The 57,671-nt window shown below is 66.8% G+C and carries 53 protein-coding genes (1 of these 53 running past the window's edge); 26 read left to right on the forward strand and 27 right to left on the reverse strand.

Features of this window, described 5'->3' with window-relative positions; genetic code table 11:
• The 3 genes from AAGA11_09735 to AAGA11_09745 form a co-directional block, all read left to right on the forward strand.
• Window positions 1-187 (forward strand): SDR family oxidoreductase (locus tag AAGA11_09735; GenBank protein ID MEM9603132.1); only part of this gene is annotated, 187 nt, incomplete at its 5' end.
• Window positions 188-287: 100 nt separating this feature from the next.
• Window positions 288-1,178 (forward strand): DMT family transporter, encoded by an 891-nt coding sequence (locus AAGA11_09740; protein ID MEM9603133.1) that lies wholly within the window; start codon window positions 288-290, stop codon window positions 1,176-1,178.
• Between the two features lie 85 nt (window positions 1,179-1,263).
• Entirely contained in the window at window positions 1,264-2,673 is a 1,410-nt protein-coding gene (locus AAGA11_09745) for an MATE family efflux transporter (GenBank protein MEM9603134.1), read from the forward strand.
• Between the two features lie 29 nt (window positions 2,674-2,702).
• On the opposite strand, the gene AAGA11_09750 is transcribed toward AAGA11_09745, so the two are convergent.
• On the reverse strand, window positions 2,703-4,367 hold the full coding sequence (locus AAGA11_09750) for an FAD-binding dehydrogenase (protein ID MEM9603135.1): 1,665 nt from the start codon (window positions 4,365-4,367) through the stop codon (window positions 2,703-2,705).
• Entirely contained in the window at window positions 4,364-5,221 is an 858-nt protein-coding gene (locus AAGA11_09755; GenBank protein ID MEM9603136.1) for a bile acid:sodium symporter family protein, read from the reverse strand. The genes AAGA11_09750 and AAGA11_09755 overlap by 4 nt, the downstream gene beginning before the upstream one ends.
• 124 nt (window positions 5,222-5,345) lie before the next feature.
• Between AAGA11_09755 and AAGA11_09760 the strand changes: the two genes are divergently transcribed.
• Window positions 5,346-5,774, forward strand: a complete 429-nt coding sequence (locus AAGA11_09760) for a GFA family protein (GenBank protein MEM9603137.1) — start codon at window positions 5,346-5,348, stop codon at window positions 5,772-5,774.
• Window positions 5,775-5,778: 4 nt separating this feature from the next.
• Here AAGA11_09760 and AAGA11_09765 read toward each other — a convergent pair whose 3' ends face one another.
• Window positions 5,779-6,552, reverse strand: a complete 774-nt coding sequence (locus AAGA11_09765) for a VCBS repeat-containing protein (GenBank protein ID MEM9603138.1) — start codon at window positions 6,550-6,552, stop codon at window positions 5,779-5,781.
• 576 nt (window positions 6,553-7,128) lie between these two features.
• Here AAGA11_09765 and AAGA11_09770 point away from each other — a divergent pair.
• The 3 genes from AAGA11_09770 to AAGA11_09780 are packed head-to-tail and all read left to right on the forward strand — an operon-like array spanning window position 7,129 to window position 10,042.
• Window positions 7,129-7,671 carry a GbsR/MarR family transcriptional regulator gene (locus AAGA11_09770; GenBank protein MEM9603139.1) on the forward strand — a complete coding sequence of 181 codons (543 nt, stop codon included), beginning with the start codon at window positions 7,129-7,131 and terminating at the stop codon, window positions 7,669-7,671.
• A 20-nt stretch (window positions 7,672-7,691) separates the two neighbouring features.
• Window positions 7,692-9,053, forward strand: a complete 1,362-nt coding sequence (locus tag AAGA11_09775; GenBank protein ID MEM9603140.1) for a cytochrome ubiquinol oxidase subunit I — start codon at window positions 7,692-7,694, stop codon at window positions 9,051-9,053.
• On the forward strand, window positions 9,050-10,042 hold the full coding sequence (locus AAGA11_09780; GenBank protein MEM9603141.1) for a cytochrome d ubiquinol oxidase subunit II: 993 nt from the start codon (window positions 9,050-9,052) through the stop codon (window positions 10,040-10,042). The genes AAGA11_09775 and AAGA11_09780 overlap by 4 nt, the downstream gene beginning before the upstream one ends.
• 107 nt (window positions 10,043-10,149) lie before the next feature.
• Here the strand turns inward: AAGA11_09780 and AAGA11_09785 are convergent, their stop codons facing one another.
• The 8 genes from AAGA11_09785 to aspS form a co-directional block, all read right to left on the reverse strand.
• Complete coding sequence (locus tag AAGA11_09785) at window positions 10,150-11,550, reverse strand: deoxyribodipyrimidine photo-lyase (protein ID MEM9603142.1); 1,401 nt, start codon at window positions 11,548-11,550, stop codon at window positions 10,150-10,152.
• Window positions 11,550-12,605 (reverse strand): MBL fold metallo-hydrolase, encoded by a 1,056-nt coding sequence (locus tag AAGA11_09790; protein MEM9603143.1) that lies wholly within the window; start codon window positions 12,603-12,605, stop codon window positions 11,550-11,552. The genes AAGA11_09785 and AAGA11_09790 overlap by 1 nt, the downstream gene beginning before the upstream one ends.
• Window positions 12,606-12,667: 62 nt before the next feature.
• Window positions 12,668-13,327: a tRNA (adenine(22)-N(1))-methyltransferase TrmK gene (locus tag AAGA11_09795; GenBank protein MEM9603144.1), complete on the reverse strand. Its 660-nt coding sequence runs from the start codon at window positions 13,325-13,327 to the stop codon at window positions 12,668-12,670.
• Window positions 13,328-13,331: 4 nt separating this feature from the next.
• The gene (ruvA, locus tag AAGA11_09800) at window positions 13,332-13,919 is read right to left on the reverse strand and encodes a Holliday junction branch migration protein RuvA (protein ID MEM9603145.1); all 588 of its coding nucleotides are present in this window, start codon (window positions 13,917-13,919) and stop codon (window positions 13,332-13,334) included.
• Window positions 13,916-14,428: a crossover junction endodeoxyribonuclease RuvC gene (ruvC, locus tag AAGA11_09805; GenBank protein ID MEM9603146.1), complete on the reverse strand. Its 513-nt coding sequence runs from the start codon at window positions 14,426-14,428 to the stop codon at window positions 13,916-13,918. The genes ruvA and ruvC overlap by 4 nt, the downstream gene beginning before the upstream one ends.
• Complete coding sequence (locus AAGA11_09810) at window positions 14,425-15,165, reverse strand: YebC/PmpR family DNA-binding transcriptional regulator (GenBank protein ID MEM9603147.1); 741 nt, start codon at window positions 15,163-15,165, stop codon at window positions 14,425-14,427. The genes ruvC and AAGA11_09810 overlap by 4 nt, the downstream gene beginning before the upstream one ends.
• Before the next feature lie 17 nt (window positions 15,166-15,182).
• Window positions 15,183-15,638, reverse strand: coding sequence for a dihydroneopterin triphosphate diphosphatase (gene nudB / locus AAGA11_09815; GenBank protein ID MEM9603148.1), 456 nt, complete (start codon window positions 15,636-15,638; stop codon window positions 15,183-15,185).
• On the reverse strand, window positions 15,639-17,414 hold the full coding sequence (gene aspS / locus AAGA11_09820) for an aspartate--tRNA ligase (GenBank protein ID MEM9603149.1): 1,776 nt from the start codon (window positions 17,412-17,414) through the stop codon (window positions 15,639-15,641). It lies immediately after the preceding gene.
• 503 nt (window positions 17,415-17,917) lie between these two features.
• Here aspS and AAGA11_09825 point away from each other — a divergent pair.
• The 4 genes from AAGA11_09825 (at window position 17,918) to AAGA11_09840 (ending at window position 25,276) form a co-directional block, all read left to right on the forward strand.
• The gene (locus AAGA11_09825; protein MEM9603150.1) at window positions 17,918-18,910 is read left to right on the forward strand and encodes an adenosine kinase; all 993 of its coding nucleotides are present in this window, start codon (window positions 17,918-17,920) and stop codon (window positions 18,908-18,910) included.
• Between the two features lie 257 nt (window positions 18,911-19,167).
• Window positions 19,168-24,030 (forward strand): NAD-glutamate dehydrogenase, encoded by a 4,863-nt coding sequence (locus AAGA11_09830; GenBank protein ID MEM9603151.1) that lies wholly within the window; start codon window positions 19,168-19,170, stop codon window positions 24,028-24,030.
• A gap of 137 nt (window positions 24,031-24,167) precedes the next feature.
• The gene (locus tag AAGA11_09835; GenBank protein ID MEM9603152.1) at window positions 24,168-24,773 is read left to right on the forward strand and encodes a YigZ family protein; all 606 of its coding nucleotides are present in this window, start codon (window positions 24,168-24,170) and stop codon (window positions 24,771-24,773) included.
• Complete coding sequence (locus tag AAGA11_09840) at window positions 24,770-25,276, forward strand: TIGR02281 family clan AA aspartic protease (protein ID MEM9603153.1); 507 nt, start codon at window positions 24,770-24,772, stop codon at window positions 25,274-25,276. Before AAGA11_09835 ends, AAGA11_09840 begins: the two co-directional genes overlap by 4 nt.
• Before the next feature lie 27 nt (window positions 25,277-25,303).
• On the opposite strand, the gene AAGA11_09845 is transcribed toward AAGA11_09840, so the two are convergent.
• The 5 genes from AAGA11_09845 to AAGA11_09865 form a co-directional block, all read right to left on the reverse strand.
• A complete protein-coding gene (locus AAGA11_09845) occupies window positions 25,304-26,191 on the reverse strand; it encodes a polysaccharide deacetylase (GenBank protein ID MEM9603154.1) in 888 nt (295 codons plus the stop codon).
• 25 nt (window positions 26,192-26,216) lie between these two features.
• On the reverse strand, window positions 26,217-27,296 hold the full coding sequence (locus AAGA11_09850; protein MEM9603155.1) for an ABC transporter ATP-binding protein: 1,080 nt from the start codon (window positions 27,294-27,296) through the stop codon (window positions 26,217-26,219).
• Window positions 27,289-28,086, reverse strand: coding sequence for an ABC transporter permease (locus AAGA11_09855; GenBank protein MEM9603156.1), 798 nt, complete (start codon window positions 28,084-28,086; stop codon window positions 27,289-27,291). Before AAGA11_09855 ends, AAGA11_09850 begins: the two co-directional genes overlap by 8 nt.
• Window positions 28,083-28,931: an ABC transporter permease gene (locus AAGA11_09860; protein ID MEM9603157.1), complete on the reverse strand. Its 849-nt coding sequence runs from the start codon at window positions 28,929-28,931 to the stop codon at window positions 28,083-28,085. Before AAGA11_09860 ends, AAGA11_09855 begins: the two co-directional genes overlap by 4 nt.
• A 183-nt stretch (window positions 28,932-29,114) precedes the next feature.
• Window positions 29,115-30,245 carry a spermidine/putrescine ABC transporter substrate-binding protein gene (locus AAGA11_09865; protein MEM9603158.1) on the reverse strand — a complete coding sequence of 377 codons (1,131 nt, stop codon included), beginning with the start codon at window positions 30,243-30,245 and terminating at the stop codon, window positions 29,115-29,117.
• A 245-nt stretch (window positions 30,246-30,490) separates the two neighbouring features.
• Here AAGA11_09865 and AAGA11_09870 point away from each other — a divergent pair, with 245 nt between their 5' ends.
• Both AAGA11_09870 and AAGA11_09875 read left to right on the forward strand, forming a co-directional pair.
• Window positions 30,491-31,240 carry an adenine phosphoribosyltransferase gene (locus AAGA11_09870; GenBank protein MEM9603159.1) on the forward strand — a complete coding sequence of 250 codons (750 nt, stop codon included), beginning with the start codon at window positions 30,491-30,493 and terminating at the stop codon, window positions 31,238-31,240.
• Window positions 31,233-31,865, forward strand: coding sequence for a phosphoribosyltransferase family protein (locus AAGA11_09875; GenBank protein MEM9603160.1), 633 nt, complete (start codon window positions 31,233-31,235; stop codon window positions 31,863-31,865). The genes AAGA11_09870 and AAGA11_09875 overlap by 8 nt, the downstream gene beginning before the upstream one ends.
• Before the next feature lie 15 nt (window positions 31,866-31,880).
• Here the strand turns inward: AAGA11_09875 and nth are convergent, their stop codons facing one another.
• The 4 genes from nth to AAGA11_09895 form a co-directional block, all read right to left on the reverse strand.
• Entirely contained in the window at window positions 31,881-32,534 is a 654-nt protein-coding gene (gene nth / locus AAGA11_09880; protein ID MEM9603161.1) for an endonuclease III, read from the reverse strand.
• Window positions 32,534-34,705 (reverse strand): bifunctional (p)ppGpp synthetase/guanosine-3',5'-bis(diphosphate) 3'-pyrophosphohydrolase, encoded by a 2,172-nt coding sequence (locus AAGA11_09885; protein ID MEM9603162.1) that lies wholly within the window; start codon window positions 34,703-34,705, stop codon window positions 32,534-32,536. The genes nth and AAGA11_09885 overlap by 1 nt, the downstream gene beginning before the upstream one ends.
• 86 nt (window positions 34,706-34,791) lie before the next feature.
• Entirely contained in the window at window positions 34,792-37,269 is a 2,478-nt protein-coding gene (locus AAGA11_09890; GenBank protein ID MEM9603163.1) for an FtsX-like permease family protein, read from the reverse strand.
• 4 nt (window positions 37,270-37,273) lie between these two features.
• Window positions 37,274-37,960, reverse strand: a complete 687-nt coding sequence (locus AAGA11_09895) for an ABC transporter ATP-binding protein (protein MEM9603164.1) — start codon at window positions 37,958-37,960, stop codon at window positions 37,274-37,276.
• 25 nt (window positions 37,961-37,985) lie between these two features.
• Between AAGA11_09895 and AAGA11_09900 the strand changes: the two genes are divergently transcribed.
• Together AAGA11_09900 and AAGA11_09905 are read left to right on the forward strand one after the other, a co-directional pair.
• Complete coding sequence (locus tag AAGA11_09900; GenBank protein MEM9603165.1) at window positions 37,986-38,594, forward strand: arylesterase; 609 nt, start codon at window positions 37,986-37,988, stop codon at window positions 38,592-38,594.
• Window position 38,595: 1 nt separating this feature from the next.
• The gene (locus tag AAGA11_09905) at window positions 38,596-39,360 is read left to right on the forward strand and encodes an alpha/beta hydrolase (GenBank protein ID MEM9603166.1); all 765 of its coding nucleotides are present in this window, start codon (window positions 38,596-38,598) and stop codon (window positions 39,358-39,360) included.
• Window positions 39,361-39,362: 2 nt separating this feature from the next.
• Here the strand turns inward: AAGA11_09905 and AAGA11_09910 are convergent, their stop codons facing one another.
• Window positions 39,363-39,977 (reverse strand): glutathione S-transferase family protein, encoded by a 615-nt coding sequence (locus AAGA11_09910; protein MEM9603167.1) that lies wholly within the window; start codon window positions 39,975-39,977, stop codon window positions 39,363-39,365.
• Window positions 39,978-40,056: 79 nt separating this feature from the next.
• Between AAGA11_09910 and AAGA11_09915 the strand changes: the two genes are divergently transcribed.
• Window positions 40,057-40,584 carry a hypothetical protein gene (locus AAGA11_09915; GenBank protein ID MEM9603168.1) on the forward strand — a complete coding sequence of 176 codons (528 nt, stop codon included), beginning with the start codon at window positions 40,057-40,059 and terminating at the stop codon, window positions 40,582-40,584.
• 43 nt (window positions 40,585-40,627) lie between these two features.
• Here AAGA11_09915 and AAGA11_09920 read toward each other — a convergent pair whose 3' ends face one another.
• Window positions 40,628-41,038, reverse strand: a complete 411-nt coding sequence (locus AAGA11_09920) for a secondary thiamine-phosphate synthase enzyme YjbQ (GenBank protein ID MEM9603169.1) — start codon at window positions 41,036-41,038, stop codon at window positions 40,628-40,630.
• Window positions 41,039-41,102: 64 nt separating this feature from the next.
• On the opposite strand from AAGA11_09920, the gene AAGA11_09925 reads away from it, so the two are divergent.
• The 3 genes from AAGA11_09925 (at window position 41,103) to AAGA11_09935 (ending at window position 43,538) form a co-directional block, all read left to right on the forward strand.
• A complete protein-coding gene (locus AAGA11_09925) occupies window positions 41,103-41,984 on the forward strand; it encodes an alpha/beta fold hydrolase (GenBank protein ID MEM9603170.1) in 882 nt (293 codons plus the stop codon).
• Window positions 41,985-42,090: 106 nt separating this feature from the next.
• On the forward strand, window positions 42,091-43,071 hold the full coding sequence (locus AAGA11_09930) for an SPFH domain-containing protein (GenBank protein MEM9603171.1): 981 nt from the start codon (window positions 42,091-42,093) through the stop codon (window positions 43,069-43,071).
• 2 nt (window positions 43,072-43,073) lie between these two features.
• Entirely contained in the window at window positions 43,074-43,538 is a 465-nt protein-coding gene (locus AAGA11_09935) for an NfeD family protein (GenBank protein MEM9603172.1), read from the forward strand.
• A gap of 3 nt (window positions 43,539-43,541) precedes the next feature.
• Here AAGA11_09935 and AAGA11_09940 read toward each other — a convergent pair whose 3' ends face one another.
• Together AAGA11_09940 and tadA are read right to left on the reverse strand one after the other, a co-directional pair.
• Window positions 43,542-44,192: a hypothetical protein gene (locus AAGA11_09940; GenBank protein ID MEM9603173.1), complete on the reverse strand. Its 651-nt coding sequence runs from the start codon at window positions 44,190-44,192 to the stop codon at window positions 43,542-43,544.
• Window positions 44,193-44,288: 96 nt separating this feature from the next.
• Window positions 44,289-44,759, reverse strand: coding sequence for a tRNA adenosine(34) deaminase TadA (gene tadA / locus AAGA11_09945; protein MEM9603174.1), 471 nt, complete (start codon window positions 44,757-44,759; stop codon window positions 44,289-44,291).
• A 109-nt stretch (window positions 44,760-44,868) separates the two neighbouring features.
• Between tadA and AAGA11_09950 the strand changes: the two genes are divergently transcribed.
• Window positions 44,869-45,285 (forward strand): rhodanese-like domain-containing protein, encoded by a 417-nt coding sequence (locus AAGA11_09950; protein MEM9603175.1) that lies wholly within the window; start codon window positions 44,869-44,871, stop codon window positions 45,283-45,285.
• A 3-nt stretch (window positions 45,286-45,288) separates the two neighbouring features.
• Here AAGA11_09950 and AAGA11_09955 read toward each other — a convergent pair whose 3' ends face one another.
• A complete protein-coding gene (locus tag AAGA11_09955) occupies window positions 45,289-46,197 on the reverse strand; it encodes a DMT family transporter (GenBank protein ID MEM9603176.1) in 909 nt (302 codons plus the stop codon).
• A gap of 215 nt (window positions 46,198-46,412) precedes the next feature.
• Here AAGA11_09955 and AAGA11_09960 point away from each other — a divergent pair, with 215 nt between their 5' ends.
• From AAGA11_09960 to AAGA11_09980, 5 genes are all read left to right on the forward strand, one after another.
• On the forward strand, window positions 46,413-46,685 hold the full coding sequence (locus AAGA11_09960; GenBank protein ID MEM9603177.1) for a hypothetical protein: 273 nt from the start codon (window positions 46,413-46,415) through the stop codon (window positions 46,683-46,685).
• Window positions 46,686-46,779: 94 nt separating this feature from the next.
• Window positions 46,780-49,002 carry a mechanosensitive ion channel family protein gene (locus tag AAGA11_09965; protein MEM9603178.1) on the forward strand — a complete coding sequence of 741 codons (2,223 nt, stop codon included), beginning with the start codon at window positions 46,780-46,782 and terminating at the stop codon, window positions 49,000-49,002.
• Window positions 48,999-51,311, forward strand: a complete 2,313-nt coding sequence (locus tag AAGA11_09970) for a mechanosensitive ion channel family protein (GenBank protein MEM9603179.1) — start codon at window positions 48,999-49,001, stop codon at window positions 51,309-51,311. Before AAGA11_09965 ends, AAGA11_09970 begins: the two co-directional genes overlap by 4 nt.
• Window positions 51,308-53,122: a sulfate permease gene (gene sulP / locus AAGA11_09975; GenBank protein MEM9603180.1), complete on the forward strand. Its 1,815-nt coding sequence runs from the start codon at window positions 51,308-51,310 to the stop codon at window positions 53,120-53,122. Before AAGA11_09970 ends, sulP begins: the two co-directional genes overlap by 4 nt.
• 15 nt (window positions 53,123-53,137) lie before the next feature.
• Window positions 53,138-54,619: a carboxypeptidase M32 gene (locus AAGA11_09980; GenBank protein ID MEM9603181.1), complete on the forward strand. Its 1,482-nt coding sequence runs from the start codon at window positions 53,138-53,140 to the stop codon at window positions 54,617-54,619.
• A gap of 31 nt (window positions 54,620-54,650) precedes the next feature.
• Here the strand turns inward: AAGA11_09980 and AAGA11_09985 are convergent, their stop codons facing one another.
• Window positions 54,651-55,361, reverse strand: a complete 711-nt coding sequence (locus tag AAGA11_09985) for a glutathione S-transferase N-terminal domain-containing protein (protein ID MEM9603182.1) — start codon at window positions 55,359-55,361, stop codon at window positions 54,651-54,653.
• On the reverse strand, window positions 55,358-56,554 hold the full coding sequence (locus AAGA11_09990) for a CoA transferase (protein MEM9603183.1): 1,197 nt from the start codon (window positions 56,552-56,554) through the stop codon (window positions 55,358-55,360). The genes AAGA11_09985 and AAGA11_09990 overlap by 4 nt, the downstream gene beginning before the upstream one ends.
• Before the next feature lie 144 nt (window positions 56,555-56,698).
• Here AAGA11_09990 and AAGA11_09995 point away from each other — a divergent pair, with 144 nt between their 5' ends.
• A protein-coding gene (locus AAGA11_09995) for an FAD-binding oxidoreductase (GenBank protein MEM9603184.1) crosses the window boundary here: on the forward strand, window positions 56,699-57,671 show its 5' portion. 101 nt of this gene lie beyond the right edge of the window; the window shows 973 of its 1,074 coding nt (coding positions 1-973); it begins with the start codon at window positions 56,699-56,701; its stop codon lies beyond the right edge, outside the window.

Here is a 57,671-nt window from a genome sequence, read left to right on the forward strand (position 1 = left end):
CGCCGATGCCCAGGGGATCACACCCGAGGAGGCCAAGCGCAACCGCGAGGCGACCATTCCAGCCGCGCGCTACGGCACGGCCGCCGAGTTTGGTGCGACTTGCGCGTTTCTCTGTTCGCAACACGCCGGTTTCATTGTCGGCCAGAACGTGTTGCTCGACGGCGGCGCGATCAACACCACGCTGTGACCCTCGGCGGGCCGCCTCGGGGCATCCCGCTCACCCTTCACGGTCGCCGGCCCGCTGCGCGCGGACCGGTTGACCGGCCCCGACCCGACAAGGCGCCCCCATGCTGACGCGCAACGATGTCAGTGCGATGTTGCTGATGGCCGGCGGCATCGCCACCCTGGTTTCGATGGACGCGGTGGTCAAGGAGCTGGTGACCGCCGGCGTCCACGCTGTGCAACTGCTCGCGCTGCGCAGTGTGCTGATCACGGCGGCGTTGCTGTTGATCTTCCACGCGCGCGGCGAAACCCGCCAACTCAAACCCACCCGCTGGCGGTGGCAACTCGTGCGGGCCACGGTCGGGTTCCTCGCGCCCTGCGCGTTTTTCATGTCCCTCCTGTTCCTGCCGCAGGCGGACGCGACCGTGATGTTCTTCTCCGCCCCCCTGGTGGTGACGGTGTGTTCGGTGCTCTTTCTCGGCGAGCGCTTCGGCATCCACCGCTGGATCGCAATTCTGGTCGGCTTTGTCGGCGTGGTCATCGCGCTCGACCCCGAGGGTGGTGCCGACTGGCGCGGCTACAGCCTGGCGCTGGTGGGCAGCCTCGCGTACGCCGCGTTGTTCCTCGTTGGCAAGTACCTCTCACGCACCGAAACGACCGCCTCGCTGGTGATGGCCTACAACGTCGGCGTGGGTGTGGTGGGACTCTGCCTGTTGCCGTGGTTCTGGGTGCCGATGACCAATCTGCAGTGGCTGCAACTGGCCTTGCTGGCCACCCTCGCCGTGACCGGCCATTTCATGGTGACAGCCGCCTTCGCGCGGGCCGAAGCCTCGCTGCTCTCGCCGATCGAGTACACCTCGCTGTTCTGGGCGATCGCCTTCGACTGGCTGCTCTGGCAACACGCACCGAACGGCCAGACGTTGCTCGGCGGTACGGTCGTCATTCTCGCCGGCCTGTATTTCATCCACCGCGAACGCCTGAGCAGCCGGCAGGACGAGACTCGCGCCACGGTGTGACACCCGTCACACTCTGGCCGTTTGCAACGGGTCCGAATCCGCATCGGCCACCTATACTTGCTGTTTCGCCTGTGCCCCGGACCCCATGCACGACGACGCCAATCGAGACCGGTTGCTTAACGCGCCGCTCGTGCGACTTTTCCCGAAGCTGGCGCTGCCCATCGCCCTCGGGCTGTTGGTGCACGGGCTCTACAGTTTCGTCGACGCGATCTTCGTCGCGCGTTTCATCGGTACAGACGCGTTCGGCGGTGTCTCCGCCGCCTTCCCTCTCTATATGGTGGTCATCGCCCTGAACGCGGCGATCGGCAGCGGCATGGCGTCGTTGATCGCCCGGCAGCTCGGTGCCGCCAACCGCACCGCCGCGCACCGCACGTTGAACACCACACTGGTTTTTGCCGTGGCCTTCGGTGCGTCGCTGAGCGTGCTTCTCACGGTATTGCAAGCGCAGCTCTTCGAGCTGATGGCCCTGCCGATCAACCTGCGGGCACCGGCGTCGGAGTACATCACGCCGATCATCGCCTTTGCCACGATCAGCTTTCTCAGCGGCGTGCTCAGCGACGCGTTGCGCGCCATGGGCGAGATGCGGCGCGTGATGGGCCTGATGCTGTTTTCCGCGGTGCTCAACATCGTGCTCGACGCGCTGTTCATCATCGTCTTCGACCTCGGGGTCCCGGGTGTCGCCTGGGCCACCGTGGTGACCATCCTCGTCACCGGCGTCTATGCGGGCTGGTTATTCTGGGGGGGCAGCTACCCGGCCTACCCCGAGCGCGCCGCGATGCGCTGGCACTGGCCGAGCCTCCGAGCGGTGTTGTTGCTGGGCGCACCCGTGGTCATGAGCCACACGGGCTACGCCGTCGGCATCGCCGCCATCAATTTCGCCACTGCGCACGCGGCCGGCCCGGAAGCAGCCGATCTCTGGGTCAGCGCCAACGGCGTGATCCAACGCGTGTTCATGCTGCTCTTCCTGCCGGTGATGGGCATGATGATCGCGTTGCAGACGGTGGCGGGGTACAACCACGGCGCCGGCCAGGCTGCGCGCGTCCGCGAGGCGACCCGCGTGGCGCTCGGCTACAGCCTGCTGTACACCGTACCGGTCGCCGGCCTGATGGTGTTTTCGCCGCACAGCGTATTCTGGATCTTCAGCGACGACCCGGCGCTCATGGTGACCAGCGAGATCATCGCCGAAGTGGTCTACCTGAGCTTCCCGTTGATCGGCGCGCTGCTGATGCTGCCCGCGTTGATGCAGGCAACCGGGCGACCGCTGGTCGCCGTCGCGCTCTACACCGCACACACCTGGTTGATCCTGATGCCGACACTGGCCATTGGCACCGTGGGCTTCGCCCTGCCCGGTGTGCGCTGGGCCCTGCCGATCACCGATGCCATCAGCGCGGTGGTGATGGCGACCACCGTCTGGTGGGTGTTGCGCCAACCCCGCGCAGCGCCAGCCGCATACCCCACCCGCGTCGCGCGCGCGCGCGGCAGCGCCGGGCGCTGAGCGCGCAACGACGCCCAACACGGTCCCGTTCAAGCGATCCGGTCGCTGCGTCCCGCGTTTCGCCCGGAGTAGATGCACCCGCCGAGGAACGTGCCCTCGAGCGCGTTGTAACCGTGGTACCCGCCGCCGCCGAAACCTGCGACTTCACCGGCCGCAAACAACCCCGGCACCGCCTCGCCCGCCGCGTCGACCAGCTGGCTGTCGAGGTTGGTCTGCAAGCCGCCGAGCGTCTTGCGCGTGAGCACGTGCAGCCGCACGGCGATCAGCGGCCCGTTTGCCGGGTCGAGCAATTTGTGCGGCTTGGCGGTGCGGATCAGCCGGTCGCCACGGTACTTGCGTGCCGCGTGCACCGCCATGAGTTGCAGGTCCTTGCTGAAAGGGTTGTCGATCTGCGCGTCGCGCGCCTCGACCTGCGCGCGCAAGCGCGTTTCGTCGAGCAGGTCCTCGCCGGTCAGCGCGTTCATCTCGCGCACCAGCGTGCCGAAGTCGTCAGCGACAATGAAGTCAACGCCGTGCTGTTTGAAGGCCTCGACCGGTTCGGTTGCACGCGCACCCGAGAGCACGCGCTGTTGCAACACCGCCTTCCAACTGCCGGAGGTGAAATCCGGGTTCTGCTCGGAGCCCGACAGCGCGAACTCCTTCTTGATGATTTTCTGCGTGAGGATGAACCAGCTGTAGTCGTGGCCGGTGTCCAGGATGGCCTTGAGCGTGCCCATGCTGTCGAAGCCCGGCATCGCCGGTGGGGCAAAGCGGTTGCCGCGCGCGTCGAACCACATCGACGACGGCCCGGGCAGAATGCGGATGCCGTGGTGCGGCCAGATCGGGTCCCAGTTCTGAACGCCCTCGGTGTAGTGCCACATGCGATCCCCGTTGATCACGTGCCCACCGGCGGCCTCGGTAATGGCGATCATCCGCCCGTCGACGTGCGCCGGCACCCCCGCGACCATCATCGCCGGCGGCGGTCCGAGCCGATCGACCGGCCAGTTGCGGCGCACCAATTCGAAGTTGCCGCCAATGCCGCCCGAGCACACGAGCACGGACGGCGCGGTCAGCGCGAAGTCGCCAGCCGCCTCGCGTGACGTCGACGCCCCTTGCGGTGCGTCATCGGGCGCGAGCACGGTGCCACTGACGCCGGCGACGCGGCCATTGACGAGGTCGATTCGGTCGACCTGGTGCCGGTAGCGGTAGCGCAAACGACCCGCGGCCTCGTGCTCCCGACAGCGCGCGATGAACGGCGCCAGCACGCCCGGCCCGGTGCCCCAGGTGATGTGAAAACGCGGCACCGAGTTGCCGTGGCCGTTGGCGAAACCGCCGCCGCGCTCAGCCCAACCGACCACCGGAAACCAGCGCATGCCCATGGCGTGCAACCACGGTCGCATCTCGCCGGTGGCGAAGTCGAGGTAGGCGTCGGCCCAGGCGCGCGGCAAAGCGTCCTCGGGCCGGTCGAACTGGGCCGAACCCCACCAGTCGGCGTGGGCCAGCGCGTGGCTGTCGCGGACCCCCATGCGCCGTTGCTCGGGCGTGTCCACCATGAACAAGCCGCCGAGCGACCAGAAGGCCTGTCCGCCGAGGTTCTGAGGCCCCTCCTGATCGAGCACGACGACCTGCTTGCCGCGGTCGCACAGCTCGGCGGCGGCCACGAGGCCTGCAAGCCCGGCCCCGACCACCAGCACGTCTGCGACGTCGGCTCTCACTTACTGCGCATCCAGAGCACAAAGGGCAAGGCCACCGCGTACATCGTGACGCCGTAGACCGCGGCCGGCAGGCCCATGGCCGGAATCTCCGTGACCACACCCGTGATCAGCGGGGCGAGTGTGATCGCGACCGTGCTGTTCTGCACACCGGTTTCAACCGAGATGGTCTTCCGCTCCTGCCAGGGCCGCTTCGCGACACCCGCGATGTTCAGGCCCAACAGCATGAGTGCGGCGTTCAGCACGATCAGCGCCGGTCCGAGGGACGCGAGGTTGACGACGAAGAGATCCCAGTTGGCGGCAATCGCCGCGACCACGATGATCACGAAAAGCGCGCTCGACAACACCATGGCCCGTGGCTCGATGCGGTTGGCCGTGGCGGGCGAGACATGGCGGATCAGGACGCCGACGCCGACCGGCAAGGTGGTGATCAGGAACATGGCAATCGAAAGCGTCGTGACCGAAATACGCGGCGCCTCGCTGCCCATGAAAAACACCACGGCCCAGGCCACCAAGAGCGGCACGGTGGCGATCGACACCAACGAGACAACGGCGGTCAGGGACACCGACAGGGCGACGTCCCCCTTGGCCAGTTTGGAGATCAGGTTCGAGGTGACGCCACCCGGACAGAAGCTCAACAGCATCACCCCGACGGCGATCTCGCCTTGCAAATCGAAGGCGAGCACCACCGCGAAGGCCACCAGCGGCACCAGCAGCATCTGGCAACCCAAGCCGATCACGAAGGCCCAGCCGTGGGACACCACGCGGCGGAAGTCCGCCAACGTGAGCCCAATGCCCAGGCTGAACATGATGAACGCGAGGCCAAGCGGCAGCACGACGGAAACGAGAATGTCCAAAGTTGACCTCCAGGGGGTACGCAGCTGGGGTGACCACAGCGCCCACTCGGGAACCGACCCGACGGTCACGGCTCGTGGGCGATACACACAGGGTAGACTGGCGCAAACCGGTCGGGGGGCATTAATGGGTCAAGAAACGCTGTGTGGCGGCTGCCAGTGCGGGACGGTGCGTTTCGCCATCTCGGGCGACGTGGTCTGGAGCGGTCACTGCCATTGCGCGAGCTGCCGCCGCTTCACCGGCGGTGCCATGACCACCTGGCTCGGCATCGCTGATAGCGCATTCGATCTTGAGCAAGGCGAGATCCGCTACCACCGCACTTCGGACGGGGTGGCGCGCGGTTTTTGTGCGGGCTGTGGCGCGTCGCTCACCTACAGCAGCACACGCTTCGCGAACTACCTGCAAATCCATGCGGGCGGCCTGGATGCGCCGGAGCGGCTGGTGCCACAAGCGCACGTGCACGTCGGTGAGCAGTTGCCGTGGCTGCAGATCGACGACGGCTTGCCGCGCTTCGTGGCCTCGGCCACAGACACGGATTGGCGGTCGTCGAGCTGAGGGCTCAGTCCGCGTCGACGCAGGCCATCGCCGCGGCAATGGCGGCGGCGCTGTAGGGTCCGAGCACCCGCGGTGTGAGCGTGCCGTCGTGGCGCACGGCGACGACGTGACGCCAGTTCCCGCTTGCGACCACCATCTCGATGCCATCACCACAATCGCGCAGTCCGCCCTCGATGTAATCCCAACCGATCCGGTGGTTGCTGAACCCGGTGGCATTCGCTTCCTCGGTCAGGCGGTCGCCATCGAGCTGCCAAACCCGCAGGGTCTTGGCGAGGTGCGGCCGGTCGATGTAGGCAAATTCGACTGCACCGTCACCGTCGAGGTCGGCTGCACCGATCGGCGCGAGCCAGCGGTTGGCCGTGCCAATGAACGGCGTCGCGGCAAGCAGACCGTCGGCCGTGTAGAGCGCCAGGCGCGCCCCGTCAGTGCGATCGCTCTCGACCACCAGCGCCGCCCGGTCGCCCGCGGCGTTCACGGTCACGACCCGCGGCGCCAGGTCTTCAAACACCCGCCGCTGGGGCAGCTGAATCACCACGTCCTCCGAGGTTGGCTCCGCGCAGCCGCTGCACGCACGCACCGTGAGGTGCAGGCTGCCCCACTCGACCGCGTCGCCGAGCACGCCGTGTGCGTAGCGGGTGGTCGGGTCGGCGTAGGTCGCGGCAACGACGTCGCCATCGGCCGCGTACCCGAACGGTGCAGCCCCGGCCAACATCAACGAGACAGCACAAAGACAGGCCGCTTGACGGGTTGCTGTGTTGCTGCTGATGTCTGCTGCCACGGGCGTTCTGCTCCAGCTGTTGAGCTCACTCGGACGGAGCATACACCGAGCCGGTGTCTCGCCATCGGTTCGGTTGGGGATCGTCCATGCGCCGGGGCCGCTCGCGGCCCGGACGCCAAACCCGGTTGCCAGCGCGAAACAGGCTACGAACACCCTGGCGCCCGCCGAGGGCATCCAGAACCCGAAAAGCACACCCAGCAGTCGCGCCCGCACGCTCGGGCTGCCCGGGCTCAACCGGCTCGTCGAGCGCAGCAGCGCCCAGACCCCGCCGCCGTACAGCGGCTTGCCAACGTAGGCGATGGGAGACCAATCGCACTCACCCACGCGCTGACGGCGAGCAGCCCGGTCACGGACAGTGCGCTGTCAGCCGACAGCGCAACCAACCCGAGCGGCAACAGCCATACCGGCAACACAGCCAGCGGAGCCAGCGCCGCACCGCACCGCACCAGAAGCACCTGTCATCCACGTCGCGTCGCGCCGGCGCCCGACGCACCCTGCCTCTTACCGCTCAAGCGACTTGACATTGGGCCGTTAAGCCTACAGTATTTTCAGTAATTTCTGAAATTTAAAAAAATCATGGAAAAGCTTGACCCTGACACCCGCACGTTTGTCCTGCATTTCGGCGAAATGGGCAGCCACTGGGGCATCAACCGCACCGTCGGCCAGGTCTACGCGTTGTTGTACCTGGCCGAATCACCACTCTGCGCCGACGACATCGTGCAGGCGCTCGGCGTGTCGCGTTCGAACGTGAGCATGAGCCTCAAGGAGCTCCAGGCCTGGCGGCTGGTCAAGCTCCAGCACATCGGCGGCGACCGCCGCGACTTCTTCTCGACACCCGACGACGTGTGGGAGATCGCGCGCACCCTGATCGAGGAACGGCGCAGACGTGAGCTCGACCCCACCCTGAGTGTCCTGCGCGACCTGATGCTCAATGCCGAAGACCGGGAGGAAACGCACGGCCAGAGACGCATCCGCGAGATGCACGACCTGCTGGAGCAATCGGTGCGGTGGTCCGACGATCTCCTGCGTCTCAACCCCAGCACCCTGAAACAGGTCATTCGCCTCGGCGATGGCGTGCGCAAACTCGTCGATTTCGGCGCCCGCCGCGACGGCACCTGATCACAGGCCCGGAGAGCCCGATGGACGCCTTGCTGCTTGCGCGCATCCAGTTTGCTGCCAACATCAGTTTTCACATCCTGTTTCCGACCATCACGATCGCCCTTGGCTGGGTGCTGCTGTGGTTCAAATGGCAGCAGCACCGCAGCATCGCGCGCGGGCGTGATGCTGTCGTCTGGCGCGACCTGCACCTCTTCTGGACCAAGGTCTTCGCGCTCTGCTTTGCGCTGGGTGTGGTCAGCGGCATCACCATGTCGTTCCAGTTCGGCACCAACTGGCCGGGGTTCATGGAAGCCGTCGGCGCCGTCGCCGGGCCACTCCTGGCCTACGAGGTGCTGACCGCGTTCTTCCTCGAGGCCACCTTCCTCGGCATCATGTTGTTCGGCCAACGGCGCGTGCCCAACTGGCTGCACACGCTCGCCACCGCCCTGGTCGCAATTGGCACGTCCCTGTCGGCGTTCTGGATCCTGGTGTTGAATTCCTGGATGCACACCCCTGCCGGCGTGCGCAGCGAGGACGGCGTGGTAGTGGTCGAGAGCTGGACGGCGGTGATCTTCAATCCGTCGATGCCGTACCGGCTGAGCCACATGCTGGTGGCCAGCGTCTTGACCGTGGCGTTTCTGATCATCGGTCTGTCCGCGTACCGCGTGCTCAAAGGCGATCGCGGTGACACCGCACGCACCGGCCTGCGCACCGGGGCGTGGCTCGCAGCCCTCGCCATTCCCGTGCAGATCGTGATCGGCGACCTGCACGGCCTCAACACGCTCGAGCACCAACCGGCCAAGATTGCGGCGATGGAGGGCGTCTGGGACACCCAGCGTGGTGCTCCGCTGCTGCTGTTCGCGGTGCCGGACGAGGCCGCGCGCACCAACCACGCCGCGATTGGCATTCCGAAGGGTGCCGCGTTCATCCTCACGCACGACTGGAACGGCGAGCTGACCGGGCTCAACGACTTTGACGACCACCCGCCCGTCGCGCCGCTGTTCTACGGTTTTCGCCTGATGGTCGGCGTGGGCACGCTGATGCTGGTCACCAGTTGGTGGTTTGTCTGGCAACTGCGCCGCCGCGGCGACTTGTCCCGCCCGGCGTTGTTCGCCGCGGTCAGCATGACCTTCTCCGGCTGGGTTGCCACCCTTGCCGGCTGGTACGTGACGGAAATAGGCCGCCAGCCCTGGCTGGTCGAGGGCCTGCTGCGCACCAGCGAGGCCGCAGGGCCGGCGACCGGCACCGAAATCGGCCTGTCGCTGGGACTGTATCTGACGCTCTACGCGGGCTTGCTCAGTGCCTTCATCTGGACCTTGTTCTACCTTGCCCGCAAGGCCGCGGGGCTGGTCGACGACGCCGAACCGGCCTACGTTCGCCGCACCGTGGAGGTGACACCGTGACCCCCGACGTCTGGTTGCCGCTCGCCTTCTTCGCGCTGATGGGGCTTGCGATGCTGATCTACGCCGTGCTCGACGGCTACGACCTCGGCGTCGGCATGCTGCTGCTCCGCACCGACTCGGACGCCGAGCGCGACACCATGATTGCCAGCATCGGCCCCTTCTGGGACGCCAACGAAACCTGGCTGGTGCTCGGCGTCGGCCTGATGCTGGTGGCCTTCCCCGAAGCCCACGGCGTCGTGCTCGGCGCGCTCTACCTGCCCGTCGCGCTGATGCTGGCCGGCCTGATCCTGCGCGGTGTGGCCTTTGACTTTCGCGCCAAGGCCGGGCTCTGGCAAAAGGGCTGGTGGGACACGGCATTTTTCGCCGGCTCGTGGATCACGAGCCTGTCTCAGGGCTACATGCTCGGTCGCTACGTGACCGGGTTCGACAGCGGCGCGGCCGCGCAGGCCTTCGCGTTGCTCAGCGCCGTGTGTGTCTCGGCGTCCTACTGCCTGATCGGGTCCGCCTGGCTGATCGCCAAAACCGACACCGGCCTGCGGGCGCGCGCCTGGCGCTGGGGTCGCACCGCGCTGTGGCTGTCGATCGGCGGTCTGGCACTGGTGTCGGTGGTCAACCCGCTGGTTTCGCCGCGCATCGCGGAGCGCTGGTTCAACTGGCCAGACACGTTGTGGCTTGCCCCCATACCCTTGCTCACGGCGGGCCTGCTGATTCGCCTCCGGGCCGTGTTCCAACGGGCCGACAACACCCGGCCCTACACCCCCTTGCTGCTCACCGCGCCGGTGTTCGTGCTCGCTTTCGCGGGCCTCGCCTACAGCTTCTTTCCGGAGATCGTGCCGGGGCAGCTGACGGTCTGGGAAGCAGCGAGCAGCACAGCGACGCTGCAGATCATCTTCTACGGCGCGCTCGCCGTGCTGCCATTCATCGGTGGTTACACCGTGCTCTCGTACTGGATCTTCCGCGGCAAGGCGACACACCTGCGGTATGACTGAACACCGCATCGCGGGTTCGTGCTGCGCAAGGAACCCGCTCCCACAGACTCGCTGATGACACTCTGTGGGCGTGGCGGCGCCGCGAAGCGGATCGCCGCGATTGAACGCTACGCCTTGGTGTTTGCCAACGCGTCGAGCGCGGCTTTGCGCGACGCGGCAAGGTCGACGATGGGATGCGGGTAGCTTACCCCGAGCGTCACACCGGCGTCGGCCAGCACCGTGTGCGGCGCGAGCCAGGGGGCGAAAAGGTGTTTGTTCGGCAGACGGGCCAGCTCCGGCACCCACCGGCGCGTGTACTCCCCCTCGGCGTCGAACTTCTCGCCCTGCGTGACAGGGTTGAAGATCCGGAAGAACGGCGCCGCATCGGCGCCACTGCCCGCGACCCATTGCCAGCTCGCGCTGTTGTTGGCGAGGCTCGCGTCCACCAACGTGTCGTGGAACCACGCCGCGCCGTGGCGCCAGTGCTGCAACAGGTTCTTCACCAGAAACGACCCGACCACCATACGCACCCGGTTGTGCATGTAGCCCGTCGCCCAGAGTTCGCGCATGCCGGCGTCGACAATCGGAATCCCGGTCCGGCCGCGCTCCCACGCGCGCCTCATCGCCGGCTCGTCACGCCAGGGCATGGCGTTGAATTTGGGCTGCCAGTTTTCAGACGGCAGCGACGGCCAGTGGAACAGCAGGTGGTGGGAAAACTCCCGCCACCCGAGCTCGGTGCAGAAGCGGTCCACGTCGTCGGAGTCCGGCAGCGCGCGTGCCATGGCCCAGGCCTGGTTGGGCGAGAGCTCGCCGAACTGCAAGTGTGGTGACAGCCGCGTGACGGTTTCGGCCGCCGGTCGATCCCGGCCGCTTGCGTAGTGCGCGAGCCCGCGCGTGCGCACGGCGTCGAGCCGCGCGTGGGCACCCGCCTCACCGGGTTGCCCGACGGCGTCGAAGCCACTGGCCCACGGGACCGCGGGCAACAGGCCGAGCGCATCGATGTCACTGCCGGTGTCGGATAGCACCGTACGGAGCACGGGCGCGGCGAGCGGCGCGCGCGGCGCCCCAGCCGAGAGACAGCCTTTGCGGTAGAAGGGTGTGAAGACCTTGTAGGGCGTTTTGTCGGCTTTGGTGACCGACCAGGGTTCCCACAACAATGAACCGTTGTGGCTTGAGACATCGACACCGCGCTCGCTCAGGGCGCGCTTGATCTCCGCGTCCCGCCGTATGCGCCAGGGCTCGTAGCAGCGGTTCCAGTGCACCGCGTCGATCGCGTGTGCCTCGACCAGCGTCGGCAGGAGCTCACGCGGGTCGCCCTCGCACACCACAAGCCGCCCGTCGAGGGCACGGTCGAGCGCCTGCAGGCTGTGGTGCAACCACCAGCGCGAGGCACCGCCAAGCGCCCAGCCACCGGCGTTCCGTTCGTCGAGAACATAGACACACAGCACCTCGTCAGCGGCCGCGGCCGCGGTCAGCGCGGGGTTGTCCTGCAGGCGGAGGTCCTGTCGGAACCAGTGCAGTGATCGCATCAGCGCCCACCCGCGAGCGGCAGCGTCTCGCCGTGTTGCAGCACGAGAAAGGCGTCTGGGTCCACGCCGGCCTCACGCAACGCGAGCGCGAGCTGGCGCGGCGGGTCCTCGACCGGCTCGTCGGTCAGGACAAAGGTGCCCCAGTGCATCGCCACCGAGCGTGCAGCGCGCAGGTCGCGGTGCACCTTGACGGCTTCTTCCGGATTCATGTGCGCCGCCTGCATGAACCACCTCGGCAGGTAGGCGCCGATCGGCACGGCCGCCAGGTCGAAGGGCCCGAGCCGGTCGCCGATCGCCTTGAAATCCGCCGAGTAGCCGCTGTCGCCGATGTGCGCAAAGGAAAAACCGTCCGTCTGGAGTGCCCACCCGGCCCACAGCACCGTGTTCCGGTCGAAAGGCGTGCGGCTGGTCCAGTGTTTGACCGGGACCGCCGTGACCGTCCAGTCGCCCACGTCGGCAGCCTGCCACCAGTCGAGCTCGACAACGTCGGGCACGCCGAGCGACTCGAACCACGCTTTCTGCTTCAGCGGCACGAACCAGGTTGGCGGGTTGGCGGCCTGCTTGCGGGTCAGCGCCTTGACCGTGTAGCGATCGAGGTGGTCGTAGTGGTTGTGCGAGATCACGACGATATCGATGTCCGGCAGGGCGTCCAGGTCCACGCCCGGCGGCACCAGGCGTTTGGGCCCGGCGAAGCGCACGGGCGAGGCGCGTTGGCCGAAATGGGGATCGGTCAGAATATTCACGCCGTTGTGTTGCAACAGAAACGTGCTGTGGCCGATCCAGGTCAGCGTGCTGTCGGTGCGGTTGGCCCGGAGGTAGGCCGGGTCGTTTTCCGCCAACGGCAGGCTGACGCGCTTGACGTCGGGCGCCTCGCGCTGCCACTTCAGCAGGGCCGAGAGGGGCTTGTCGATCGCCTCGCCGTCGGTGTTGACGAACCGTCCGTCGCTGCGGTGGTGGGCGGGTTTTCCGGGCACGGCTGTGCTCTCCTCTCGTGTCATGAACCCCGCGCAGGCAGCGATGGTCAGGAGCCCGATTGCAATGACCAGGGTGCGCATGTCAACCAGCCTCGTTGCCGTGGTTCGTGTCGATGTACCCGCGCCAGGGTCCGGTGTGCCGCTCAGTGTAGGCGACCCGGCGTGGCGTTCGCGTGCAGCGCCGACTCGACGCCCAACAGGGACCGGTAGTCGGCGGCCTCGTCCGGCCGGAACCGGCTCGCGTGCACCCGTTCGCGCAGGTAGCGCTCACGCAACGCGCTTCGGGGCCAGCGACTCTGACCCATCGGCCAGGGCCGTTGTTCCGCGCTGGGCGACGGGTCCTGTCTCAACCAGACGGTCTCGTAGCAACGGCCACGTTCGCGGACCAGACCCTCTGCTTTCAAGGCCAAGGGCAACTGGCCGAGTTGCCGACGCAGCTCAAGGCACTGGCGCACCGGGCACAGCACGAAATGCAGGTGGTGATGCGGGTGGCGCGCGACCAGGTCGGTGACCCACCCCGCGACGGTGTCGCCCCCGAGGCCAGCGATCACAACGGTGGCCTCGCGGTCTGCTGTGGGGACCGTGATCGCCGTCGCCGTGTCACAAACAACCCGCAACGACGGGTGCCGCCGCGCAATTCGCGCACAAATCGACGGCACGCGGTCCACCGCCGTCACCGACCTTGCAGGTTGCCGCTGTTTGATGAACGCCGCGAGGTCCGCGTGGTCGGCACCGAGGTCCCAGAGCCCGCCCGGAGATGCGAGCGCGAACGCAGCCAGCGCACCGAGCCGGTCACCGAGCACCGGCTCAGCGCCGCACACTGTTCTGCAAGGCCTGGCGGATGATCTCCTCGACACTGCCGGCACCCTGCACCGATTTCGCCATACGCAGCGCGTCGCTCGCCTTGTACCCGAGCGCTTCGAGTGCCGCGCAGGCGTCGCCGATGAGGTCGCCCCCGTCCGGTGCCGCGGCGTTGCCCACCGTACCCGGGCTTGCGTCAAGCTTGTCTTTCAACTCGACAATCAGGCGCTCGGCGGTTTTCTTGCCGATACCGGGCAAGCGCGAGAGTGCCGCCGCGTCCCCGCCCTGCACCGCCTGTGCGAGCGCTTCGGCACTCATGCCGGACAACACGCCGAGCGCGACCTTGGGGCCGACGCCGCTGATCTTGATCAGAGTCTGAAACAGCGAGCGCTCGGATTCGGTGACAAAGCCGAACAGCAACTGCGCGTCCTCGCGCACCACCATGTGGGTGTGCAGCATGACCCGCTCACCGAGCGCGGGCAGCTGGAAGACGCTCGACATTGGCGCGCTGACGAGATAGCCGACGCCGTTGACGTCGAGCACCAGCTCGGGCGGCGATTTCTGCACCAGGGTGCCGGTCAGGCGCGCGATCACGACGACGCCTCCGATTGCAGTTCGGCCGTCAGCGCCCGGTGCACACGCAGGTGGCCGTGGCAGAGCGCTACGCCCAGCGCATCGGCCGCGTCGGCCTGCAGGCTTTGGCCTTGCAAATTGAGCAACACACCGACCATGTGCTGAACCTGAATCTTGTCCGCACTGCCCTTGCCCACCACCGACTGCTTGACCAGCCGCGCGGCGTATTCGGCCACCGGCAAACCGGCGATCGACAACGCACACACCGCCGCCCCACGGGCCTGACCGAGCTTGAGCGCGGAGTTCGCGTTCTTTGACATGAACACCTCCTCCACCGCAGCCTCGTCGGGCGCGTACTCGCGGGCAATCGCCTCGACCTGGCTGTAGATGCAGGCCAGCTTGTCGGCCAGGCAGTCTCCCTCGACACGGATGTGGCCGTGGGCCACATGGCGGTTGCGTTGCCCATCCGACTCGATCACGCCCCACCCGGTGACGCGCGAGCCCGGGTCGATGCCGAGGATGCGCGTCACGCGTCGTAGGCTTCGGGTGGGATGTCGGCGTTGCTGTACACGTTCTGGACGTCGTCAAGGTCCTCGAGCATGTCGAGCAGCTTGAGCACTGTCTGGCCCTGGTCGACGTCGAGCGCGATGTCGTTGGCCGGGCGCATGGTCACTTCGCTGTGTTCGGGCTCGAAACCGGCGGCCACCATCGCCTCCTTGACGTCGACGAAACTCGCCTCGTCGGTCAGCACCTCGACCGAGCCGTCGTCGTGGCCGAGCACGTCTTCGGCACCCGCCTCAAGCGCCGCCTCCATGATCGCGTCCTCGTCCACGCCCGCACCGTAGGCGAGCACACCGAGTTTGCTGAACAGGTAGGACACCGAGCCGTCGGTGCCCATGTTGCCACCCATCTTGTTGAAGGCGTGGCGCACCTCGGCCACGGTGCGGTTGCGGTTGTCGGTCATCGCATCGACCATGATGGCAACCCCACCCACGCCGTAGCCCTCGTAGCGCACATCCTCGTAGGCAACGTCCTCGAGCTCGCCGGCGCCGCGCTTTATTGCCCGCTCGACGGTGTCCTTCGGCATGTTGTTGGTCAGCGCCTTGTCGACCGCGAGGCGGAGCCGTGGGTTGCTGCTGAGGTCCGACCCCCCCATTTTGGCGGCGACGGTGATCTCGCGGATGAATTTGGTGAACAGCTTGCCGCGCTTGGCATCCTGGCCTTTCTTGCGGTGCTGGATGTTGGCCCATTTGCTGTGACCGGCCATGTTGCGTCCTCGTATCGCTAGTCGGTTGCCGGGGGTGCCGACGTGCCCGCGCCTGCCGCGCAGGTCTGCCGAATGCCGTCCCGGTTGGTCTCGGACCAGACGCGCGCCAGTGCGGCGTCAACCGAGACCCATTCATACGCAGTGTGCTCGTCGGACAACGTGATGTCGACGGGCGTGGGTAAAACGCACTCGAACAGATGCTCGTCGTTGTACACCGTGCCGGGCGGGTAGCGGTGCAAGGCCGACGCCCGGATGGCAAAGCGCGCCATCAGGTGGCAGTCGTGCACCGGCGCCTCGAGTCCGGTTTCTTCGCGCAACTCGCGCGCGGCACAGGCCGCGGTCTCCTCACCGGCTTCCAGGCTGCCCGTGACCGATTGCCAGAAGCCGTCTGCGCCGGCGCGCCGCAGCAGCAACACCTGATCGGTTGCGCTGCGGACCACGATCAACACCGACTCGGGGCGTTTGTAGGCCACTCAGTTCTCGGTGGCAGGCAACCGGCGACGCAGGGACAACTCGCGCAGCTGCCGCTCGTCGACGTCGCCCGGGGCATCGGTCAGCAGGCAGCTTGCATTCTGCGTCTTCGGAAACGCCATCACGTCGCGGATGCTCTCGGCACCGGCCATCATCATGACCATGCGGTCCAGGCCGAAGGCGATGCCCCCGTGCGGCGGCGCCCCGTAGCGCAGCGCGCGCAGCAGAAACCCGAACTTGGCCTCGGCTTCCTCGGCGTCGATGCCGAGCAGGTCGAGCACGGACGCCTGCATCTCCGGGCTGTGAATCCGGATCGAGCCGCCGCCGATCTCGATGCCGTTGAGCACCATGTCGTAGGCGCGCGAGAGCGCGTTGCCGGGATCCGCCCGCAACGCTTCGGCATCCACCGAGGGCGCGGTGAACGGGTGGTGCATCGCGCTCCAGCGCTTGTCCCGCTCGTCGTACTCGAACATCGGAAAGTCCACGACCCAGACCGGGCACCAGCCGTCGGTGGCGAGCTTCATGTCGTGCCCGACCCGCACGCGCAGCGCGCCGAGGGCGTCGTTGACCGTGCTGGCGGCGTCGGCGCCAAAGAAGATCAGGTCGCCGTTCTCGGCACCGGTGCGCTCGAGCACACCGCGAAGGGCGGCTTCCGAGAAGAACTTGACGATCGGCGATTGCAGGCCCTCGACCCCGGCTGCGATGTCGTTGCACTTGATGTACGCGAGGCCCTTCGCGCCGTAGCGGCCGACAAACCCGGTGTAGCCGTCGATCTCCTTGCGGGTGAGCGCGTTGCCACCCGGCACGCGCAGGGCTGCCACCCGGCCTTTCGGGTCGTTGGCCGGCCCGGCAAAGACCTTGAAGTCGATGTCGGCAACGAGGTCAGAGACGGTCACGAGTTCGAGCGGCACGCGGAGGTCGGGGCGGTCGACCCCGAAGCGCTCCATCGATTCGGCGTAGGTCATGCGCGGAAAGGGGTCGGCGAGGTCGACACCGAGTTGCGTCTTGAACACCTGACGCACCATGCGCTCCATCAGCCCCATGACGTCCTCTTCCTCGACAAAGGACATCTCGACGTCGAGCTGGGTGAACTCCGGCTGCCGGTCGGCGCGCAGGTCCTCGTCGCGGAAGCAGCGTGCGATCTGGTAGTAGCGGTCCATGCCGCCCATCATCAGCAGCTGCTTGTACAGCTGCGGCGACTGCGGCAGCGCGTAGAACTGCCCGGGGTGAACCCGGCTCGGCACCAGGTAGTCCCGCGCCCCTTCGGGCGTGGCGCGCGTCAGCATCGGCGTCTCGACTTCGATGAAGCCGTTGTCGTCGAGCACGCGCCGCATCTCGGCGATGGTGCGATGACGCAGCTTGAGCCGCTCGACGGCAGCAGGTCGGCGCAAGTCGATGTAACGGTAGCGCAGGCGGTGCTCTTCACCGACCTCGGTGTCATCGAGCTGGAACGGCGGGGTCTCGCTGCGGTTGAGGATCTGGAGGTCGAGGCCGAGCACTTCGACCTCGCCGGAGCTCAGCTCCGGGTTCACCGTGCCATCGGGCCGCGGCCGCACGCGCCCGGACATGCGAATCACGAACTCGTTGCGCAGCTGCTCGGCGAGCGCAAACACCGCCGGCGTGTCGGGGTCGAACACCACCTGCACCAGACCGTCGCGGTCGCGCAGGTCGACGAAGATCACGCCGCCGTGGTCGCGTCGCTTGTTGACCCAACCGCAGAGTTGGACAGTGTCTCCGACGTGGGTGGCGTTTACCTGGCCACAGGTTTGGCTGCGCATGGGTGCTAGTGCTCCATCCATTTGTAAACTGCGAGTTCAGTTAGCGTGTCAGCGTTCACAGCAAGGCGCGCCTCGCAGGCCATAGCCACCCTATGGCCAAGAGGCGCAACGCTGTCAGTGGGCGCTGACACGCTAACCCTGAGGGCGTCCCTGTGGTGTCACGCCGCGTCGTTCCAGCGCGCGACACGGGTTCGCCATTGCCTTCGCGCTGCGCCTTGCGGCGACACTCCACAGGGACGCTGAATCCGTAGTTTACAGATGGATGGAGCACTCGTATCTCAACGGTTCGCAGGTTCGCGCAGCCGTGCCGGCGCACCCGCCACTCTGGCGCGCAGAACGCACCGTGTCGACTCGACGGGGTCTGGCCGGGCCCGGTCGGCGCCCTGCTCTGCAGATTCGGGGAGCACGGTCGGTCGCGACGCAACCGACCGTGCTCGGCTAAACTCCGCAATTCTAGCCCGCCAACCGCCACATCTCCAGACCGCCAACAGGACCTTCATCGCGTGAGTGACTACGATCTGTACGCCATCGGCAACGCCCTGGTCGATTTCGAATGCCGGGTCAGCGAGGACGAGCTCAGCACCCTCGGTGTCGACAAGGGCCTGATGACCCTGATCGACGCCGACCGGCGCCAGGCCCTGATCGACGGCCTCGGCACGCGCGACACACACCGCGCCTGCGGTGGCTCGGCCGCCAACACGGTGATCGCACTCGCGCAATTGGGCGGGCGCGGCTTCTACTCCTGCCGCGTGGCAAACGACGAGACGGGCGATTTCTACCTGACCGACCTGACGGCCAACGGGGTCGACAGCAACCTCGTTGGCAGCGCACGCCCGGACGGTGACACAGGCACCTGCATCGTGCTGGTCACACCCGACACCGAACGCAGCATGTCCACCTTTCTCGGCGCCACCGCCGACATCGACCGTGGTGCGATCGACGCCGACGCCCTCACCCGCTCGCGCTTCCTGTACGTCGAGGGCTACCTGGTCGCGTCGCCGACCGGCCGCGCGGCAGCGATCGAGGCACACCGCATCGCGCGCGACGCCGGCGTGCCCACCGCGCTCACATTGTCCGACGTGAACATGGTCGCCGGCTTCCGCGACGGCCTTCTGGCCATGGCGGCACCCCGCATCGAGCTGCTGTTCGGCAACCGCGACGAAGCCCTGCTCATGACCGAAACCGACACCATCGCGGCGGCCGGCGAGGCGCTGCGCCGCGACCTCGCCGACACGGTGGTCATCACCGACGGCGCCAACGGCTGCACGGTGTTCACTGCCGAGGGACGCGTGCCGGTGGACGCAACCCGGGTGACCGCGGTGGACAGCAACGGGGCCGGAGACATGTTTGCCGGCGCCTACCTGTTCGCGCTCAGCCAGGGGGCGCCGCACCGCGACGCCGCCGCACTCGCCTGCCGCGCCGCTTCCCGCGTGGTCGCGCATTTCGGCCCGCGCCTGCCGGCCGAGGTCACGCGCGCCATCCGCGACGAGGCCTGAACGCGGTGTGCGGCAAATCGGCACAGCGCACGCGAGTTTGTCTCTGAAACGACACCTGTGCCGCCGCTGCGATACCGCGCAGCGCGGCAGCCTGTAACGCTAGGCGCGAACACGTCTGCGCCACTGCGAGCCCAGCACCCTGCGCGGCAAGCCATGACCGCTTGGCCAGTGACGGCACACTTCCTGCCGGACGATTGGTTGCCTGGCGACACGCCGTCGCCGATCAAGGCGAACGGATTTCGCAGGAGACCGACGACGTGCCCAACCTCTCGACGACCGCACACGACAAGGCAGTGACCGTGACAGCAGACCTCATAGACCGCATTCTCGTTGAAAGCGAAGCCGTGATCCCGCGCGACCAGCGCGCCCGCATCGGCTCCTTTATCAGCCAGTACTACAGTGGCGTGCCACTTGCCGACCTGCAAGGCAGCACACCTGCGAATTTGAGTGGCGCGGCACTGGCCCACTGGGCGGCGGCAGAGAAGCGCAAACCCGGCGAAGCGCACCTCAGGGTGTACAACCCGCACGCCGAGCGCCACGGCTGGCAATCGCCACACACCATCGTCGAGTTGGTGACTGACGATCGGCCGTTCCTCGTCGATTCATTGCAACACGCGCTGGCCCGAGCGGGCGTGACAGTGCACCTGACTGTGCACCCGATTCTGGCTGCCGAGCGCGACAGTGCCGGTCGACTCTCCGGCCTCGCCGACGTCGAAACGGCGGACACCCACCGTGAGGCCTGGGTGCAGATCCAGGTGGACAAACGCACCGACACCGAGACCCTGCGGGCACTCGAAATCAACCTGCGAGGCGTGTTGACCGACGTCACGGCGGCCACACAGGACTGGCCGACGATGCTCGAACGCGCCGACCTCTGCGTCGCCGAGCTCGGCGCGCGTGAAGGCGACGCCGCAGCGGCCGAGGGCAGCGCCTTCATGCAGTGGCTGCGCGACGGCCACTTCACCTTCCTGGGTTATTGCGAGTACGCCGTCGCGGGCAAACAGCTCAAGCTCAACAAGAAGGCGTCGCTCTGCGCGATTCACAACCGCCGCGGCTCGGACGCGCAGACCGCGCGGGACGTGTTGCCCCAGGCCGACGTGCTGATCGACGACGAGAGCCCGTTGTTGGTGACCAAGTCGGCGTTGCACGCCACCGTGCACCGCGACGCCCGCATGGACCTGATCGCGGTCAGTGTGCGCAATGATGCCGGTGAGATCAGTGCGTGGCGCTGCTTCCTCGGTTTGTTCACGTCGCACGCATACCGCGCCCTGGTCAGCGACATCCCGCTGCTGCGACGTCGCGCCAAGACCGCGATCAAGGCGACCAAGTTGAACCCCTACGGTCACGACGGCAAGCAGTTTGCCGACATCATCGAGACCTTCCCCCGCGACATGTTCCTGCAGACCAAGGCACCCGAGCTGACCGCGATGGTCACCGGTATCCTGCACTTGCAGGAGCGCCAACGTGTGGCGTTGTTCGGGCAACGCGACCGTTTCGGCCGGTTCTACAACTGTCTGGTGTACGTGCCGCGCGACAAGTACGGCCGCGAGTTGCGACTGGCGGTGCAGGCGATACTCGCCGATTCCCTCGACGGCTACGACGTCGAGTTCGACACCGAATTCTCGTCGGGCTCGGCCCTGGCCCGGCTGAACTACGTGATCTGGAGCCGCAGCAACGCATTGGACCACGACATCGATTGGGCGGCACTCGAGCAGAAACTGATCGACGTCGCGCGCAGCTGGGAGGACCAGTTCGCCGAGAGCCTCCACGACCACTGCGGCGAGGAACGCGGCAACGCCCTCTTCGCGCTCTACGGCGGCGGCTTCGACGCGGCGTACAAGGACGCCTTCCAGGCCTCGGCCTCGGTTTTCGACGTCGAGCGTATGGAATCGATCGCCGAGAGCGGCGACCTGGCCCTGCAGTTCTTCCGTCCGCTGCTGGCAGACGAAAACGTGGTGCACTTCAAGCTCTACTCGCCGAACGCCTCGGTGGAGCTGTCCGACGTGCTGCCGGTGCTCGAGAACATGGGCCTGCGCGTGATCGGCGAGCACCCCTTCATTGTCCAGCGCAGCGACGGTATCACTTTCCACCTGCACGAGTTCACCCTGCGCGCACGCGACGGGCAACACATCGACCCGGACGCCGTATCCGAACAATTCATCGAGACGTTTGCCCGCGTCTGGCGCGGGGAAGTTGAAAACGACAGCCTGAACCAGTTGGTTGTTCAGGCCGGCCTGAGCTGGCGTGACGTGCTGGTGCTGCGGGCGCTGTCGAAATACATGCAGCAGATCCGCAGCCCGTTCTCGCAGCAGTACATCGCGACCAGCCTGCACAGCAACACCGCGATCGTCCGCGACATCGTTGCCCTTTTCCACGCCCGCTTCGACCCCGCTCAGGCGGCAGACAATGCCGACACCGTCGCGCGCATCGACGCCGAGATCGACGCCCAACTCGAGCACGTTGCGAGCCTCGACGAAGACCGGATTCTCAGGACCTTCCGCAACCTCGTCAGCGCGACCCTGCGCACCAACCACTTTCAACGTGACGGCGCGGGCCAACACAAGGACTACCTGTCAATCAAACTCGACCCGGCGCAGATCGAGGGTATCCCGCTGCCGCGTCCGATGTTCGAGATTTTCGTCTGCTCGCCGCGTGTCGAAGGCGTGCATTTGCGCGGCGGCAAGGTGGCGCGCGGTGGTCTGCGCTGGTCAGACCGGCGCGAGGACTTTCGCACCGAGATCCTCGGGTTGGTCAAGGCGCAGATGGTCAAGAACGCCGTCATCGTGCCGGTCGGCTCAAAAGGCGGATTCGTGCTCAAGCAGGCGCCGGCTCCCGGCGACCGAGAGGCCTTCATGGCCGAGGGCGTGGCCTGCTACAAGACCTTTCTGCGCGGCCTGCTCGACCTGACCGACAACCTCGTCGCGGGCGAGATCGTGCCACCGACCGACGTCGTGCGCTACGACCCAGACGACCCCTACCTGGTCGTTGCTGCCGACAAGGGCACCGCGACCTTCTCCGATTTCGCTAACAGCGTCTCCAAGGAATACGGCTTCTGGCTCGGCGACGCCTTCGCCTCAGGCGGCTCCAACGGTTACGACCACAAGGGCATGGGGATCACGGCGCGGGGTGCCTGGGAATCGGTCAAGCGGCATTTCCGCGAAATCGGTGTCGACACCCAAACCGAGGACTTCACTGTGGTTGGCGTCGGCGACATGGGCGGCGACGTGTTCGGCAACGGCATGCTGCTCTCGGAGCACATCCGCCTGGTGGCCGCGTTCAACCACATGCACATCTTCATCGACCCGTCGCCGGACGCGACCAGCAGCTTCGCCGAGCGCCAGCGCCTGTTCGAGACGCCGCGCACCACCTGGGAAGACTACAACCTCGACCTCATCTCCGAAGGCGGCGGCATCTACGCGCGCAGTGCCAAGTCGATTACCTTGACGAAACTCGCATGCAATGCACTCGGCCTTGAAAAAACCACCCTGACACCAAACGAGCTGATAAACGGCATCCTCAAGGCGCCGGTGGACTTGTTCTGGAACGGTGGCATCGGCACCTACATCAAGTCATCAGACGAAACCCACGCCGACGCGGCAGATCGCGCCAACGACGCCGTGCGGGTGGACGCCACCGAGTTGCGCTGCCGTGTGATCGGCGAGGGCGGCAACCTCGGCGTCACCCAGGCCGGACGCATCGAATTCGCGCGGCGACACGGGATCGGCGAAACCACCGCACTCAACTACACCGACGCGATCGACAACAGTGCAGGTGTGGACTGCTCGGACCACGAGGTCAACATCAAGATCCTGCTCGACCAGGTGGTCGAGCAGGGCGAATTGACCGAGAAGCAGCGCAACAAGACGCTGGAGGCCATGACCGACGAAGTGGGCCTGTTGGTGCTCGAGGACAACTACCAGCAGACCCAATGCATCACGCTTGCAGCCGCGCAAGCGCCTTCCCTGATGAGCGAACACGGACGGTTCATGACCGACCTTGAAGTCGCCGGGCAACTCAACCGGTCGCTCGAGTTCCTGCCTGACAAGGAGCAGATTGCCGAACGCCTGGCCGCGAGCGAGGGCCTGTCGCGGCCGGAACTGGCGGTGCTGGTGTCCTACGCGAAGATGACCCTGTACACCGAGGTGCTCGAGTCCGACGTCCCGGACGACCCCTTCCTGATGCAGGTGCTGGTTGACTACTTTCCGGCCTTGCTGGCCGAGCGTTACCGCGATCAGATGGCGCACCACAGGCTGCGGCGTGAAATCATTGCGACCGTGCTGACCAACGCCTTCGTCAACCGGTTGGGGCCAAGCTTCGCGTTTCGCCTGCGCAGCGAGATCGGCGCCGAGGTGGCGGACCTGATGCGCGCCTTCGTCGTCACCGTCTCGCTGTTCGACATGGACGGTCTGTGGCGGGACATCGAGGCGCTGGACAACAAAGTCTCGTCGTCGGTGCAGAGCGACCTCATGATCCTGGTGCGGGGTCTGGTCGAGCGATCGATTCACTGGCTGGTGCGCGCCCGCCGGGCTCAGGGGGCCATCACCGACAGCATCGACTATTACCAGGCGGATCTGCACACCCTGATTGAAGCACTGCCCAAGCCGCTCGCGATCATCAACCGCCAATCGCTGGAGGCGCGCGCGGCCTACTTCGTCGGCGCCGGCGTCAGCCGCGAACTGGCCGCCCGTGTGGCCAACGTGGTGCCGCTGTCATCCGCCCTCGACGTGGTCGAGGTGGCGAAGCAGACCGGCAGCGACGTGAGCCTCGTCGCCAGCGTGTACTTTGAACTCGGCGCCCGACTGGAACTCCAATGGTTGCGCGACCAGATCGCCGAGATCAGCGTCAACAACCACTGGCACAGCCTGGCAAAGTCGCGGTTGCGCGCCGACCTGCACAACCAACAACGCAAGCTGACCGCCGAAGTGATCACCACGGTCAAGGGCGCGAAAAAAGCGGACACGCTGGTACAGAAATGGGCCGACAACGGCGAGAGCCACCTGCGCAGCTACCAACGGCTGATGAGCGAGATCAAGGCCGCCGAGTCGACCGACTTCGCCATGCTGTCGGTCGCGGTCAACGAGGTGCACGACCTGCTGCAGACCGACGCTGCGATGACGTGAGGCGGTCCGGCCGGGAGCGGTCCGGCCGGGAGCTGCCCGACCGAGCGCGGCCCGACCGTGGCACACCCGGGCACGCGACCGACGTGCCCCGGGTCGACACCCGCCCGGCTGTCCTCTGGGCGGCCTGAGCCGTCGCCATGCGTTGCCTCATACCCGCTGGCCCGGTGGACGCGGTGCTCGAGATCAAGCGGTCGCGCTTCTTGACCCACATCGCGCACGCCGGCAGCGCACGTGACGCCGAGGCCTGCATCGCTCGGCAACGCGCGCATCACCCCACCGCGAACCACGTCTGTTGGGCGTTCATTGCCGGTGCCCCGGGGCACACCACGGCCGTGGGCTGCTCGGACGACGGCGAGCCGAGCGGCACCGCCGGAAAACCCATGCTCAACGTGCTGCAGCACGGCGAAATCGGCTTTGTGGTTGCCGCTACCGCACGCTACTTCGGCGGCACCAAACTGGGCACCGGCGGGCTGGTGCGCGCCTACACGCAGGCGGTGGCCGATGCACTGGCCACCCTCGAGACACAGCCCTGGCGTGCGCGGACCGCCGTGCGCGTCACCGGCCCGTACGCCGCCGAGTCCGCGTTGCGTCGTGTGCTGGCCGCACACACGGCACCGGTTGAAGACACGCGCTACACCGACAGCGTCGAACTGCTGAGCAGCGTACCGTCGGACCAACTCGATGCCCTGCAACGGGCCGTGCGCGACGCCAGCCACGGCCTGGCCGAGGTCAGCACACGGTGAGCACGCGGCGAACCGGTCTGGTCATGATGGCCCTCGCCTGGGTCGTCGGCGGTGCCCTGCTCGCGTTGGTGTTCAACCGCACACTCGACGACCGCCACAACCCCAATGACAACCCCGACACGCGCACGCGCGGTGAACTCGTGGAGGTGACCCTGCGGGCCAACCGCCAGGGTCACTTCGTCGCTGGCGGCGAGGTCAACGGGCAACGCGCACGCTTCCTGCTCGACACTGGCGCGACCGACGTGGTGTTGTCGGCCGAGCTGGCAGAGCGCGCCGGCCTGACCCGGGGTCGGGCGTCCCGCGCACGTACCGCGAATGGCACGATCACGGTCTATGACACGGTCATCAACCGTGTGCGCCTCGGTGGGATCGAACTGCCACGCGTGAACGCCAGCATCAACCCGCGCATGAGCGGCGACCACGTGCTGCTCGGCATGAGCTTTCTCGGTCAGCTCGAACTCGTCCAGCGCGACGGCACGCTGGTGCTGCGACAGCACCCCTGAGCCTGCGGCTGTCCGGGGCAGGCGCCGTCAGCTGCCGGCCGGCGGTGAGTCGACGTACGGCAGCCGCTCGGTCGACGGTTGCCAGCTGCCCGCCGCGGTCAGCGCATCGAGGTGGTCGGCGATGCCGCCGAGTGTGGTGAACCAGACGTCGCGTTCGTTCAGGGTGCGCTCGATCCAGGCTTCGACCAACCGCCAGCGCGCGAGTCGACCGGTCAGAAACGGGTGCACGATCAGCATGAAGAACCCGCCGACCGCATACTGCGCCTCGAACTCCTCCCAGAAGCCTGCAAGGCCCGCACTCGGCGCCTGCACCGGCATCATGTAGCCGATTTCCTCGTAGTGCGCGAACGGCGGCCAGTCGTCGGTGCCCCAGTGCACCGGCATCTCGTACAACCCGCCGCGCGCGGTCTCGACCCGGTAGGGGATATCGTCGGCCATCATCGAGCTGTCGTAGCGGAAACCGTGCTCGATCAGGAGATCCAGCACCTCGTCGGTGATGTTGTACACCGGAGCCCGATAGCCGGCCGGCGCACCACCGCACACCCGCGCATGCACGGCCAAGGTGCGATCGAACCACGCGCGCTGCTCACCGTAGGTCACGATCGGGTCTTCGTGCAGGTAGCCGTGGTAGCCGATTTCGTGTCCGCCTTGCAAAATGGCTTCGGCGGTCTCGGGGTAGGTCTCCAGGCACCAGCCCGGAATGAAGAAGGACTGCGACAAACCGAATCGGCGGTAGGTGTCGAGGATACGCGGCAAGGCCACGTTGGGCCCATACCGCCCCATCGAGGTCGGGTAGAGCCGTCGGTGGCTGTCGGCGGGCCTGGCGATGTGGATCAGGCTGTCGGCGTCCATGTCGAAGGTGATGGCGACGGCGCACCGTGCACCGTTTGGCCAGGGGATGGGGTTGCGCAACATGCCGTGCCTCCGTTCCGTGGGCGTGTCAATCGCCGTCGAGGACGTGCACGTCCTCGGGACGCCAACTGAGCCAGACCGTGTCACCACTGCTGAGCTCGTGCTGGTTGAGCTCGCGCTCCTGGACCTGGACCTTGAATTCGGTGCCGTCGTCGCTCTCGCAGAAGAGTGTGACCACCGAGCCAACAAACTCCTCGGATATCAACGTGCACTGCACGCGGTTGGCGTCGTCGGGTGCCTCGGTCGACACCGACACACGGTCCGCCGAAACGACGAACTCGATCCGCGCCCCCTCACCTGCCGCGGTGCCGGGGACCCGGTAGCGGCCGGACGGGGTCGCCACAGCGGCGTCGCCGGCGTCGTTTCCGGTGACCTCGCCGGCCAGGATGTTGTTGCGGCCCACGAATTCAGCGACGAAGCGGTTCGCAGGTGCCCGGTAGATGTCCTTGGGTGTGCCGATCTGGTCGATCCGACCCTGGCTCATGATCACCACGCGGTCCGCCATGGCGAAGGCTTCGGACTGCGAATGGGTCACGTAGACGAAAGTGATGCCGAGCTCGCGCTGCAGTTGGGTCAGCACCGCCTGCATGCGGATCACGAGGTTGGCGTCGAGCGCCGAGAGCGGCTCGTCGAGCAACAACATCTCCGGCTCCATCACCAACGAACGCGCCAGGGCGACGCGTTGCCGCTGCCCGCCGGACAGCGTACTGATGTCGCGGTCGGCAAAGGCCCCGATCTCCATGCGCTCGAGCCAATCGAGGGCGCGTCGTCGGCGCTCCGGCGCAGCCACGCCGCGCATCTTCAGTCCGAACTCGACGTTTTCGCGCGCACTCAGAAACGGAAACAGGGCGAGCGATTGCCAGACCAACGGCGTATCCCGCTCGTGCGGTTTGACGTCGTTCATGAGCCGCCCGTCGATGTGGATCCCGCCGGTGGTCGGCGTCTCCAGACCCGCCAGCATGCGCAAGGTCGTGGTTTTGCCGCAGCCCGAGGAACCCATGATCGCGAGAAACTCGCCGCGGGCGATCTCGAGGTTCATGTTCTCGACGGCGACGAAGTCGCCGAACTGCTTCCGCACCTGGCTAAAGCGGGCAAGTGGTTCAGACATGGTGGCTGTGGCCCTTGACGCGACGGCTGATGAACACCACCTGGGCGAGCACGATCAGCGTGATGGAGATCAGAAAGACGAAGGTGCCAATGGCGTTCACCTGGGGATCGATGTTGCCTTGCACGATTTCGAGGATGACGACGGGCACGGTCTGGTTGAGCCCGGAGACGAACCACGCGACGGCAAACTCGTCGAAGGAGACCGCCGCCGCGAGGCAGAGCGCCGAGACGATTGCCGGCCGGCAGAACGGCAAAATGACGTGCCACATCGTCTGCCACTCACTGCCACCGAGGTTCCAGGCAGCCGACTCGAGATCGGGGTCCATCTGGTTCAACCGCAGCCGGATGATCGCCATCGCGAACGGCGCAGTAAGCACCGAGTGCGCGATGATGATCGACCCCAGCTGGCCCGACAAGCCAAGCTTGGACAGCCAGGCGAGCATGGCGAGCGCCATGATGATCAGCGGGATCGTCGGCGGCAGAAGAATCAGCGCGAGGAAGGCCCCCTTGAAGCGGAACCGGTAGCGGTAGTCGGAGTAAGCTGTGCAAAAACCCAGAAAGGTCGCGATCAACGCCGCACAGGCCGAGACCGTCAGCGAGTTGATCGCGGCCTTCCAGACGTCGGGGTCCGCGAGGATCTTCTCGTACCATTCGGTGGAAAAGTCCCCCAGCGGGATCGTCGGAAAGCGCTGCGAATTGAACGAGAACACCAGGCTGAACGCAATCGGCGCAAACACGAAGGCAAACACGGCGAGCACATAGGCGCCAAACACCGCGTTGGACAGCCTCACCGAGCACCCCCTTTCCGGTAGGCAAAGGCAATCGCGGCGAACGCCACGGTGAAGAGCGTCGCCATCATCATGATGGCCACCACTGCAGCACGTGGCCACTGTTGCCCCGACTTGGTGGTGTCGAGGATCAGGATCGGCAGGGTTGGCTCCTGCGAGCCGCCGAGGTAGAACGGCGCGACGAAGTCACCGAAGCTCAGGATGAAACAGAACAACATCGCGACGATCAGCCCGGTGCTCGCCAGCGGGATGATCACCCGCCACAGGGTCGCCAGCGGTTTGCAGCCGAGGTTGCGCGCGGCTTCGACCAGCGTCTTGTCGATATTCGCCATGCTGACCGTCTGGAGGATAACGGCGAGCGGCAGCGTCAGCGTGAGGTAACCGACCAGCGTGCCGAAGTGGGTGTTGAGCATCTTGAACGGCCCGAGTCCGACGTAGCCGAGCGCCGCGTTCAACACCCCGCTCTCGGCGAGGATCACATACCAGGAAAAGGTCCGCACGATGTACGACGAGAAGAAGGGGATGATCAGCAGAAAGATGGCGAAACGGCGGACCGATTCCGACGCTCTGAAGGCCAGCGCGTAAGCCGCCGGAAACGCGACCAGCATGGCGGTGATCGCACTCACGGTGGCGATGAACAGCGTGTACCAGTAACTGTCCCAGAAGTAGCTGCGCGAGAGCATCTTCTGCCAGTTGACGAACTCGAACGCCTCGGTCATCCGGTAGTTCTTCACCAGATAAAACGAGATCGCCACCATGAACAGCAAGGGGCCAACGAAGAACAACACCTGCCACAGGATGATCGGCAGCCGCCACGTGAGGGCGTAGACGTCGGGCTTGCGCGTCATGTCGCGCGACACCGGCGACCACCCGAGGCACAGGGGAGAGTGAACTGCACGCGCCCTCCAGGCGTGGAAACGGGGTCGTTGAATCGCCGACGGCCCTGGGCGTGCCGTGCAGCGCGGTCTGGCCAGGCCAGCAGGGTCCGTTGCGCACCGACCGATTGCCGGTGCACACGGGCATCAGCGGTATCAGGCGTTCTTGTACTCGGACCAGAAGTCGTTCCAGTCTTCGAGGCTCTGCTGCTGCGGGATATCGCGGTAGTGCACCCGGCCGTCGTTGATCAACGCAATCGGCTCGTTCGGCATGCCGTCCATCTGGTGGCTGCGCTTGGCTTCCGCCGGGTCCTGTTCGATCAGCGCCGCGCGGCCCGCCTTGGTGATGCAGAAGCCCGGGTACGCGAGCATCTGCGCCGATTTGACCTGACCGGCCGGCGACAGCATGTACTGGATGAACTTCTTGCAGATGTCAGCCTTCTCGCTGCCCTTGCCGATCGAGTAACTCTCGGTCCACTGGATACCGCCCTCTTTCGGAATCGCCGAGGCAACCGGAGCGCCATCGCGTTCGAGTGCACCGGTGATCCAGTCTCCGATGCCGCACATCGCCAGCATCTCACCGTTCTTCAGCCCGTTGAAGGTGCCGCCGTAATCGAAGTAGCCGCCGATCTGCGACCGCAGGCTCATCGTGGTGTCCTGCACCGCCTGCCACGCCGCGTCGTCGAGGTCCCAGAGCGCGGCGCCGTTGCCGTTCTTGAGGCTCATCATGCCGAGGCTCGGCAGGTGCCAGTCGAAGTGCCCGACCTTGCCGGCGAGTTCTTTCTTCCAGAAGGCGTCGTAGCTCGTCGCCTCCTCGGCACTGACCGCCGTGGTGTTGTACGACACGCCCAAGTGGCCACAGCGCACCATCATCGAGTACAGCGTGCCGTCCTTCCAGTGCCCGGGAAACTCGGTGAAATCGCTGTGCAGCATGTCGTCAAAGGGGTAGTCGGCCGCGTCGAGCGGGTCGATGTAGCCCGCGGCGTTGAGCTGCTGCACGAACTCCGCGTCGGAGAGGATAAGGTCGTAGGTGCCCGGCGGCGACTGCGCGATCAAGGCGAGCATGTTGTCGCCACCAGCGTAGTACTTGGGTACGAATTTGACGTTGTTGGCTTCCTCGAACTCGCCGACGATGTCGGGCTCACCGTGGCCGTACCAGGCCAGCATGTTGATCTCGGTGGTGGTCGCCCACGCACGGCTGATGAAGGGCGCAGACAGGATAGCGCCGCCGCCCATGCGCAAGACGTCGCGTCTGTTCATCGATTTCCGGGGTGTGTCATCAGCCATGGTGTGCTCCGAAGGGTTGCTGTGAGAAGGCCATTGGGTGTCGTGATCGTCCGCGACTCGGCACGCCCACGAAACGCCCCCAACCTATCAGAAACCGCGGTGCGTTTGAAAGCGAACAGGGTGGTGCGCCGGCGCACTACCGTGGGGCATTCGGGACGCAACCCGGGCCATGGCCGCCTTGCCCCGCAGAGTGCTCGACCGCCCTTGCGCTTCGCAAACCGGTGCGCGCGACGTAGGATACGCGGATGAATCGCATCGACTTCCACGCCGCGTTCAAGTCCGTCGGCCCGGTGGTGTTGCCGGTCATCCACGTGCTCGACAGCGCGCGCACCTTGCAGAACGTGCGGGCCGTGATTGCCGCCGGTGCGCCCGGCTGTTTTCTGATCAACCACGACTTCGAGCCCGCGCGGTTTCTGCCGATCATCCGCGACGTGCGCGCGCGCTGCCCGTCACTCTGGCTTGGCGTGAATTTCCTCGCGGTCACCGGACGACACGCGTTTCCGATGCTGGCGACCCTGCAGGCCGAGGGCTGCCGCGTCGATGCCTACTGGGCAGATGACGCCTGCGTCGACGAGCACGGCCGCGACACCGAGGCCAGCGAGATCGCCGCGGTTCGCGCCAACAGCGGCTGGGACGGCTTGTATTTCGGTGGCACCTGTTTCAAGAAGCAGCGCGAAGTCGCGCCGCGACACTACGCCAGCGCGGCACGCAACGCCGTGCCGCAGATGGATGTGGTGACCACGTCCGGTGTGGCCACCGGCCACCAGGCCGACCTCGGCAAGGTTGGCACCTTCCGCGAGGCCATCGGCACCGCGCCACTCGCCCTCGCCTCCGGGATCACACCCGAGAACGCACGCGACTACGGCGACGTCGACTGTTTCATGGTCGCCACCGGCATCAACCACCCCGACAATTTTTACGACATCGACCCCGACCGCCTCGACGCGCTGATGGCGGTGTCGCGACAGCTCGGCCAGGACACCGCACATGACTGACTCCGCCAAAGGCCCGCGCGACGACCGCTGGTACCTGAACATCATGGCGCCGAACACCAAAGGCGAACATTTTGCGTGGCTTGACCCGACCTCGATCTACATCAACCAACGCGCGTTCACCGACCTCCTCGACGACCTGATGAGCGACCTCGGCGAGGTCGACTACGATGTGGTCGCGGGCCTCGACGCCATGGGCTTTGTACTCGGCGCGGCGCTCGCCGCGCGTTCGGGTTGCGGCTTCCTGCCGATTCGCAAGGCCGGCAAGCTGTGCGTGGACACCGACAAAGTGTCGTTCAGCAACTACTCTGGCCGAACCCAGGACATGGAGATGCGTTTGCCGGCGTTTGCTGCGGGCACGCGGGTGCTGCTGGTCGACCAGTGGATCGAGACCGGTGGGACGATGCAAGGCGCTATTGAGCTGGTGCAGCGCCAGGCCGGCGTGGTGGCAGGGCTGGTGGCAATCGCCATCGAGGCGAACCCGCAGACCGAGGGCTACCGTACCCGTTTTCCCTGCGTGTCGGCGGTGGTGCCGGGCTCACGCTGGCAAGACGAGTGCAACGCACAGACGCTCAGCAGCTTCGCGCACTACCGCCCCGAAGCGGCGTTTCCGACCTCCGACGCCTGAGCGCTCACACGCCCCTCAGGCCTTGCGTGTGACCACCGGTTTGCGCCGGCGCGGGTAACAGGTTCGACAGATCTCGCAGACCGTGCCATCACAGCCGCGCGCGGTGCAGTGCTCGCGCCCGTAGAAGATGATCTGCAGGTGCAAGGCATTCCAGCTCGATTCGGGAAAGAGCCTTTTCAGGTCGCGCTCGGTCTGCTCGACGCTCTTGCCGTTGCTCAGGCCCCAGCGTTGCGCGAGCCGGTGAATGTGGGTATCGACCGGCATCGCCGGCACACCAAAGCCCTGACTCATGACCACCGACGCGGTCTTGTGCCCCACCCCCGGCAACGCTTCGAGCGCCTGCCAGTCCGCCGGTACCTCACCGCCGTGCTCGGCCACCAGGATCTCCGAGAGGCGGGCGATGGCCTCGGCCTTGCGCGGTGCGAGGCCGCAGGGTTTGACGATGCGCGCGATGGTCTCGAACGGCACCGCGGTCATCGCGGTGGCGTTGTCGGCGTGCGCGAAGAGCGCGGGCGTGACGGTGTTGACCCGCGCATCGGTGCACTGCGCCGAGAGCAACACGGCCACCAGCAAGGTGTAGGTGTTGCTGTGGTCCAGAGGTACCGGTGTCTCGGGGTAGAGCGCCTGCAGGCGGGCCATGACGTAGTCGGCCCGCTCGGCCTTGCGCATCAGTTCGCCTCCCGCCGCACGTCGATGACATTCGGGACCTGGTGCAGGCGGGTCATCGCGGTGTTCAGGGCGTCGCCGTCAGGGACGTCGCAACTCAGGTGGATCACGGTGATGTTCTCTGCCGGGTCGGTGTCGAGCTTCATCGCTGACAGCCCGATCTGGGCGTTGCTGAACACCGCCGAGATGTCGCGCAACAAGCCGTTGCGGTCCCAGGCTTCGATACGGAGCTTGGCGGTGTAGCGACCCGACGTTTCGATGCCCCACTCCACCTCGATCAGCCGCTGGATATCGGCGCCGGAGAGGTTGACCACGTTGTTGCAGTCCTTGCGGTGCACCGTCACGCCCTTGCCGCGGGTGATGAAACCGACGATGTCGTCGTAGGGAACGGGGTTGCAACAGGGTGCCAGGCGCGTCAGCAACTGGCCGACACCGCGCACACTGATTTCGCCAGGCGCGGGGCGCTCGAGCTGGCTGGGTTTGAACAGCGGCTGTTGCTTCACCGGTCGGCGCAGGGTTTCGATCGCGCCGGTCAGCTGCGAGTAGCCGATCGAGCCACGGCCAAGCGCAACGCACAATGCTGTCAGGCTCTCCTGCCGCATCGGTTTGACGAGGTCCTCGGCACTGAGCTGGTGCGCGTTCTGGCGCCGCAGCTCGGACTCGATGATGTGCCGTCCCTCGGCCAGGTTCTCGTCGAAGTCACGCGCGTTGAACCAGGCCCGCACCTTGGCGCGTGAACGGCTGCTGGCGAGGTAACCAAGCTCGCGTGACAACCAGTTGCGGCTCGGCCGCGCGTCCCGCGCAGTGAGCACTTCGACGCGGTCACCGGTTTCGAGCGTTCGGTTCAGCGCGGCGATCGCACCGTTGACCTTGGCACCCCGGCACCGGTGGCCGATCTCGGTGTGCACGGCGTAGGCGAAATCGAGCGGCGTTGCGCCGAGCGGCAGGTCCTTGACGTCACCGTTCGGTGTGAACACATACACCCGCTCACCGAGTGCCTCGCTGGCCAACTGGCTGACATCGCCCTCGCCGTCCAGCAACTGACGGAGCACCGTGATGCTCTGCTGCAGGCGCTGGTCGAACGCCCCGCCCTCCTTGTAGGCCCAGTGCGCTGCCACGCCAAGCTCGGCATCGCGGTCCATGTCGCGGGTACGCACTTGCACTTCGACGGGCCGGCCGCCCGGGCCGAGCACCGCGGTGTGGAGTGAGCGGTACCCGTTCTCCTTGGGGTTGGCGATGTAGTCGTCGAACTCGCTCGGGATCGGCGCCCAGGCGTTGTGCACGATGCCGAGCACCGCGTAACACTCGCGCACGTCGTCGACCAACACGCGCACCGCGCGCACGTCGAAGAGCTGGTCGAACTCGAGGCGCTTGCGCACCATCTTGCGCCAGATGCTGTAGAGGTGCTTGGCGCGACCGGAAACGTGCGCCGCGTCGAAGCCGACCTTGTCGAGCAGCCCGCGCAGGGTCTGGACGAACTCTTCGACGTACTGTTCACGGTCCGTTCGGCGCTCCTCCAGCGCGCGTGCAACGCGCTTGTAGGCCTCGGGCTCGCATTCGCGAAAGGCGAGGTCTTCGAGCGCCCACTTGAGCTGCGCCACGCCGAGGCGGTTGGCGAGCGGCGCGTAGATGTCGAGCGTTTCACGGGCGATGCGCTGGCGATCCCCGGCGTCGGACTGGCGCAGCCGCTGAAGCAGACCGAGTTGGTACACCAGCTTGACGAGCACCGCGCGCACATCATCGACGGTGGTCAGCAGCATGCGCCGGATGGTTTCCGAGCGCCCATCGACATCCCCGGTTGCCGTCTGGCCTGCGGCCTCGGCGAAGCTGTCCATCCAGCGGACGTTCTTCACCAGGCTGGCCACGGACGAACCGAAGCGCTCGTTGACGGCGTCGAGTGAGAGACCACCCCCAGCCGCACCGGGTGCGAGCAGGGCCGCGACCCGCGTCTCGGCGTCGGCGCCGAGACGACGCAGCATGATGGCCGCCTTGACCGGGCTCGCCTCGGCTTCGCGAAGGTGCACCGGCCAGGCGAGCTCCACCGCGTCCTGCACGCGTGCCGCGTCGCTCTCCGCAAGCGCGGCGGTGAGGTCTTCGAGCACCGTGTCCGGTGAATCGGCGACCGACTCGTCGACGTGCAGTGCGTGTTTGATGGCCGGCTCTCCTCGGCACACGGGGCGTGCGCAGCGCGGAGATTATCCCACGCCGCCCGGTCGGTGGCACAGAGGTGCATCTGTCCGGGCGGTCCGGGCGGGGGCGCTCAGAGACGCCGCAACAGCACCCCGGGCGGTTGACCGGCTGCACCGCGGGCCGCGAGCCAACCGGCCAGGGCCAGCCCGAGCCCGCCGCCGAGTGGCCCGACGATCAGCGGCCACAACGAGGGTGAGAGGTCGACTTCGAACACCAGTCGAGCCACCAGCTGGCCGGCGAGCAGCGCGACCACCGCGGCCACAAAGCCGGCGGCAGCCCCGAGCGACGCGAACTCGGCGAGCACGGCCCGACGCACCTCGCGTCGACTCGCGCCGAGCACCCGCTGCAGCGCCGACTCGCGAATCCGCACCGCCGTCGAGGCCTGCACCCCGGCGACCAACACCACGGCGCCGGCAAGCAGTGTCAGCACCAGGGTGTACCGCACCGCGCCCGCGCCGGCATCGATCAGGCCGGTCACCCGCTCGATCAGCGAGCGCACGTCGAGTGCCGTCACGCCGGGGTGGTCGCGCACGATGTCGGCGACCGCGCCGTCGCGTTGGTTGTCGTCGAGCCGTACGCTGGTCATGTAGGTCGTCGCCAGGTTCTCGCGCACCGAAGGGTGGAGGATGGCGAAGAAGTTGGGTTTGAAATTGCCCCAGTCCACCTTGCGCAGCGAGCTGATGGTGGCCTCGACATCCACCCCGGCAACCCGCAGCGTCATGCGATCGCCGATGCCGACACCGAGCTCCTCGGCGAGCTCTTCCTCCAGCGACACCTCGTCGACCCTGCTGCCGGGCGCCCACCAGTCGCCGTCGACGATGATGTTGTCGGGCCGGAGCAGCTCGGCCGAGGTCATGTTCCACTCGCGCGACACGGTGCGACGGGCTTCCTCAATGAAGTCCTCTGGCACCACGCTCTGGCCGTTGATCGCCACCAGGCGCCCGCGGGTCATGGGGTAGATGTCCACCGCGTCGCCAGTCATCTCCTCCAGGCGCCCTTGCACCGAGGTGGCGTCGTCGGGTTGCACGTTGACCAGGAAGAGGTTCGGCACATCCTCTGGCAACTCGCGCTGCCAGGTGCGCAGCAGATCGGTGCCGACGGTCGAGAGCAGCAGCATCGACAGCAGGCCGAGCCCGGTGGCCGCGAGCTGCAAGCGGCCGAAGGCCCCACGGCGGGCGATTGCGGCGAAGCCGAAACGCCAACCGGGCCGCAGCTTGCCGCGCATGCGGCCAGCCAGCCACTGCAGTGCCGCAGCGAGGGCGTAGAGCGCGGCTGTGGCGCCGACCAACGCGCCGAGCACGAGCCCCGCCAGCACGACATCCCGCGCCTGCCACAACAGCAGCACCGCGAGTGCGGCGACGGCACAGGCGATCAACACCCAGGCCGCGGGTGGCGGCGCACCGAGTTCACGCCGCAACACGCGCATCACCGGCACCCGTTGGATGCCAAGCAGCGCCGGCAGACCGAAGCCCGCCAAGGTGATGATCGCGGTGACCACGCCAGCGACAACCGGTGCGGGCCCGGGCAGCGGCAGGTCGGTGGCGAACAAGGCGCCCAACAGCTGACTGATCCCGGCCTGCAGAATCAGGCCCAGCACCAGGCCGACGGCGATACCGAGCACCGCCTGCCAGGACAGCACCGTCAGCACCCGCACCAGCACCTGGCGGTGCGTGGCGCCGAAGGCGCGCCGAACCGCTGCTTCATCTGACGCGCGGGTGACCTGCTCCTGCAGCGAGACCGCGACGGCGGCGCCGGCAACCAGCACCGTCAACATGGCAGCCATGCCGAGGAAGCGGCCTACGCGGTCCAACGAGCGTTGCACACCGGGCCGCGAGCTGCCGATCGTCTCGATCTCGAGGCCCGGCTGCGCACGCGCGGTCACGAAACCCTGCAGCGCAGTCACCTGGTCCGCTTCGCCGACGAGTTGGGTGATGTGGTTGACGCGGCTGCCCTCGCCCAGCAATTCCGCCGCCTCGAGGTCGGCGCGGTTGAGCATCACGCGGGGTGCGATCTGAAACAGCGATCCACTGCGATCCGATTCGTAGGTGATGACGCGGGTGATCGGGTGCGCGAGCGCGCCCACGAACAAGGTGTCACCGATGTCCAATCGCAGGTCCGCCAGCAGGCGGTCCTCGACCCAGACCTCACCGGCCTGCGGGATCTCACCGCTCAGCGGCGCGCCGCCGACACGCGTGGTGCGCGAGATCAGCTCCCCGCGCAACGGGTACCCCGCCTCGACCACCTTGACCGACACCAGCGCGGTGTCGTCCTCGTCGTTCAGCGCGACGCTCGGGAAGGTCAGCAGCGACACCGAGCGCAGACCCAGCCGATCGATCTCCGCGGTGACCTCCTCGTCCAGCGGGTGGTCGTCGCGCAGCAGCAGGTCGCCACCGAGCATGGTGTCGGCCCGCGCAGCCAGCGCGCCGCCGACGCGTTCGGTGAAGAAGCCCACCCCGCTGACCGCCGCCACCGCGAGCGCCAGCGCCAGCACCACCACGCGGCCCTCGGCGGCCAACGCCAACCCGAGGCGGCGGCGCGCGGTACCCAAGCGCTCAGTCCGAGACATCGAGCCGACCCCCGCGCATCACCAGGCGTCGATCGCAGCGCGCCGCGAGCGTGTTGTCGTGGGTCACCAGGACCAGCGCCGAACCGCTCTGGTCGCGCAAGGCGAACAGTTGGTCGGCGATGGCTTCGCCGGTCGCCTGATCGAGGTTGCCGGTCGGCTCGTCGGCAAAGAGCAGTTGCGGCTCGATCGCGAAAGCGCGAGCCAGCGCCACCCGCTGCTGTTCTCCACCGGAAAGCTGCGCCGGGATGTGCTCCGCACGTTCGGCGAGACCGACAGCGGCAAGTGCCTTGCTTGCGTTTTCTTGGCGGTTGTCGGCGCCGGCAAGCTCGAGGGTGAGCAGCACGTTCTCGCGCGCACTGAGCCCGGGCAACAGTTGAAAGTTCTGGAACACGAAGCCGACACGCCCGCGGCGCAGCGCTGCGCGGCCGTCCTCATCGAGTGCCGCGACACTCTGGCCGAACATCTCGACGTCACCCGATGTCGGGGTGTCCAGACCCGCGAGCAGGCCGAGCAAGGTCGACTTGCCGGCACCGGATGGTCCGATGATTGCGACCGCTTCACCCGCAGCCACGCTGAGCGATGCCGAATCGAGCAACACCAGATCGGCGCCCTCGCCGTGCGGCGCGGCGACCGTTTTTGACAGCGACTGCGCGTGCAGTACAGTGTGTTCCAATGTCTGGCTCTCCCAAGGTGACTTCGTGCTTAACCGTCTGATCGCCGCGTTGCTGATAACGTTCACTTTTTTGTGCCACCCGCTTCAGGCGAGCGGCGTGCTCGTGATCGGCGACAGCCTGTCGGCCGGCTACGGCATCGATGAACGCGAGGGCTGGGTTGCGCTGTTGCGCGACCGTCTGGCTGAGCGCGGCACCCCAATGCCCGTGATCAACGGCGCGATCAGTGGCGATACCACCAGCGGCGGCCTGGCTCGACTGCCCGACGCGCTGGCAGTGCATCGCCCGGACATTGTAGTCATCGAGCTTGGCGGCAACGACGGGCTACGCGGTCAATCTTTGAAAAATATTCGTAAAAATTTGTCAAGCATGGTCCAGCTGAGCAAGGCGGCCGGTGCCGAGCCGCTGTTGCTCGGCATGCGCATTCCGAGCAACTACGGCGCGCGTTACACGCAACGTTTTTTCGAGACCTTTCAGGAGGTCGCCGAAGCCGAGGACGTTCCGCTCGTGCCGTTTTTCCTCGAGGGCGTTGCGACCGACCCCGACCTCATGCAAGCCGACGGCATCCACCCCAACGCGGCGGCACAGCCGCTGATGCTTGACCTGGTCTGGCCCGCACTCGAACCGCTGCTCTGACGTGACCACCGCCCCCCCAACGCGCTGGCTCGAGACGCCCGGCGCGCGGCTCGCGTACACGCACCAAAACGGGGCATTCGACGACGCACCGGGCGTGTTCTTTCTGCCCGGCTTCCGCTCGAGCCGGGCCGGCGTGAAAGCGACGCACCTCGGCGCCGTGGCCCGCGCTCGCGGCCTCGCGTTCACGGCGCTGGACTACCGCGGCCACGGCGACTCCGGTGGCGACTTCGCATCGAGCCACGTCGGTCTCTGGGCTGCAGACGCGCTCGCGGTGCTGCAGGCGGTGCCGACGTCGACACACGTGCTGGTCGGCTCGAGCATGGGCGCGTGGATCGCGGTACACCTCGCGTTGGCCAATCCCGCACGCGTCCACAGCGTGGTCACCGTGGCCGCGGCGCCGGATTTCACCGAAGACCTGCTGGTGCCGTCGCTCAGCACTGCCGAGCGGACAGCGCTTGCTCGCGGCGACACGGTATTTCGGCCTTCCGACTACGGCGACGGCCCCTACCCGATCTCGTCTGCGCTGATCGAGGGCAGCCGTGCCGCGTGCGTGCTGCGCCGCCCGATTGATGTCGACCGCCCCCTCAGGGCACTGCACGGTGCCCGTGACCCGGACGTACCACTCGCCCAATCGGAAAAACTCGTGTCGCTGTGGGCTTGCGACGACCGCGCCTTGCACGTGATCGAGGACGGTGATCACCGATTGTCGCGCGACTCGGACCTCGCGGCACTCGACGCGACCCTCGCGTCGCTACTCGAGGGCTGAGCTCAGCCCGCAGTGTCCTGGCGAATGGCGTCGGCGCGTTGGTAGGCAGGCCGGGCCGACGCGCGGGTCGAGAGCGCGCGCATCGCTTCGCTCGGCTGCACGCTGCCAGCACGGGTCATCCACTGTATGCAGTGCACGGTCACGAGGTCGGCAACGGTGAAGGTATCGCCAGTCAACCAGGGGCCCGCGCCGCAGCGCGTGTCGAAGGCCGCGATGGCCCGTTTGAGGTCCCAGGCCACGCCGCTGCGGATCGCGTCCTTGTTCCTGTGTTCTTTCGGGAACACGAAACTGTGCTTGGCCAGCGTCCAGAGCGAGCCATCGAGGTCGTCGAGAGCGAAATGCAGAAAGCTGTCCTGTTGTGCACGTGCCAGTGACCCGGCCGTGTGGGTCAAGGCGCCGTGCCGGTCGGCGAGGAAGGTGCAGATTGCAGCCGAGTCGATGACCGTTGCGCCGTCCGCATCAACCCGCAAGGCCGGCGCCTTGCCGCTCGGGTTGGCCGAGCGCATTGCCTCGCTCTGCGGCTGTTCCGGCTCCAGTGTGTAGGGCACGCCGAGTTCCTCGAGCGTCCAGAGCACGCGGAAACTGCGGTTCAGCGGGTTGCCAATCAGGGTGTACACGGCGACCTCCTCTTCGAACACCCGGACATGGTACCGAATCGGCCCTGCGGAAGTGGGGGCACCCTGCCGCTACCCGGGTATGAACCGCATGATTCCCTGGCTGCTGTTGGCCCTTAGCCACAGCGTCTCCGGCGCCGAGCTGTTCGGCGTGCCGCTCGGCACAGCCGACAAGGGCAGCCTCGGCTTCGCGGCACAGCGGGCCGGTGCCACCTTGCTGCAAACCGAGCGCAACCAGGTGTTCGAGGTGTTCGACAGCCGCGCGGTGCTCGACGTGAGCTTCAAACTCTACCTCGGCTTTGACGTCCAAACCGGCAAGTTCGGCTTCGCCGAGTACCACATCCACCGCATTGGCCACCGCACCATGCTGGCGCGCCTGACCGCGAAGTACGGCGAACCCACGCTGGAGACCGGCGAATTCTCATTTGACGAACGCCAGCGATGGCAAGTCAATGGCATCGAGATCTCGTTACAGAAGGCCCGCGGCTGCCTGTGCTCGCAACTCATCTACAGCGAACCCGCCACCCACGCAATCGTGCGCCAACAACACGAGCAGGTACAACGCCAACGCGCCGAAGAGGCGTTGGAGCCCCTCCAGAAAGCCTACTGACGCGCCCCGACCCGGTTAGGAGGACCCGGTCAGGAGGACGCGGTCAGCCCGACGCGGTCACCACGATGTCGCGGCGGTGCGCACGGTGTCGGTGTTCCCAGACGAAAATGCCTTGCCAGGTGCCAAGCAGCAGCTCGCCGCCGCCGATCGGTACCGTCAAAGCCGTCTGGGTCAGCGCACTGCGGGTGTGCGCCGGCATGTCGTCCGGCCCTTCACAGGTGTGTACGTTGGCCGGGTCGCCGTCGGGTGCGAGCCGCGCAAACGCGGTTTCGAGATCGACTTGCACATCCGGGTCGGCGTTCTCGGTGATCAGCAACGACGCGCTGGTGTGCCGAATGAAGACCGAGCACAGGCCGGTCTGCACCCCGCTCTGCCGCACCACGCCTTGCACGTCGCGGCTGATTTCCACGAGACCCCGCCCCCGCGTACTGCACTGTAGTTGCGCCTGAAACATCGGTGATTGCAAACACCTGAGTGAGCGCCCACCATGCCCCGCCGGACCCCACCACACAAGGCCCATGCAGGCAGACAAGCTGGTCACCCGAGACGGCCGCTCGCTCGCCGCCCATCGATTCCCCGCCGCTGGCACGCAGCGCGCGGTTGTCGTTTTGGCACCGGCCATGGGCGTGCCGCAAGCGTTCTACGCACCCTTCGCAGGTTGGTTGAGTCGACGGGGTTTCACCGTGTTGAGCTTCGACTACCGCGGCATGGGCCTCTCGCGCACAGAGCCTTTGCGTGCAGAGACCGCCGATGTGCTGACCTGGGGCCAGGTGGATTGCAGTGCGGCACTCGACCACGCAGCGTGGCTTGCCGGTGACGCACCGGTGCTCTGGATCGGCCACAGTGTCGGCGGCCAGCTCATCCCGTTCATGCGCGAACCCAACCGTCTCGCTGGCGCACTGCTGGTCGCGGCCGGCAGCGGCTACTGGCGAGACAACGCGCCGCCGCTGAAACGCCGCATCCGCGCGATGTGGTGGGGCCTGGTGCCGGTGTTGACGCCGTTGTTCGGGTTTTTCCCAGGCGCGCGTATCGGCGCGGTTGGCGACTTGCCGCGGGGCGTGATCTGGCAGTGGCGGGCGTGGTGTCTGGACCCGAACTACGCAGTCGGGGCAATCGGCGAACAGGCTGCAGACGCGTTTGCCGCCGTCCGCGTGCCGCTGCACGCCCTGTACTTTGCCGACGACGAATTCCTCTCTCGCCGTTCGATCGAATCGCTCAACGCGCAGTACGTGAATGCACCACTGCGGTTCGACGTGATCGAGCCGAAGGCGGTCGGCGAGACGCGCTGCGGTCACCTCGCGGTGTTCCGCCCCCGTTTCGAAAAGACGATCTGGGAGTCCTGCTTCGGGCCCGCCCTGACCCACCTGGTCGACAGCAAAACCGCTGATGAAATCCCCTGATTCATACGCCGCCGGACACGCCAAAACCTTGAAAAGGCAGAAATTACCCCCATAGTTAAAAGCAAGGCGTGGCCACACCGGCCGCGCACGGTTTCAGGGGGTCGTGATGGTCATCGAAGGGTTCTCCACATTCACGCTGGTGCTGCTGGTGCTGGCGGGCTCGGTCGTCTGGGCGAGCTACCAGATCGTACCCCAGGGTCAGGAACACACGGTCGAACGGCTCGGCCGCTACATCCGTACCTTGACACCGGGCTTGCATTTCATCATCCCCTTCGTCGACCGGGTGTCGAACAAGGTCAGCATGATGGAAACCGTGCGCGACGTGCCGTCCCAGGAAATCATCACGCGCGACAACGCCATGGTGAAGGTCGACGGCGTGGTCTACTTCCAGGTGCTCGACGCAGCCCGCGCCTCGTATGAAGTCACCAATCGCGAGGGGGCCATCATCAACCTGACCACCACCAACATCCGGACGGTGATGGGCAGCATGGACCTCGATGACCTGCTCTCCAACCGCAACACGATCAACGAGCGGCTGCTGCGCGTGGTCGACGAGGCGACGCAGCCCTGGGGTGTCAAGGTCACCCGTATCGAGATCAAGGACATCGAGCCGCCACGTGACCTGGTCGACTCGATGGCACGTCAGATGAAGGCCGAGCGCGAGAAGCGCGCGTCCATCCTCGAAGCCCAGGGTGAGCGTGAGTCGCAGATCCTGCGCGCCGAAGGTGAAAAGCAGGCTGCAATTCTGCAGGCCGAGGGCGAACGCGAGGCCGCCTTTCGCGAGGCCGAGGCGCGCGAGCGCGCTGCCGAGGCCGAAGCCCGCGCAACCGAAGTGGTGTCCGAGGCGGTCGCCAAGGGCGATGTGCAGGCACTCAACTACTTCGTCGCCCAGAACTACGTGACAGCCTTGCAGAAGATTGCCGGTGCCGACCAGCAGCGCACGGTGTTCATGCCACTCGAGTCAAGCAACCTGATCGGCGCAATCGGTGGCATCGCGGAACTCGCCAAGGACGCCGGTATCGCGACGCCGTCAGCCGCCGCAGCAAACCGCGCGCCGTCGCCGCCCACACCGCCGCGAGGAGCCTGACCGTGGACGTGGTCGGCTGGCTCGACTCGCTCGAGTTCTGGCACTGGATGGTGTTTGGCGTGGCGCTGCTGGTGATCGAGCTCGGCATTGTCGGCACCGTGTTTCTGCTCTGGTTGGCGGCTGCGGCCATCATCACCGGCCTCGGCCTGCTGGTCGCGCCAAACCTCGCCTGGCAGTTCCAGGTGCTGCTGTTTTCGGTGGTGGCAGTGGTGACCTTGCTCGCCACCCGCGCCTGGCTCAAGCGCCGTCCGATCCAGACCGACCGGCCGGCCCTGAACCGACGCGGCACGGCGTACATCGGGCGGCGGTTCACCCTCAGTCGCCCGATCGAGAATGGCCGCGGCGAACTCACCATCGACGACACGCTCTGGCGGATCGCCGGGCCCGATCTGCCGGCCGGTGCCGAGGTGGAGGTGTCGGACGTGGAGGGCACCCGCCTTCGGGTGGCCGCCGCCGGCGGCGGCTGACGCTCAGCCGGCGCCTTGTTGACGGATCGCGGCGCCGAGGTCGGCGTCGCGGCTCAGCACCGCCATGCGGTGGCGCACCGACGACACCAACCGGTCTGTGTCGAAGTCCTCGAGTGCCACATCGCGCTCGTTGCCGAGTGCTTCCTCGATCGCCGTCAGCGCGAGACCGGACGCCCGCAGACGGTCGCGGGCGTTGACCAGGGCCTGTTTGAGCAGGCACTCGATCTGGATGCGGTCGATCGACACGTCGTTGACGTCGCGGCTCATCGAATTCGGCAGCGAATCGATCGCCGCGGCCAGTCGCGCACCCACCCGCTGAATGTTGGCGTGCAACAGGGCGACGCGGTCGGCCAGCGGCTCGACCGGGCCGTCATCAGGCTCGAACAGCGCCTGAAACTGATCGAGGCACGCAAGGCACTCGCCGATGCCGTCATCGATGGTGTCCGCGTGAGCGGACACCATCTCCGCCATGCCCGAGATGTCCTGTGCTGCACTGTGCAGGCCACGGCCGGAGTGGTCCACGCGCGCCGCGCCGAGCATGGCATTCCACGCGATCAAGCGGGTCTGGTACGCCGTCGCCAAGATATCGTCCACGCAGACGAGGTTCGGCGACACACGGTCGGCCAGGGCATTGACCAGTTCACTCAATCGCACGACGAGCACACACTGCAGCGCGACGACACCGCCGCTGCTTGTGTATCGACGTCGAGCTTGTGCCCCTTTAGTGCGGCGCCCCGTCAGCCGAGCCGATCAGCCGCCGCCGCCCCGGCGCGCACGGAAAAAAGCCTGAATCAGTTCCCGTGCGCGCGCCGCTTCGACACCCGCAATCACCTCGACCGTGTGGTTGTGCAGCGCGGGGCCGAGCAGTGAAAACGCGCTCTCGACCGCACCGGTGCGCGGTTCGACCGTGCCGTACACGAGGGTCGCGATGCGCGCGTGAACCAGCGCGCCCACGCACATGGCACACGGCTCGACCGTCACGTAGAGGGTGCAACCCGGCAAGCGGTAGTTGCCCAGTGCGCTGGCCGCCGCACGCAGGGCCACCACCTCGGCGTGCGCGGTCGGGTCACAGCGTTCGATCGGCGCGTTGCTGCCGCGGCCGACGACCGCCCCCGCCTGCACCACCACGGCACCGACCGGCACCTCGCCCTGCGTCGCCGCCCGTTCAGCGAGGTCCAACGCCTCGTGCATGAACCGACGGTGGGTTTCGAGGTCCGACATGGCAGGGCGTTGGCCGTGTTTGGGGGGATGATCCTGGCGCGGCTGCGCCCGGCGGTGCATGGTAGCAAGCCACACCGCGCACCACAGTCACCGCGCCGGAGCGCCCGCCATGCTGACCCGCAGAACCTTGGTACTCGGCCTCGCCGCCGCCCTCCCGATCGCGGCTGCGACCGCGACACCGGCCACCTTGAGCGTCACGGACGCCCGCCAGGCAGCCCTCGACGGCGACATCCTGCTGATCGATATCCGCACGCCAGCCGAGTGGCAGGCGTCCGGTGTCGCCGACGTGGCCCACCCGCTCTCGATGATCGACCGCCATTTCGGCCGCGACTTCGTCGCGCTGCTCGAGGCCAACCCGGGCAAGCGACCGGCGTTCATCTGCGCCACGGGCGTGCGCAGCTCGCGCCTGATTCGCCTGATGGCAGAGCGGGGGCTGCACGCCACCGTCGACGTGCCCGCCGGCATGATGGGTGAACCGGATGGCTGGATCGCCAGCGGCTTGCCCACGGTACGCTGGTCGCCCTGAGACTCAACTGTTCGGGTTGGCCTGCGGGCTCTTGCGGCCGACGCTGCGGCCGAGCCGGTGTTCGCGGTACACGGTAATCAGGGCCGCTGAGATGATCACGGCCGAACCCAACCAGGTCTGCGCACTCGGCAGGTCGGAAAACAGCAGGTAGCCGATCGCGACCGCGTAGAGCAGCCGCACGTAGTCGAGCGAGGCCAGCAACGACGCTTCACCGACGCGGTACGCCTCAATGTTGAACCGCTGCGCCACGTACGACAGTGCACCCATCGCACCGAGCAACAGCCACTCTTCGGGTGACGGCCACACCCAGTAGAACACACCGAAGGGCAGCACCAGCGCGCCGACGCCGTAGGCCTGCCAGGCCATCACCTTCTGGTTGCTGTCGTGCTGCGTCAGGCGCTTCACGATCACCATGACGAAGCCCACCAGCGCCGCGGAGCCAAGCGCCGCCAGGCTCCAGACCGACACCCCGACGCCGCCGGGCTGCAGCACGATCAACACGCCGAGGAATCCGACCACGACCGCCGTCCAGCGGTAGACACCCACCGTTTCGTGCAGGATCAGCACGGCGAAGATGGTCAGGAAAAAGGATTTGGCAAAGCCGATGGTGGTCGCGTCGGCGAGCGGCAGGTGCACCACGGCCGCGAATCCCATGACCATCGCGAGGAAGGCCCCGACCACGCGCACCGCGTGCAGCGCGAGGTACTCGGTGCGAAACAGCTCCACCCCATTTTTGTGCAAGGCCGGCACCAGGATCAACGCGATCACGGCCTGGCGCACCAGCACGATCTGCATCACCGGGATGCCACCGCCCAGCAATTTGATGCACGCAGCGACCAGCGAAAAGCCGGCAATGGCGAGCATCAGCAGCACGGCGCCGCGGAGGTTCGACGGAAGGGATTGGAGAGCCACGCGCCAGTGTAGCAGCCAACGCGTGCGCTGGCTGTGGGCGTCCCGGCTTCGGGCATACCGGCTTCGGGCATACCGGCTTCGGGCGTCCCGGCTTCGGGCATACCGGCTTCGGGCGTCCTGGCTGTGGCGTCCCGGCTCTGGGTGTGCCGCGTCGGCTAAAGCTTGCCGCTGTCTTGCCGTTCTCCCCAACAGTAGGCCCACACGCGGACACGCGCATGCACATTCGGCTTTTCGCTACCGCCACCCTGGCAGCGCTCGCGGCGTTGGCCACCCCGTCGTCGATCGCGTCGGTGTTCCCGCACACGCCCGAATCGCGCCCCGTGCCCCGTGCCGGCGCGTTGCAAGCCGACGTGCTCGCGGCCTTCGGGCGGCCGACAGACACCCTGGTGACCCAGCACTTCGGCGACAGCGCCGTCAGCGTGTGGGACTTCGGCACCTTCCGCGTCTTCTTCAAGGAAGGCCGCGTGGTCGAGAGCCGCCGCTGGTAGGTTGAGCCCCGTCCTCCCCCGGGCGGGCTGCGCGTTTACTGCCATACTGATGGGATTGGGATAAACGACCTGCCCTCGGTCCGGACACCACCCGATGTTCCAGACAATGCCGCTACCGCGGCTACTCGTGTTTCTGTCGTGCCTGGTGCTGGCGCCGGCCGCGTGGGCGGTCACGCCTGATCTGCTCGGTGGCGATACCGCGGAAGACCCGTCAACCCTGATTGGCCCCCTCGCCACGGAAACGGACGTACTCGATGCCGTCTCGCGCCTGAGCGACGCCCAGGTGCGCGCCGTCCTGCTCGAACGCATGGACGCGGTCGCCCGCCAGGCGAGCGAACCGGTGGCCACCGGCGAGGGTGTGACGGCCCTGCTGACACGCTCGATCGACGGCGTCCAGCAGACCCTGCTGCGTGCGATTGTCCAGATACCCGACACGGTCGAATGGCAGCTGCGCGCCTTCGACGTGTTCGGCAGCACCCGGCCGGACACCGCGATCCTGCGGTTCTTCGCCGTGATCGCCGCCGCTGTGCTCGCCGGTCTCGCCGCGGAGCGGGTGGTCGCCGCCCTGGTCCGGCGCTGGCGATCGTTGATCAACCTCGAGCGCCGCCCCGAGGGCCTGTTCGACACCGTCCGCATGCTGGCTGTCCGGCTGTTGTTCGACATCACCGCCCTGCTCGCATTCTTTTACGTCACGCGCCAGGTCGCCGTGCATTTCGCCGCGACCCAGGATGCCGCGCTCACGCGGCTCATCCTGTTTGATTTCGTGGTGCTGCCGCGGGCCGCTTTCGCGCTCGTGCGGTTCGTTCTCGCGCCCAACCACCCCGAAGTCCGTTTGTTGAACGCGACGGACGCGGTCGCGCGCCAACTCGCACGGCGCTTCGTGGTCTGGGTGATGCTGATCGGCCTGTCCGACTTCGTGTACAACTTCAACAAGACCAACGGTGTGCCGTTCGAGCAGAACTGGCTGCCCTACTGGCTCAACATCGTCATACACCTCTACCTCGGTTGGGCCGTCTGGCAAACCCGGCACGCCGTGCCCGACATGCTCCTTGGCCGAGACGGCGACAACACGCCGATCGAGCGGTGGGTGGCGCACTACTACGCCAATTTCGCCGTGGTGCTCGTGCCACTGAGCTGGTTGCTGGTGGAGATCCTGATCGTCAACGATCAGCTGCACCTGGTGGTCGACGACCGCGTGTTGATCTTTGTCGGCCTGGTGATGGCGGTACCGCTGTTCGACACCGCCATACGCGGCACAGTGGGCGCGCTGCTCGGTGAGTTCTCCGGCGAGGGCAAGGTCGCCGAGATCGCCTTCAAATCAACGCGCCGCAGCTACATCCGCATCGGCCGCCTGATCGGCTTCGCGTTGTTCCTCGTCATCACGGTGCCGTTGTTCGACCTGCAGATGGCCAGTGTCTCGGAGGCCAGCCTCGTTGGCGTCCTGCTGAACCGCCTGATCGACATCCTGATGATCATCGCCGTGGGCTACCTGATCTGGGAACTCGTGACCCTCGCGATCAACCGCAAGCTCGCCGCGGAACACACCGCAGCGGGAGCGCAATCGGAGGCCGAATTCGGTGGTGAGGGCGGCGGCGCGGGCGTCAGCCGCCTGGCAACCGTGCTGCCGTTGTTGCGCATCACGCTGCAGACCCTGATTGTCAGCACCACCGTGCTGGTGGCGTTGAACGAGATGGCGGTCGACATCACACCGCTCCTCGCCGGTGCCGGTGTGGTCGGTCTCGCGGTCGGTTTCGGTGCCCAGCGCCTGGTCGCCGACGTCGTGTCCGGGGTGTTCTTTCTGGTCGACGACGCGTTTCGCGCCGGCGAGTATGTCGACATCGAGGGCACGGTCGGCACGGTCGAATCGATCTCTCTGCGCTCGATGCAACTCCGTCACCACCGCGGCGCGATCCACACCATCCCCTACGGCGAGATTCCGCGCATCACGAACTACTCGCGCGACTGGGTGATCATGAAGTTGCGCTTCACGGTGCCCTTCAACACCAACCTCAACACCGTGAAAAAGCTGTTCAAGCAGATCGGCCGCGACATGATGGAGGTGCCGGAGCTGGCGGACGATTTCATCCAGCCGTTCAAATCCCAGGGCGCGCTGGAGGTGGACGATGTCGGCATCGTCGTGCGCGGCAAGTTCATGGCCAAACCCGGCAAACAGTTCACCTTGCGAAAGGAGATCCTCGCGCGCGTGCAGCGGGCCTTCGACGAGAACGGCATCCAGTTTGCGCGCAAGGAGGTGCGGGTGCGCATCGACGGCGAGGCTGGCGAGCTGCACGGACCACCGGGAGGCCAACCGACGTGAGCCACGGCTCGGGCCGGTTCGCGGCCACCCTGTGGCTGCTGTGTGTGGTGTGTTCGGGGTTTTGTACCGCGACCGCACGCGCCGAGGCGCCGGCCCTCGCACCGGTCTCCGAGAGCGGTGCTGCCGTGTTCGACCCGGAACCGAATCCGACCGAGTTGCGGCGCATGCTGTCGCAACTTGACGACCGGGAAGCGCGGTCGCTGCTGGTGGAGCAACTCAACCGCGAGGTCCGACTGGCACCGGCGGCCAACGGCACACAGTCGCAGCAACTCAAGACCTTCTTCAGCAACACCTTCTCGGGCATCGGCGACAACATCGTCTCGGCCGTCGAGGCCATTCCGGTGTTGCCCGGCAATCAACAGCAGGCGTTCAAGCGCTTCGCGGCCGAACGACCACCCGGCGCCGTGGCCTACACGGTGAAGGTCGTGCTGCTGTCGTTGCTGGTCGCGCTGGCCGTCGAGCTCGCGTTCTGGCGGGTCACGCGCACCTGGCGTCGCACCCTGCTGAACAGCGAGCAGCCGACCCGCTTGCGCGACACCGTCGGCGCGCTGTTGACCCGTTTCCTCACGGAGATGGCCGCGCTGTTCGCGTTCATGCTCGCCGGCGGAGTGGTGCGACGCGCGCTGATCTCGGAACAGGACGCCGACATCACGCGAAGTTTCGTCCTGCTTGCGGTCGTGTTGCCGCGCGCGGCCGCGGCCCTGTTGCGTTTCGCGCTCGCGCCGAAGTACCCGAGCTATCGGCTGCTCAATTGTAATGATCAGACCGCGAAACACTTCTTTCGGCATGGCATCCTGTTTTTCTTCCTGATCGGACTCTCGGGTTTCATCATCAATTTCAACAACATCAACGGTGTGCACGTTGGCAATTCCTGGATCGGCTTCTGGCTCGGCGTGGGCACACACCTCTACCTGTTCTGGGCGCTGTGGGTGCCGCGGGTGGACGCCGGCAACCTGCTGCTCTCGCCGCACGGCGACAACTCGCCGCGCGAGATCTGGGTCGCCCGGCATTTTCCCTATTTCGCCATGGGCCTGGTGGCCTTCAACTGGCTGCTGGTCGAAGCGCTCGCGGCCAACAAACTCTGGCACCTCTTCCGCGATGGGCAGGGCTTGCAGTTCGTGACCCTGTTGTTGAGCGTGCCGCTGTTCGACACCGCCGTGCGCGGCCTGGTCAACAACGCAATGCCGACGCTCAAGGGTGAAGGCGCCATCGCCGAACGGGCCTGGATGGCCGCCCGGCGCAGCTACATTCGCATCGGACGCGTGATCGTGTTCGGCCTGATGCTCTGGAGCATCGTCGAGATCTGGGACCTCGATGTCGAGGGCATGGCGAGCAGCGGCATCGGTGCCCTGGCGGCCACCCGCACGATCGAGATCCTTGGCACGCTGGGCATCGGGTACCTCGCCTGGGAGGTGGTGAACCTTCGCATCAACAGCCGCATCGCCAAGGAACAGACCATCGCGGGCGTCGACCCGGAGACCACCGACTTCGGTGGTGACGGCGGCGGCACCGGCATTTCCCGCGTCGCCACGGTGTTGCCGCTGGTGCGCTGGGTGGCCCGCGTCGCCATTGTGGCTGTCACCGCGTTCATGGTGTTGCGCAGCCTCGGCATCGACACCACACCGCTGCTCGCCGGTGCCGGTGTGATCGGTCTCGCGATCGGCTTCGGCGCGCAGAAACTCGTTGCCGACGTGGTGTCGGGTATCTTCTTCCTGATCGATGACGCGTTTCGCGCCGGGGAGTATGTCGACATCGAGGGCAGTGTCGGCACGGTTGAGTCGATTTCCCTGCGCTCGATGCAACTCCGCCACCACCGGGGCGCCGTCCACACCATCCCCTACGGAGAGATTCCGCGGATCACGAACTACTCGCGCGACTGGGTGATCATGAAGCTGCGCTTCACGGTGCCGTTCGAGACCAACCTCAACACGGTGAAGAAACTCTTCAAGCAAATCGGCCGTGACCTGCACGCCGTGCCCGAATTTCGCGACGACCTGATCCAACCGTTCAAGTCCCAGGGCGCGCTGGAGGTGGACGACGTCGGCATCGTCGTGCGCGGCAAGTTCATGGCCAAGCCCGGCAAGCAGTTCACCTTGCGCAAGGAGATTCTCGCGCGCGTCCAGCGCGCGTTCGACGAGAATGGCATCCAGTTCGCGCGCAAGGAGGTGCGCGTCAAGCTCGACACACCGCAAAATGCGACACTGGACGACGACGCCCGGCAAGCCATCGCCGCCGCTGCCGCCGAGGCAGCGCACGCGCCGGACCCGGACGTCGACACCGGCCCCAATCAGTCACAGGACGACCGATGAACGACGCGTCGACTCCCCCATCCACCGGGCTCGCGCGCTGGCTGCGCGACCGCGCTCAGCTCTTCTACCCATTCACCGACTGGATCGGCGAACTGCGCGACCCGGAAACCGCACGTGCCGACCTGATCGCAGGCGTGTCCATCGCACTGGTGCTGGTGCCCCAGTCGATGGCCTACGCCCAGCTCGCCGGCCTGCCACCGTGGATCGGCCTCTACGCCGCCTTCCTGTCGCCCATCATCGCTGCGCTGTTCGGCTCGTCACGGCAACTGCAGAACGGCCCGGTCGCGATCATCTCCCTGATGACGGCGGCGGCACTGGTGCCGATGCAACTCGAGCAGGTGGCCTACATTGCCATGGCCGCGGCGCTCGCCTTGATGGTCGGCGTGTTTCAGATGGTGCTCGGGCTGCTCCGCCTCGGCGTGCTGGTGGACTTCCTCTCGCACCCGGTGGTGATCGGTTTCACCAACGCGGCGGCCATCGTGATCGGCAGTTTGCAGCTCGGCAAGCTGTTCGGCATCGAACTCGACACCGGTGAGCACCTCTATATCGTGCTCGGTCAGCTGGTGGAGTCCATACCGACCGAGACACACTGGCCGACCCTCGCGATGGGCTTGGGTTCGCTCGCCGGGCTGCTGGTGTTGAAGCGGGTCGCGCCCCGGTGGCCCGGCATCGTCATGGTGGTCGCCGGCGCCACCCTGGCCGCCTGGCTCACCGGCTACCGCGAGCTCGGCGGTGCCACGGTGGGCGAGATCCCGCGCGATCTGCCGGGCTTGCAGATCCCCGCCGTCGACTGGACCCGGCTCGGCGAGCTGATCGTGCCGGCGATGATCATCGCCTTGCTGAGTTTTGTCGAGGCGTTCTCGGTCGCCAAGGCGATCGCGTCGAAAACGCGTCAGCGGCTGTCGGCCGACCAGGAGATGATCGGCAAGGGGCTGGCCAACGTGGTGGCGGGTCTGTTCCAGGGCTACGCCGTCTCGGGCTCGTTCTCACGCACGGCCGTCGCCTTCGACGCCGGTGCGCGCACCGGCATGACCTCGATCATCAGCGGGGTTATCGTCGGTATCACGCTGCTGTTCCTGACGCCCCTGCTCTTCCACCTGCCGCTGTCGACGCTGGCCGCGGTCATCATCGTCGCCGTCGCCGGCCTCGTGAAATTCGAGCCGTTCAAGCACGCCTGGGCGGTGAACCCGCACGACGGTTGGGTCGCCTTTGTCGTCTTCGCGACCACCCTGGCCACCGCGCCGCACCTCGAAACCGGCATCTTTGTCGGGGTGATCCTCTCGCTGGTGCTCTACCTCTACCGCACCATGCAACCGCACTTTGCCGAGGTCGCCCGGGACGACGACGGCGTGTTCCGCGACGCAGCCCTCTACAAGCTCACCACCAGCGAGACCATGGCGCTCTACCGCTATGACGGGGACTTGTATTTCGCCAATGCCGGCTACCTCGAAACGCGGCTGCTCGACGCGGTGGCCGACAAGCCAGCGCTGCGGGTGCTGATCCTCGACATCGAGGCCGTCGACCAGATCGACGCCACCGGCGAGGACATGCTGGCGCGCATCTCGGAGAACCTGGACGCCGCCCAGATTGCCTTCTACCTGACGCGGCCGAAATTCAAGGTGCTCGACGCCCTGAAACGCTCGGGCCTGTACCGCCGCATCGGCGAGAAGCGCATCTTCGCCAAGCGCAAGAACGCGATCGTCGCCGTGCAGAAACGGTTCGGCGACAGCGTCGACGTCAGCCACCTGATCACCTACCAACCCCTCGAGGACGCGTCCGACGACGACGTGCCTCCGAAACCCGCCAATTGAGTCGAGGTGCAGACTGTGAGCAACACCACCGCCTACCAGGACCTGGCCCAACGCCAACGCGACATCGCGCTGCTCGGCAGCACCCAGGCCGTGCTCGGCTGGGACCAGGAAACGCAGATGCCCACTGCCGCGGTCGAGCACCGCGCCGCCCAACTCGGGCAGCTCACGCGCATCAGCCACCAGATGCAAACGGACAACGCGCTGGGCGATCTGCTGCAGGGCGCCACCGAGGAGGCGGCCTCCGACGACGAGCGCTGCAACGTCCACCACTGGAGCAAAGCCTGGGAACGCGCCACACGCGTACCGGAAGACCTTGCCGTGTCGCTGTCCGAAGCCAGCAGCGTCGCCATGGCCGCGTGGCAGCAGGCCCGAGCGGACGACGACTTTGCCGTCTTCGCGCCGCACCTCGACACCCTCGTTTTACTCAAGCGGCGAGAGGCCGAGGCAATCGGCTGGGCCGACGACGGCGAGGCCTGGGACGCGTTGGCCGATGAGTTCGACCCGGGCATGACCGCCGCGTCGGTGACGGCGGTGTTCACGCCGCTGCGCGACGCGCTGATGACTTTGCAGGGCAGCTTGCCGCCGCCCGCGCCCAGCGCGAGCCACGGGCTCGACGCGCTGCCCGCGGACCAGCAAACGGCCTTCCTCAAGACGCTGATGGCCCGCATGGGCTTCTCGTTCGAAGGCGGTGTGATGGCGACCAGCACGCACCCTTTCTGCACCAGCCTCGGTGCCGGCGACGTGCGCATGACCATGCGCCGCGACGAGGCCTCGCTGCTCTCGGCACTCGGCAGCTCGATGCACGAGTGTGGTCACGCGCTCTACGAACAAGGCCTGCCGACCGCCTTCAGCGGGCAACCGCGTGGCAGCTACAACGGCCTGTCGATCCACGAAAGCCAGAGCCGCCTGTGGGAAAACCACGTCGGCCGGTCACGCGCGTTCTGGCACTGGTACAGCGCCGAAATCGCACGCGAGTTCAAGCTCGGCGATCTCGATGCGGAGGCCCTGTTCCGCGAGGTAAACCGCTCCGAGGCGGGCCTGATCCGGGTCGAGGCCGACCAGGCCACCTACGACCTGCACATCATGGCGCGCTTTGAGCTGGAGCGGGCGCTGCTGAACGGCGATCTGAACCCGCGTGACCTGCCTGCGGCGTGGAACGCCCACTACCGCGACTACCTCGGCATCGAGCCCGACACCAACGCCGAGGGCTGTCTGCAGGACATCCACTGGTCGATGGGCGCGATGGGCTACTTCCCGACCTACACGCTCGGCAACCTGTACGCGGCGCAGTTCTTTGCCGCGGCGAAAACGGCCCTGCCCGGGCTCGAAGACCAGATCGGCTCGGGCGAGTTCGCTCCGTTGCTCGACTGGCTGCGTGCGCAGATCCACGACCGGGGTCGTCTGCTCTCGCCGGCCGCTCTGTGCGTCGAGGTCACCGGGCAGCCGCTCTCGGCCGAGCCCATGCTCGCGCACTTGCAAGCCCTGCACGCGGCCTGACGCCACGCACCGCGGGCCCCGTGCCGCTGGCTCAGGCGCCGTCCGGCGGGGCCTTGCCGGTGTGTCCCGTCTGACCGAACATGACCCGGCGCTCGGCCTCGGTCATCGAGCGCGCGCTGCGCAGCGCCGTGCCGAGGTCGACCCCGCGCTGGACGGCGGGGCGCGCCTTGACCGCCGCACGCCAGCGTGCCACCGCGGGGAAGTCATCCAGCGGCTGCCCCATGGCCTTGGCGATCAGGATCCAGGGCCAGGCGATCATGTCTGCGATGGAATAGCCGCTGTCGAGCAGGTACTCGCGCTCAGCCAGTCGCCGCTCCAGCACCCCGATACACCGGTGGTACTCGTTGCGGTAGCGCTCGCTGCTGTAGGGGTGCTCCCCCTGCGCGTAGTTGAAGAAGTGGCTGTGCTGACCCGCCATCGGCCCGAGGTTGCCCACCTGCCAGAACAGCCACTCGTGCAAGACCACCCGCTCGCGCAGGTCGCTCGGCAGGAAGCGTCCGTGCTTCTCGGCGAGGTAGAGCATGATGGCGCCACTTTCGAAGACGCTGATGGGCGGACCGTCGACGCCGTGGTCGACGATCGCCGGCATGCGGTTGTTCGGGCTGATCGCGAGGAAGGCCGGGTCGAATTGCGCGCCCTTTCGGATGTCGACCGGTTTGAGCGTGTAGTCGACGCCCAATTCCTCGAGCAGGATCGACACCTTCCACCCGTTGGGCGTGGGCCAGTAGTGAAAGTCGATCACGGGGCGTCGGGCTCCTGCGCCGCGCCGCTCGCGAGCAGTGCGTCGATGTCGGTGTCGCACAGGCCGGCCTCCCGCAGCACCGCGCGCGTGTCGGCACCGAGCGCCGGTGCCGGTTGTGGCGTGTCGGTCGGCGTGCCGTCGAACACGGCGGGCGGGCGTGTGTGCCGCACCCGTCCGGCCGCCGGGTGGTCGGTCTCGATCAGCAGTCCGTTGGCGACGATCTGCGGGTGGTCGCGCATCTCGCGCCGGGTCAGCACCGGGGCGTGCGGCACATCGGCGCGGTCGAAGCGCGCGATCCACTCGGCGTTGGTGCGCGTCAGCAGTTCGGTTTGGGTCATCTCCAGGCGAGCCGCCTTGTGCACCTCGAGCCCTTCGGTGGTCAGAAACCGCGTGTCGGTCTTCCAGTCCGGGCGCTCACAGGCGTCTGCGAGTTTCTCGAAATCGATGCGCCTGAAGGCCGCAACGGACAGATAGCCGTCCGCGGTTTCGTAGATCAGGTCGATGAAGCTCTGCGCGGTTTCGGTGTGAAGTTCATCGCCGACGAAGGTGTGGCCACCCATGTCCGACGACCAGAGGAAGTGCACTACCGTGTCGAGCATGTTGAGGTGCAGGTGCTGTCCGCCCGCGCCCCGCTCGCGCGCAAAGAGCGCAGACGAAATGGCCTGCGCGACGGTGAAACCGGTGAGCTTGTCGGGCACGATGGTGCGCACCAGCGCCGGCCGCCGGTCGTCGCTGCCCGCTTGCACGGTGGTGAGGCCGGACAGCGATTGGATCAGCGGGTCGAACACCGGCTTGTGCGCGTAGGGCCCGGTTTCGCCGAAGCCCGAGATCGACGCGTAGACGATATCGGGACGAACCGCCCGGGCGGCCTCGTAGCCTATGCCAAGTCTGTCCGCGACGCCGGGGCGGTAGTTCTGAATCAGGACGTCTGCGGTTTCGACCAGACGCAGCAACGCCGCCAGTCCCGCGGGCTGCTTGAGATCGAGCACCACCGAGCGCTTGTTCCGGTTGTTGTTCAGAAACGCCGCCGAGAAGCCGCCGCGCCGCGACGCGACGTGGCGCGACGAGTCGCCCGCGGGGCTCTCGACCTTGATCACCTCAGCCCCCTGGTCGCCGAGTATCATGGCCCCGAGCGGGCCCGAGACCATCGAACTCAGGTCGACCACGCGGACGCCGGACAAGGGTCCTGCCATGCCATCCCTCTCTCGAATGGGGTGTGTTCATGCACGCCGATCAATGTACAGGAAAAACCGGGCGACACCGCGTCGCCTGCGTTTGGGATTCGCGCACCGCTGCCGCACACTGTGCGACGCTGACACCGCCTGAGGCCAAACTGAATGCACATTGCCGTGATCGGCGCCGGGCTCATCGGCGCGGCCTCCGCCCACGCGCTGCAACGCGCCGGTGCGCAGGTCACCCTGATTGACGCCGGCGGCGCCAACGCGACCTCGGCGTCGTTCGGTTGGGCCAATGCCAACTACGTCAGCGACACACACCACTACCGCATCCGCCTCGCGGGCATGAGCGCGCTGCAGGGGCTGTGCGGCGACGTCGGGGTGCCGCTGAACCGCTGTGGGTGTCTGAGTTGGGAGCTCGACGGCGACGCCTTTGACACCCATCGGGACACGCTGCTGGCACTGGGGTACGACGTCGAATCGATCTCACCCGAGGTGTTCCGGCGTCTCGAACCCGACATCGCGATCGCACCGCCCCGCAGTTTGCGGTTCCGCGACGAAACGACCGTGGACCCTGTTGTCCTCACGCATGCCCTGTTGGACGATGCCATGGCGCAGGGCGCACGGCGCTATGCCGGTGTCGCGGTGCGCGACTTCGTGCGGCGCGCCGGCCGCGTGTGTGGCGTTGTGACCACCGCGGGCACGGTGGCCGCAGATGCCACCCTGATTGCCGCCGGTACGGGCAGCGCCGCGCTGACGGCGGCACTCGACATGCCTGTGCCGATGCTCGACCGTCCCGCGGTGGTCATCCGCACCACACCAGTCCGATGCACAATCACGCACGTGTTGGCCACCGACTTCGGTGACGTGCGGCAACTGCCAAGCGGCGCGTTGCAATTGCCCGCAGCGACCGGCCACCAGGCAATCGGCTCGGCCAAGCCAGATATCGATTTGGACCGGATCGCCCACCGTGCACTGGCCCAGTTGAGCACATTGCTGCCGGAGCACGACCTGGCACTGGCTGAAGCCTCGGTGGCTCACAGGCCGATCCCGGGCGACGGCTTGCCCGCGGTTGGCACAGTGGTGCCGGGTGCCTATGTCGCAACCCTGCACTCGGGCGTCACACTGGCGGCTC

Source organism: Pseudomonadota bacterium (genome assembly GCA_039196715.1).
Taxonomy (GTDB): Bacteria; Pseudomonadota; Gammaproteobacteria; order CALCKW01; family CALCKW01; genus CALCKW01.

Excerpts from the sequence above, each read along its gene's own strand:
- AAGA11_09760 (MEM9603137.1), top strand. The coding sequence starts at position 5,346 with ATGGGTCAAGAAACGCTGTGTGGCGGCTGCCAGTGCGGGACGGTGCGT.
- AAGA11_09740 (MEM9603133.1), top strand. The coding sequence starts at position 288 with ATGCTGACGCGCAACGATGTCAGTGCGATGTTGCTGATGGCCGGCGGC.
- AAGA11_09745 (MEM9603134.1), top strand. The coding sequence starts at position 1,264 with ATGCACGACGACGCCAATCGAGACCGGTTGCTTAACGCGCCGCTCGTG.
- AAGA11_09835 (MEM9603152.1), top strand. The coding sequence starts at position 24,168 with ATGCGTTGCCTCATACCCGCTGGCCCGGTGGACGCGGTGCTCGAGATC.
- AAGA11_09865 (MEM9603158.1), bottom strand. The coding sequence starts at position 30,245 with ATGGCTGATGACACACCCCGGAAATCGATGAACAGACGCGACGTCTTG.
- AAGA11_09875 (MEM9603160.1), top strand. The coding sequence starts at position 31,233 with ATGACTGACTCCGCCAAAGGCCCGCGCGACGACCGCTGGTACCTGAAC.
- AAGA11_09775 (MEM9603140.1), top strand. The coding sequence starts at position 7,692 with ATGGACGCCTTGCTGCTTGCGCGCATCCAGTTTGCTGCCAACATCAGT.
- aspS (MEM9603149.1), bottom strand. The coding sequence starts at position 17,414 with ATGCGCAGCCAAACCTGTGGCCAGGTAAACGCCACCCACGTCGGAGAC.
- AAGA11_09990 (MEM9603183.1), bottom strand. The coding sequence starts at position 56,554 with ATGGCAGGACCCTTGTCCGGCGTCCGCGTGGTCGACCTGAGTTCGATG.
- tadA (MEM9603174.1), bottom strand. The coding sequence starts at position 44,759 with ATGTCGGACCTCGAAACCCACCGTCGGTTCATGCACGAGGCGTTGGAC.
- AAGA11_09860 (MEM9603157.1), bottom strand. The coding sequence starts at position 28,931 with ATGACGCGCAAGCCCGACGTCTACGCCCTCACGTGGCGGCTGCCGATC.
- AAGA11_09920 (MEM9603169.1), bottom strand. The coding sequence starts at position 41,038 with ATGTTTCAGGCGCAACTACAGTGCAGTACGCGGGGGCGGGGTCTCGTG.
- AAGA11_09925 (MEM9603170.1), top strand. The coding sequence starts at position 41,103 with ATGCAGGCAGACAAGCTGGTCACCCGAGACGGCCGCTCGCTCGCCGCC.
- nth (MEM9603161.1), bottom strand. The coding sequence starts at position 32,534 with ATGCGCAAGGCCGAGCGGGCCGACTACGTCATGGCCCGCCTGCAGGCG.
- AAGA11_09915 (MEM9603168.1), top strand. The coding sequence starts at position 40,057 with ATGAACCGCATGATTCCCTGGCTGCTGTTGGCCCTTAGCCACAGCGTC.
- AAGA11_09845 (MEM9603154.1), bottom strand. The coding sequence starts at position 26,191 with ATGTTGCGCAACCCCATCCCCTGGCCAAACGGTGCACGGTGCGCCGTC.
- AAGA11_09785 (MEM9603142.1), bottom strand. The coding sequence starts at position 11,550 with ATGCGATCACTGCACTGGTTCCGACAGGACCTCCGCCTGCAGGACAAC.
- AAGA11_09965 (MEM9603178.1), top strand. The coding sequence starts at position 46,780 with ATGTTCCAGACAATGCCGCTACCGCGGCTACTCGTGTTTCTGTCGTGC.
- AAGA11_09770 (MEM9603139.1), top strand. The coding sequence starts at position 7,129 with ATGGAAAAGCTTGACCCTGACACCCGCACGTTTGTCCTGCATTTCGGC.
- AAGA11_09930 (MEM9603171.1), top strand. The coding sequence starts at position 42,091 with ATGGTCATCGAAGGGTTCTCCACATTCACGCTGGTGCTGCTGGTGCTG.
- AAGA11_09810 (MEM9603147.1), bottom strand. The coding sequence starts at position 15,165 with ATGGCCGGTCACAGCAAATGGGCCAACATCCAGCACCGCAAGAAAGGC.
- AAGA11_09960 (MEM9603177.1), top strand. The coding sequence starts at position 46,413 with ATGCACATTCGGCTTTTCGCTACCGCCACCCTGGCAGCGCTCGCGGCG.
- AAGA11_09790 (MEM9603143.1), bottom strand. The coding sequence starts at position 12,605 with ATGCGCACCCTGGTCATTGCAATCGGGCTCCTGACCATCGCTGCCTGC.
- AAGA11_09950 (MEM9603175.1), top strand. The coding sequence starts at position 44,869 with ATGCTGACCCGCAGAACCTTGGTACTCGGCCTCGCCGCCGCCCTCCCG.
- AAGA11_09870 (MEM9603159.1), top strand. The coding sequence starts at position 30,491 with ATGAATCGCATCGACTTCCACGCCGCGTTCAAGTCCGTCGGCCCGGTG.
- sulP (MEM9603180.1), top strand. The coding sequence starts at position 51,308 with ATGAACGACGCGTCGACTCCCCCATCCACCGGGCTCGCGCGCTGGCTG.
- AAGA11_09850 (MEM9603155.1), bottom strand. The coding sequence starts at position 27,296 with ATGTCTGAACCACTTGCCCGCTTTAGCCAGGTGCGGAAGCAGTTCGGC.